Genomic DNA, 56,258 nt, shown 5'->3' with positions numbered 1-56,258 from the left:
ATCCCTTCAACTCCAATCATCTGCTCGGCATTGCCAACGCACAGAATGATTTCACCAACCCTGCATCGAGCAGCAGCTCGTCGCAGGCGGATATCTTCGCCCGCCAGCTCCAGTCCCGGTTGCTCTCTGCGCTTTCCTCGCAGATCGTCACCGCCATCTTTGGTGACAACCCTCAGGAAAGCGGCACCATCAGCTTCGGTGGACAGACGGTCAATTTCATCCGTTCGCTGACCGAGGTTACGATCAACATCATCAATGACGATACCGGCGAAGAAACTGTCATCGTCGTGCCCACTTTCCTGGATGTTGACTGATCATGATGGGGCACAAGAGCACATGTCTGGCGGCACTGGCGATGACCGCCCTGGTTGCGGGATGCACCACGGTGGGTGGCAGTGGCAAGGCCGCCATCCCTGAAACGACCAGCTATGCTTATCTTCCCAACGCCACCCAGACCCAGCAGCTGCTGCGCGGCATTCCCGCGCCTTCGCGCCAGGTTGCCGTGGCGGTCTACAACTTCACCGACCAGACCGGCCAGTTCAAGCCGAGCGCCACCGGACAGACGCTTTCGCGTGCGGTGAGCCAGGGCGGCGCATCGGTGCTGGTCAAGGCGCTGCAGGACGTGGGCGATCGCTCGTGGTTCACCATCGTCGAGCGTGAGAACCTCAAGAACCTGCTCAACGAACGGCAGATCATCCGCGAAATGCGTGAGCGCTATCTTGGCGAGCGCGCGGTCAACCCCGATGCCCTGCCCGCGCTGCTGTTTGCAGGCGTGCTGCTCGAAGGCGGGGTGATCGGCTACGACACCAACACGCTGACCGGCGGCGCAGGCGCGGCGTTCCTGGGGATCGGCGCGCGCACCGAATATCGGCAGGACACCGTAACGGTTTATCTGCGTGCTGTGTCCGTGCGCACAGGCGAGGTCCTGACGACGGTTACTGCTTCGAAAACCATCGCCTCGCAATCGATGGGTGCAAGTGCCTTCAAATTTGTCGCGTTCCGCGAGTTGCTGGAAGCCGAAGCCGGTTTCACCACTAACGAGCCAGATCAGCTTGCGTTGCAGCAGGCCATCGAAAAGGCGGTCTATGCGCTGGTGATGGAAGGCGTCGAGCTGAGGCTGTGGGACTTTGCTGACCGCAATGCGGGCATGGCCAAGCTGCTGCAATATCAGCAGGAGCGCGACGGAAAGTTTACGCCGGGTCAGGTTCAGCGTGCCGAAGAGAAGGCGCGCAAGCTGACCCCCATGAAGGTAAAGGAAACCAGGAAAAACGGGGAAACGAACAAGGGGAATTCGGAGACGAATTAACGGTTTTTTCCTGATCGGACGGGCCAAAGGGACCGACGGTCGAAATTGCAAGGGTGCAAGGCCGATCTGATCGTTCAGACCGGTTCAAAACCCGAGGATCGCGGAAGAGAGCCGAAGCCGGTCAGGCGGTATTCGGCGATGCAACAAAAGCCTGACAAAACTCACGCACCGGAGGTGCAACTCCGGTGCGTGAGCGTGACAACAATGAGTGCGTGTGAAACAATCATGCTGACCCTGGAAGCAGTCTGCTTCCGGAGCAGCATGGTTATGACCCTTCGAAAGAGGATTATCAACCATGAAGACCTCCATTTACACCTCGGTCTCGGCGCTTGCGCTGATGATCGCAGCTCCCGCGGTAGCGCAGGACAACACCTCCACCGTCGACCAGCTCGGCACCGCGGCGAAGGCCACGGTTGTACAGTCGGGTTCGGGCAACAACTCGGATGTGGACCAGAACGGCAATGGCGCAGCGACCTTCGCTTCGGGCCCCAACGCCGGGCGCACGCTCGTCGCTGATGTCGATCAGACCGGCACCAACGGCGTCTCGACCGTCAACCAGCAGGGCAACCGCAGCAGCGCGACGCTCGACCAGGGCGGCAATGGCATGCGCTCGTCGATCATCCAGGGCAACTCCGCGACCGACAAGGGCAACACCGCCACTGTCATCCAGAACGGCACGGGCGGCGGCGTTGGCACCGGATCGTTCGTCACGCAGACCGGCAACGACGGCCAGGCCTATGTGAACCAGGGCGCAGCCACAAATGGCGCAGTGAGCACTGTCACCCAGATGGGCACCAACCAGCGTGCAAGCGTGTTCCAGCTCAGCGGCGCTGCGGACTCCAATGTCAGCCAGGCTGGCGGCGCAGCCAATGTGTTTGTATCGCAGGACGGCAGCAGCGAATCCGACATCATCCAGTCGGGCGGCAACAGCGAAGCGTCGGTCCGCCAGATTGGCGACGGCAACTCCTCGCTCGTCACGCAGACCGGCAACAATGCCGATGCTGGCGATCCGGACAACAACCTCACCAACTTCGACACCAATATCGGTGTGTCGCAGACCGGTGACGACAACACCTCGACCGTAACCCAGACCGGAAACGATCAGGTTGCTGACGTGATCCAGACCGGCAATCTCAACACCGCGTCGATCACCCAGGACGGCAATTTTGCCGACGCCAGCGTCACGCAGACCGGCAACAACAACATCGGCACTGTTATCCGTCAGGACGGCGATGGAACCGGCGACAACAATCCGCTGACCTCGCCTGTTACCCCGGCGGACAACGCCACGGCCGACATCACCCAGACCGGTGATTTCAACGATGCCTCGATCAGCCAGGCTGCCGTGCCTGTGGATGCGACGATCGTCCAGACCGGCGATGACAACGTGTCAACGATCACCCAGACTTCGACGTCGGCTGGCGCTCTTGCCACGAGCACTCAGACCAGCGACGACAACCTGTCGACGATCGTCCAGGCTTCGGATGCAACTGCTCTGGTTAGCCAGGGCGGCAACCAGTCGAACCCGGGACCGTTTGCCGGCCGTGCCAACAACGTGTCGGACGTGCAGCAGCAGGCCCTTGCCGGCGGTTCGTCGGCAACAGTTGACCAGGATGGCGTTCTGAACAAGTCCACGGTTACGCAGAACGCTGTGGACAGCACTGCGATCGTCGAACAGGACAACATCTTCAACACCTCGACGATCACCCAGACGGGTACCGGCGGCGCAGTTGCAGATGTCAGCCAGGGCGGCGGCTACGGGGACAACGTGTCCACCGTGACGCAGACCGTGGGTGCAACGGCAACCGTGATCCAGACCGGCCAGCCTTCGGTTGGCCCGGCATTCACCAACGTTTCCGACATCACGCAGTCGGGCGAAGGCGGTGAGGCTTCGGTCACGCAGAACGGTTCGAACAACGAATCCACCGTCGATCAGGCCGCTATCGATGGCCAGGCGACCGTCAATCAGGACGGCACGTTCCTGACGTCCTCGATCACGCAGGGAACGCCTGCAGCTGACGCCCGCGCCAACGTGACGCAGACCGGAACCGACAACGACTCGATCGTTTCGCAGCTGGCAGGTGCTTCGGGCGCCGAAGCTGACGTCACTCAGGGCGGTTCGGGCAACGACTCGACTGTCACCCAGTCGGCATCGACCAGCGCGTTCGTCGAGCAGATCGGCGATGGCAATGACTCGACTGTCACGCAGACGGGTGCATCGGCAGCAGGCCTTCGGGCGGCTGCGGATGTCCAGCAGCTGGGCGATCTTGGCATCTCGGTGGTCAACCAGGGTGGAGCAGGAAATGCCGCCACTCTGATCCAGACGGCTGCATCGTCCGGCGAAGAGTCGCAGATCCTGCAGAGCGGCGATGCCAACACGGCGCTCGTCACCCAGGCAGGCACCGGCAACTTCTCGCTGGTCGACCAGACCGGCGACAACAACGCCGCAACCGTCAGCCAGTCGTCGAGCGACAACATCTCTAACGTCTTCCAGTCGGGCAACAACAACTCTGCGGTCGTCACGCAGAGCGGTGGCGTGAACTGATCGTCTGACACGACCGGCGCTCCCATAGGTGGGGGCGCCGGCTCTTTCCAAAAAAGGAATTCATGATGAAGAAGCTTCTTATGATCGGCGTTTCGTCGATCGCACTCTTCGCCGCACCGGCGATCGCGCAGAACAACCTTTCGAACGTCGACCAGGTCGGCGCCTTCTCGAAGGCGACCGTGACCCAGAACGGCAGCAATGCCGAATCTGATGTTGACCAGAACGGCAACGGCACCGATGCAACTCGTCAAATCGAAGTTGCAGTTACCCAGTCGGGTGACGGAGCCTATTCGAAGATCAACCAGAGCGGAAATCGCCAGCAGGCCGAAGTCATTCAGAACGGCGACAGCAGCTCCACGATCAATCAGGCCGGCAACTCGAGCGAAGCCGAAGTTCGGCAGACCGGCGATGGCAACACCTCGCAGATCGACCAGAACGGCAACAGCAACGGCGTCGGCAATGCGCTGAATTCGTCGGCTGCTGGTGTCATCCAGACCGGTGACGACAACAGCTCCACGGTCGATCAGGATCCCTCGTCGTTCTCGCAGGCAAATGTTGATCAGCTTGGCGACGGCAACTCGTCGTTCGTGCAGCAGCAGCAGAACAGCGGAGGTGGCGGCAACGAAACCAAGGCCGACGTGAACCAGAACGGGACTGGCAACATCGCCAATGTGCTGCAGAACACCGCAGTGCAGAATGGCAAGCAGGATGCGACCGTCAATCAGACCGGTATCGCCAACAGCTCCAACATCACCCAGTCGGGTGCGCTGAACGACGCCACCACAACCCAGAACGGCAACGACAACGTTTCTGTCGTCAATCAGTCGGCGATTGCGCCGGGGGCCACTGCAACCGTCTTGCAGACCGGAGACGAAAACCGTTCGAACATCCAGCAGTCGGGCGCAGCAACCGCCACGGTTACCCAGTCGGGCAGCGACTCCTATGGTATCGCTCCGCCGAACAATGACTCGTTCGTCACCCAGACCGCCGATGGTGCCGAGGCAACCGTGACCCAGACCGGTGAACTGAACCTGTCGAACGTCACGCAGAACTCAGATGCCACCGCTACCGTCGGGCAGACCGGCGTCTACAACCGTTCGACGGTGAACCAGACGGCTACTGCCGCAGGTGCATTGGCAACCGTCAGCCAGACCGGCAGCCCCTCGTCGGGCGGACCTGGCGTAGGTCAGGGCGACAACCTGTCGACCGTGACCCAGTCGGGTGCTTCCACCGCTTCGGTAACCCAGCTGGCCAACGTCCCGACCAACGGCTTCCCGTCGAATGACTCGGACGTCAACCAGAGCGGCACGGGTTCGTTTGCTACGGTCAGCCAGACCGGCGACGGCAACGTCTCCGATGTGGAGCAGTCGGCCAACGATGCCTCTGTGAACGTCACTCAGAACGGACTGGGCAACACTTCGGACGTGACGCAGACCGGTTTCGGCGGCGGTTCTGTAGGCACGTTCGTGAATGTGACGCAGACCGGAACGGGCAACAATGCTCTGGTGGAGCAGGACAGCTCTGACCCGAGCCCGATTGCCAACACCGGCCAGCGCACCACGATCGTGCAGAATGGTACCGGCAACGACTCTGACGTTTTCCAGACTGGTGCAAACAGCATCGCTGTGAACAACCAGACTGGAACCGGCAACAACTCGGTGATCGACCAGAATGCCCGTACCAACCGTGCTGAAGTCGACCAGATCGGCAACAGCAATACCTCAAGCATCACGCAGAACGCCTTGGGCAACAACGCATTTGTCGATCAGCTGGGTACCTCCGGGACCTCGACGATCGTGCAGAATGGCACCAGCAACGTTGTGAATGATCAGGCTCAGGCTCCGACCGATCAGGGCGGTGCAGGCGTGCGCCAGCGCGTTGGCAGCCTGCGTGCTGCATCGACGATCACTCAGGACGGTCGCCAGGGCTTTGCCGAGGTGGATCAGGGAGGAACGGATAACACCTCGTTCATCACCCAGGGATCGAGCGGACTGAACGGTCAGTTCTTTGCCAACATTACGCAGATCGGCGACGAGAACACCTCTACGGTCAATCAGGGCATCACCGACGCCGACAATACCAACGACACGCTGACTGCAGTCGTTGACCAGACCGGCGACAACAATGACTCGCTGATCAACCAGTCTGGTGATCTCAACACTGCCAACGTCTTGCAGGCTGGGAACTTCAATGAGTCGACTGTGACCCAGGGTGGTTCCGGCAACACTGCGTCGGTGTTCCAGTACTCCGACTCGAACATCTCGACGGTCACGCAGAGCGGCACCAACAATGCTGCGACCGTGACCCAGGGTTCCGCACTGCCGCTGCCCAACTAAAACAATAGCAAAGACTGGCGTCCACCGCGTGGACGCCAGTCCAGCGATTACTCAATCAAGGATCAAGACCCATGAAAAAGCTTCTTCTCCTCAGCGCATCGTCGCTGGCACTGCTCACCGCGGTTCCCGCGATGGCGCAGAACAACACCTCGACCGTCACCCAGACCGGCCAGGACGGCGGCGCAACCGTCGGCCAGAGCGGCAGCAACGGCAAGTCGACCATCACCCAGGGTGGTGACACCAACAACGCCACGCTGACCCAGTCAGGCGATTTCAATGAATCGGAAATCGTTCAGGACAACGGCACCGGCAGCAGCGATGACAACAACAACGCCGAAGTCACCCAGTCGGGCGTCGACAACTTCTCGCGCGTCGTCCAGACCAACGACTTCTCGACCGCGACCGTTACGCAGTCGACCGGTGGCAACGACTCGCTGGTCACCCAGAGCGGCGATCTCGACGATGCAGATGTGAACCAGAGCGGCCTGGACAATGAGTCCACCGTCACCCAGTCGGGCAACCTGAACACCGCCGATGTCGACCAGAGCGGTGACAACAACGAATCGATCCTGACGCAGAGCAGCGGCCTCAACCAGGCCGTCGTCACGCAGAGCGGCGAATTCAATGACTCGACGCTGGTCCAGACCGGCCTTGGAGCCAACGTCGCCAATGTCCTGCAGGAAGGCGACGACAACGATTCCGACATCATCCAGGGTGGTGCCGGCAACGGCGTGGGCAGCAGCACTGCAGCTGGCGTAGTCCAGCTGAGCACCGGCAACGATGCCACCGTGCGTCAGGCTGGCGGTCTGCATGAAGCGTTCATCGAGCAGAAGGGCGGCAACAACAACATCGCCTCGATCGATCAGGGCGCCAATGCCAGCTCCGACCACACCGCCGATGTTCGTCAGGACGGCTTCCAGAACACCGGAACCATCGTGCAGCGCGGCTTCAACGAAAACGCCGACATCATCCAGACCGGCGACGTGAACACCGCGACCGTCGATCAGGGTGGCGGCGTTGGTCGCAACCACAACGCTCTCGTCACCCAGGCAGGCAGCGACAACTCGGCCGTCATCGCACAGCGCGGTGAAGACCAGACTGCAACGATCACCCAGCCCGGCAGCGGCAACTCCGCCGAAGTCGATCAGGGTCGTGACCGCGGCGGCTTCCTCGGTGGACTGTTCGATACCGGCTTCGGTGAAAACCAGGTGGCAAGCATCACGCAGGGCGGCAACGACAACACCGCTCAGACCCTGCAGCGCGGTGAAAACCAGAGCGCGACGATCTCTCAGGTCGGATCGCTCAACGTTGGTGGCGGCGGCTTCGCGTTCGGCGCCCAGATCATCCAGGGTGGCGACACCGGCAGCGATAACGCCGCGTCGATCACTCAGATCTCCAACGCCAACCGCGCGCTGACCAACCAGCAGGGCACCAGCCTCTCGGCCAATGTCTCGCAGGGCGGCAACGGTTTCAACACCAGCACCGTGACGCAGACCGGCAATGGCGGCGCAGTGCTGCTCAACGCCAACGTTCTCCAGAACGGTTCGGACAACACCTCCAGCATCAACCAGGGTGGCAGCGACCAGACGGCCAACGTGACCCAGCTGGGCGAAGACAACCTGTCGCAGATCATCCAGACCGGATCGGGTCATGCGGCAAGCGTCACGCAGAACTCCAACTCGAACGAATCGTTCATCAACCAGGGCGGTACCAACCACATCGCCGTGGTTACCCAGGGTCTTTAAGACCTGACTAGCGGTCGTGATCCTGCTTCCGGTCTCCCGGGAGCAGGATCGCACCGACACTTTTCAAGGACAGGTTTCATGCGGACATCCATTTCAAAGCTGACACTGACCGCAGTGGCCTTTGTCATGTGCTCGCAAGTCGCATGGGCACAGGATCCCGCCGCCAACCCTTGCGCCGGCATCGTGACCGGCACCTGCAGCGCCAGCGCAGACCTGCAGCCTATCGAAATTGCCCGTCCCAATCCCGTCCGCACCAGCGCGTTCGTCACGCAGGTGGGCGATGAAAACCAGGCCAGCATCAGCCAGAGCTCGAGCAACCAGTTTGCCGATATCGCGCAGGACGGCGAGGCCAACATGGCCCGCGTCAATCAGACCGGCTCTGGCCTTGCCTATCTTGAACTCGACCAGACCGGCCTCCTCAACAGCGCTGTTATCGTGCAGGACGCCGAAGTCGGTGGCAGTAATATTGCGCTGATCGAACAGAACGGCGAAAACAATGCCATCCTTCTCGACCAATCTGCTACTTCAAGTGGCATGAACGGAACAATTCTTGCTCAGCACGGTTCGGGTAACCAGATGCAGCTACAGCAGACAGGGTCTGAAAACCGCGCCGAGTTGATCCAGACGGGTGACAACAACGCCATGACCGCAACCCAGAACGGAGCAGCCAACCAGTTGCGCTGGGTTCAGGACGGCACCGGCCTTTCCGATCTGCAGATCGTGCAGAGTGGCAACCAGGCAATCTCCATCGTGCAATCCAACGGGGGCAGTTGATGGCACAGCAGCTTTCAACCCGGATCGTGGATCGGTATGTTCCGAGCTTGCGGCAGTTGAAGCGCTTTACACTCTTGGTGCTGCTGGTGCTGTTTGCGGTCTGGTCGACCCAGTGGCTGCCTGGTGCTTCGGCGCAGGAGTCCGACGCGCCAGCATCTGCGCCCAAAGAAGACAAGGATCGCCGCATGGCGGTATCCAGTGATCAGGCGATGCCGTCCGATCGATCGCTTCAGGTCCCCGCGATTGGGGGCGTGCGCCCCGACAATGACGGCCAGACCGGAGCCATTCAGGTTCCCAGCCGCTCCACCCGCCCCTCCCCGCCCCCGCAGCTGAGCGCTCCAGGTCAGGATGCCGGCCAGCTTTCGCTGCAGAGGCTCGAGGGATCGGATGCCTGCGACGAAGAGCAGGGTTCCCAGAGCCCCGACATCTGTTCCAAGACACTGGAAAGCCGCGCGGGAGAGTTTCCGGGACGAACCCAGCCGCAGCTCTCCGCCGAACAGCGCCTGCTCGCGCAGCAATACACGGTGCCGACCTCGGTCGATGCCACCGATGGCGCGGCGCGGCGGCTAGCCGCAGGACGCAATGCAGAGCTGACCAATGACGATCTGGCGATCGCGGCGGTGGCGAGCGCGGGGCAAGGCGCAAGCCTGCCGCCGCAGGACGATGCCGAATCCCAGATCCCTGCCGAGGCGACCGACGCCATCGATGCCATCCTTGGAGTGGTCAATGCCCAGCCTCCCCGATAAATGGCCCTGGCTTGCTGCCATGACCGCTGCAGCGATGCACCCCGGCGCTGCCGGGGCCTCCCCCTCGATCGATGAGAGTGCCCCAGCCATGAGCAGCCTGCCGGATCAGCCGATCTCCCTCATCGTGGAAAAGGATGGACCACTGGTCAGTGCCAGGGTGGTTGCTGCCGGGCCATGCGCCTGTTCGGGGCACTTCCGGATCGAATCCGAATCGGGCACATCCAACCGCACCGCAAACACCAGCTCGTTCAGCAGTCTGAGCGATGCCGGCAGGGTGCTCAGCAACATCCGTTTCGGCGGATCGGACGATTGGCGCGTCAAGCTCATCGTCTCGATCGATGGCCGCGACGAATACACAGTGGTTCGCTCCTCGACGGACGGATGACGACGACCCGATGATTGTCATTTCCAACCAGTTCGACAAGCTGGACGAATATATTGCCGAAGCGGCCCTGGGGAATATCAGCTGGTCACAGTCGCTCAAGTCGATGAGCGAGATCGTCGGCGCCGAAGCCATGACCATGGATCTGATCCTGGGGGATGGCCAGTCGGTCACCTCCTTGGGTACCTATGGCTTCGACCAGGCGGTCGTGGATGCCTATGCCGAACACTATGCCCAGGTCGATCCGCGACTGGAATATGTCCAGGCCTATGGCAAGAACGGCGTCATCTTCGACGACGAAATCCAGCAATCGAGCCTGCAGGGTCACAACAGCGAATTCTGGTCGTGGCTGGAAACCGCCAATGCGCCACGCAATGCCGCGGTGCTGGTCCTGCCCTGTGTCGACAATGCCCGGATCGTCATGGCTGTGCACCGTGACAAGTCGAGCAGCAGCCAGAATGGACTGATGGGATTTTTCACGGAATTCTACCACAAGTTCAACATGGTGAACTCCATGCTGCGCATGGACATCCGCAACGGTGGCGCGACCGACCGGCCGTTTACGCCGTTGCGCAACATTGACTCGTTCCAGCTGTGCGTGGACGAAAACCTGATGGTGGTCGATGCCGGTGGCATGACGCGGTACCTGTTGGCGATGACGGGGCTGGCCAGGCTGGGCGACGAGGGCCAGTTGGGCGCACTGCCGGCCGACTTCCAGGCGGCGCTGATAAATGTCCTGCACAACCTGCCGCCGCACGATTCGACGCCCTTGGCACACAAGGGGGATCTGACCGATTCCGTTGTGCACATTTCGGCGGTGGTGGGAGAGGACTCGACCCGCTTGGCGAGCATCACCGTCACCTATGTCCGGCACCCTGCAGAACCCGAAAAGGTGTTCATGGGGGCATTCGGGCTGACCCGGCGCCAGGCCGAACTGCTCAAGTTCCTGCGGCACGTCTATTCGCTCGATGACGCAGCCAACCTGATGTCCATCAGCAAGAACACCGCGCGTGTGTTTCTGGCGCAGATCTTCGACCGAACCAAGATCCGCAACCGGATAGACCTGCTGCGGCTGGCCGACAGGTTCTCCTGACCCCAAGCCCGCAAGCGTGCAACCGCGGGAATGTGGTCGCCCGTCCTCCACGTTCAATGCAAGCCCCCGCGCAGACCCATTGTCCGTCCGCCAATCATATGTCATATGATATGCCATAACTTGGCGCGAATGCGGGAGATGACATGCGCGTTTTGAGAACGCCCGACAGCAGGTTTGCGGGGATCACCGATTTTCCGTTCGCGCCGCATTACGCGGAGATCGCCGACGCCACCGATGGCACGCGCCTGCGAATCCACTATGTCGACGAAGGCCCGCGCGATGCGCCGGTTGTGCTGATGATGCATGGCGAGCCGAGCTGGAGCTATCTCTACCGATTCATGATTGGCCCGGTGGCAGATGCGGGATTGCGCGTAGTTGCACCCGACCTCATCGGTTTTGGCAAATCGGACAAGCCCGCGCTCAAGAGTGACTACAGCTATGCGCGCCATGTCGCCTGGATGCGGCGGTGGATCGAGAAGCTCGATCTCACCAACATCACTCTGGCATGCCAGGACTGGGGATCGCTGATCGGTCTTCGTCTGGTCGCCGAAATGCCCGGACGCTTCAACGGCGTCGTGCTGTCCAATGGCGGGCTGCCCGCAGGCCAGGATGCGCCGCGTGCCTTTGCGATCTGGCGCGCGTTTTCCAAATGGAGCCCGGTGTTTCCGATCGGCAAGATCATCGCCAAGGGCACCGCACGCACGCTGTCAGACGCCGAGATCGCGGCCTACGACGCCCCCTTCCCCGATGGCAGCTTCAAGGCAGGCGCGCGTATCTTCCCCAGCTTCGTGCCGCTGGGCCCCAATGTCGCGGTGCCCGACCAGCTCAAGGCCTGGGAGATTCTCGACCGGTGGGAAAAGCCGTTCCTGTGCTGTTTCAGCGATCGCGATCCCATCACCCGTGGCGGCGACGCGCTGTTCGTCGGGCGCGTGCCGGGGACCGCCGGACAGAAGCATCGCCCGCTGAGCGGCGGTCACTTCATCCAGGAGGATGATCCGCAAGGGTTTGCCGACTGCATTCTCGAGGTCGCGCGCCAGGCCTGACCGGGCGCCGCTTACTCCTCGATCAGGTCGAGATAGGCGACGACGTCGTTATCGGTGGCGATGTACAGGCCTTCCTGAACCTCGGCGCTTTGCTGCGCGGCGATGTGTAGCGCCTCTGCCAGCGGGCCGTAGAACAGGCTGCTGGTTGCCCCGCCCTCGACGTCGCCATCGAGCAGGTACAGCCGCACGCTGACCGAATCGGAGGTCGAGCGCATCAGTCCTTCTCCAGCCGCGCGCCGTCGAGCAGCCGTGCCGCGCGGTCGCTCTCGGCCGCGTTCGTGGTGCGCTCCGCCTTGGTCTGGCCAAACCTCGCGCGGTTTGCTGCGGCGGTGGTTTCGGCCTGCTTGCGCTTGTGCGCCTTGCGCGCCTGGCGCAGGTTGATAATCTCGGCCATGTTCAGGGTGCCTCCCCTGCCCGTTCCGACATTTCGATGAAATCCCGCGCCAGATCGCGCTCCGACCGGTCGGCAAAGGTCGCGTCGATATCCGGGGCTTGGCCGAACATGAACAGCATGCACCAGATGGCGAAGCGCTCGCCCGGAACTGTCGACAGGCCCAGGTCGACCTGCATCCGCTCGATCGCCGCATCCACCGCCTGCGGGGCAATGGCGGCAGGATCGCGCGTCCCGAAATAGCGTTCCAGTTGATCTTCAAAGGTCATGACGCAGATCCTTAGGCCGCATCGGGATCCTTGTGCAACCAGTCGGCATGCCGCGGAGCCTTTTTGGTGCGGCTCCACTCGTCGAGCATCAACGGAGCCACGCGCTTGAGCTCGGCATAATGCTCGGGCTTGCCGATATTGCAGGCGAGCTCGACGCGGTGGCCATTGGGGTCGAAGAAATAGATCGAGCGGAAAATGCCGTGGAAGGTCGGCCCCAGCACATCGATGCCCAGTCCCTCGATATGCGCCTTGGCGGCGTTCAGCGCGGCGAGATCGGCGACCTCGAACGCGATATGCTGTACCCATTCGGGGGTGTTGGCGTCGCGGCCCATTTCGGGCTGCTCGGGCAGTTCGAAGAACGCCAGCACGTTGCCGCCGCCGCAATCGAGGAAGACGTGCATGTACGGATCATAGGCACCGGTGGAGGGCACATGATCTTCCGAGAACGCGCTGGTGTAGGTCATGCCCAGCACCTTCTCGTACCATTCCACCGTCTGCTTGGCGTCCTTGCAGCGATAAGCGACGTGGTGGATGCGCGAGAGTGCGAACGGTGCGGTCATTCCGCTGGCTCCTGAACCTTGAGCACGCCGCGGCGCAGCTGGTCCTCTTCCATCGACTTGAACAGAGCGGTGAAGTTGCCGTTGCCGAAGCCTTCGTCCTTCTTGCGCTGGATGAACTCGAAGAACACCGGGCCGATCACCGGTTGGCCGAAGATCTGCAGCAGCAGCCGCGGATCGTTGTTCTCGGTCGATCCATCAAGCAGGATGCCGCGCATCTGCAGCTCTTCCACAGGCTCGCCATGGCCCGGCAAGCGCTCTTCAAGCGCTTCATAATAGGTGCCCGGCGGCGGCGTCATCAGCGGCGCGCCCATCGCCCTGATGCGGTCGAGGCAGCCGATCAGGTCGTCGCAGATGAAGGCGATGTGCTGGATGCCCTCGCCATTGTAGGCGCGCAGGAACTCGTCGATCTGGCCGCCGCCTTTCGCGCCTTCCTCGTTCAGCGGAATGCGGATCTTGCCATCGGGCGCGGTCATCGCGCGGCTGGTGAGCCCGGTATATTCGCCCTTGATGTCGAAGAAGCGGATTTCACGGAAGTTGAAGACGCGCTCGTAGAATTTCGCCCAATGGTCCATGCGGCCGCCATAGACATTGTGCGTGAGGTGATCGATCATCTTGAAGCCCGCGCCCACCGGATGGCGATCGACGCCGGGCAGATATTCGAAATCGATGTCGTAGATCGATAGCGCTTCGGGGTTTTCGAGGCTGGCATAGCGATCGACCAGATAGATCATCGCGCCACCGATGCCGCGGATCGCGGGCAGCCGCAGTTCCATCGGCCCCGTCCGGGTCTCGACCGGCTCTGCACCGCGATCCAGCGCCTCGCGATAGGCGATGCGCGCGTTCTGTACACGAAAGCCCATGCCGCAGGCCGACGGGCCGTGTTCGGCAGCGAAATACGCAGCCGGGCTTGCCGGCTCATAGTTGGCAATCAGGTTGATATCACCCTGGCGCCACAAATGGACGTCCTTGGAGCGATGCTGGGCGATGCGGGTGAAGCCCATAGCGGTGAACACCGGCTCGAGCAGACCCTTTTCGGGTGCGCAGAATTCGATGAACTCGAACCCGTCCAGGCCCAGGGGGTTTTCGAAAAGGTCGGCCATGAGATCATCCTCCATGCGCGGTTACTGTGCGCACAGGAATACCCTGCAGACAAAATGGTGTCAAATGAAACTATATTGACCCATCAGGGCGACCATGTGCCCAAACAGAAAAAGGCGGGCAAGCTGCCCGCCTTTTCAGTCCACTTTCCCCTTTTGGGGGGAATGGTGCGCCCGGAACGATTCGAACGTCCGACCCTCAGATTCGTAGTCTGATGCTCTATCCAGCTGAGCTACGGGCGCGTTGGAGTTGGCGACATAGTCAGCGGCCTGCGGGATGGCAACACCTTTTTGGGCCGCAGGTCGCTTTATTGCGCGCCACCCCGATGGCGCAGGGATTGTTCGATCGCGCCGAGCAGCGGAAGATCGGCCGGCGGCATATCCAGCGCCCGCAAATCGTCGACGGTGACCCAGCAAATCGTGCTGGCGTGCAGCGGCTCCGGCTCGCCTATCCAGCTATCGCAACGGTACAGCAGCAGGATAAGATGGCGCGTGCCCAGCGCATCGCTCGCAAAGGTCAGCGGTGTCAGGTCGGCTACTGCTACCTGGATGCCCAGCTCTTCGCCCAGTTCGCGCGCCAACGCCGCCTCTGGCGTCTCTCCCGGCTCGATCTTGCCACCGGGAAACTCCCACAGCCCTGCCATCATCTTGCCGGGCGGGCGCTGCTGCACCAGCAGCCTGCCAGCTCCATCGACCAGCAGTGCCGCCACCACGGGGAAGAGTGTCGGATTAATTTCCATCTCGCATGCCTGTTTTAACCTTTTGGAAACGGGATTTTGCAAATCTGCGGTTGGGGCAAGCGGGTCCCCGGCTAGTTTCGGAACCACCATGCGCCATTTCTTTGCTCAATTGGCCAAATCAAAACGCGGTGCAACCGCCATTGAATACGGCTTGATCGTGGCTCTGGTGGCTATCGCCTGCATGACCGCCATCAACTCCGTAGCCGGCAACACCATCAGCATGTGGGGCTACGTCAAAACCAATATCGTCCCCAAGGAAGAGTAAGGTGTCGGAATTTCAGACACCCCGATCAATCTTAGGAATATCGTAAGCATTTAGTTTTACTCCCGGTCTTGTCCAATCGGCATGCGTGAAGATGGGACGGGGAAGTGAAGACCTCGAACAGGAGACCTGACATGAAGACCATTCGCAACATTCTCGGCAACAAGAAGGGCGCCACCGCCATCGAATACGGCCTGATCGCCGCCCTGATCGCCGTTGCAGCCATCACCGCGATGAGCTCGCTGGGCACCAACCTCTCCAGCACCTTCAACACCGTCAGCACCAAGCTGACCACCGGCTAAGCCTTACGGCCACAGCCAAACGGAAAAGGGCGGCAGTGATGCCGCCCTTTTTTGTATGTTCGCCGCGATCAATAGCTGACGATCTTGACCTTCTGCCCGGGGGTAAGGGTGGCGCCGGATGCCAGCCCGTTGAGCGCGATGAAGCGCTCGGCCCGCAGATCGTCATAGGCCATGCGCGCAGCCATGGACTGCACGGTGTCGCCACGCTGGACGGTCACCACCCGCAGCCGCCGCGGCCTGATGGCCGAGGCTTCGGCGCCGGAAAGCCGCTTCACCGACTGATACATCGGCGTGAACAGGTTGCTCTGCCCGGCAGGCGTGATCGCAACGAAATGATAGGCCCGGTTGTTGCCGAAGCTGTACGCGAAGATGGTCACATCTAGCGTCTGGCGATTGGCGGCGACGCGCGCGGTGGCATAGGCCGCAGGCAGGCCGTTGACCGTGGTCCGCTGGATCTGCCCGTAATTCAGCTGCTGTTCGCCACCCACCGCACGGAATGCCTGATCGACATAGCGCGTGAGGTCGCCCGAGAACTGGCCCATGGTGAACTGCGCCTGCGCCGACTGGCCGCTGATCGACACAGCACTGGTGCCATTCTGCATGGCGTATCCTTGCGGGACAGAGAATTTCAGCCCTAGCTCAGGATGCAGGAACTCCCTGCCCTGCACCATGCCCTGCTTGGGATCATCACCATAGAGCAGCCCATCGAGCCGCGAGAGGAACACGTCGCGGTTGCGCTGGGTTCCGCTGAACCGGCTGGCGACAGTCGCTGCGCGCGTCACGCGGCGGGCGGGATCGGGGTGGGTGCTCGCCCATTCGGGCACAGAGCGGGCGTTGCCGCCCTGTGCGCGGGCATCGATCGCCTGCTGCGCCGCAAGCGACCCCAGCATCGAGGAGAGCGCCCTGGGGTCATAGCCTGCGCTGCTGAGATAGCGCACGCCCAGATCGTCGGCCTCCTCTTCCTGCTTGCGCGAGTATTTCAGCGTCAGCAGCTGTGTCCCGGTGCCGAACACCTGCTGGCCAAGCTGGCCTGCCGCGCCATCGCCCAGCAGCACGGCCGCGCCGATCTGGCCGAGCAGGCCGATGATGCTGTTGCGCTGCGCCGCCTTTTGCCGCTTTTCGGAATGACGTGCGGCGACATGGCCGACTTCATGCCCCAGAACGCCGGCCAGCTCGGCCTCGTCGTTCATCAGCGCCAGCAGCTGCCGGGTGACATAGACATAGCCGCCGGGGATCGCGAAAGCGTTGTTGACCGGCGAGTTGAGCAGCGTGACGGTAAAATCGTCGCGCGCGTTGCCAAGGCCAGATTGCACCGCAATGCCCTTGCCGACCTGAACGACATAGGAGGTCTGCGCCACCTGGTACGCACCGCCGAATTCCTCGAGCAGCTTGGGATGCACCTCTGCGCCCTGACGCTTTTCCGAAGCGGTGATCGACTGGGCCTGCGCAACCAGCGCCTCTGCCTTGGGCGCCAGTACGCCCGGTAGCAGCGCGGTCGTCCCCAAAGCCACTGCAACCGTGAACGCAAAAACCTTCATCCGCCGTGCCATCGCACCCTCCTTGTCGGTCGTTTGTCTGTGCCGATCGATCGCATGATGCCCTGTGCGGGCACCATGATCAAACGGGCTTGTCGCCACAACGACGCAGACCGCGTGCGGTTGCGCGAATTTACATCGAGATCAAAGTGCGCCGATTGCCAGGAAGCGGGCTTCGCGCGCCGCGCGCAGCTCGAGCGGGCTCAGCTTCTTGAGCGTTTCCAGTTCCTCGCGGACCGCCTTGGCCAGTTCCTGGATCGCCTGCACCGAATCACGATGCGCGCCACCCACGGGTTCCTTGACGATCCGGTCGATAACGTTGAGCCGCTTGAGATCGGCTGCGGTCACCTGCATCGCTTCGGCAGCATCTGCCGCACGGTCTGCGGTCCGCCACAGGATAGAGGCGCAGCCTTCGGGCGAGATCACCGAATAGACCGCATGTTCGAACATCAGCACGCGCTCGGCCGAAGCAAGCGCCACCGCGCCGCCCGATCCGCCCTCGCCGACGATCGCTGAGACCATCGGCACGCCCAGCGAAAGGCAGCGCTCGGTCGAGCGGGCAATCGCCTCGGCCTGACCGCGCTCCTCGGCCTGCACGCCGGGAAACGCGCCCGAGGTGTCGACCAATGTAACCACGGGAAGCCCGAACCGGTCTGCCAGGTCCATCAGGCGGATCGCCTTGCGATAGCCTTCGGGTTTGCCCATGCCGAAATTGTGGCGGATGCGGCTTTCGGTGGTGTCGCCCTTTTCGTGCCCGATGACCACCAGACGCTGTTCGCCCATGCGCGCAAAGCCGCCCATGATCGCCTTGTCGTCGCCAAAGGCACGGTCGCCTGCCAGCGGCAGAAACTCGTCGAACATCCCTGCGACATAATGCTTGAAATGCGGGCGCGCGGGATGCCGGGCAACGAGCGTCTTCTGCCAGGGGGTCAGCCCGGCATAAGTCGAGGCCAGCAGCTTGCGTGACTTGGCCGCGAGCCGCTCGATCTCGCTGTCGATATCGATCTCGCCGGTGTCGGCGGTTTCGCGCAATTCGGCGATGCGCGCATCAAGCGCGGCGATCGGCTTTTCGAATTCCAGATAGCTTGTCATGGTCATAGTCTTGCCCTGCTAGCCACGCCGCTGCCTGTCGGCAAGGTTCATCTGCGCAAGCGGGTGGCGACGATTGACCAGCTCGACCAGCCTTTTGCTGTCGACATGGGTGTAAATCTGAGTGGTCGCGATATCGGCATGGCCCAGAAAGGTCTGCAACGTGCGCAGATCCGCGCCGCCTTCGAGCAGATGCGTAGCAAAGGCGTGGCGCAGCACATGCGGGCTCACCCGTGCCGGATCGATCCCCGCGCTGGCGGCGAAGTCCTTGATCAGCTGGAACAAGCGGATGCGGCTGATATGCCCGGTGCGCGAGGGGAACAGCCAGCGCGTCTCGACCGTGCTCACTGCCAGCCAGCGCGCAAGCGCATCGCGCGCGCGGCCCGAGATCGGCACCAGCCGCTGCTTGTCGCCCTTGCCGGTGATTGCCAGCAACGGTCGCCCGATGCTGGCCGCCGCACGCGGCAGGCTGACCAACTCGCTGGCGCGCAAACCCGATCCATAGAGCAGCTCGATCAGCGCGAGCAGCCGCAGGTCCGATGGCCTTGCCTCTGGCGCCGCCGCGCGCTCTTCTGCCAGCGTGAACAGCCGGGCAATATCGTCTTGACTCAGGATCTTGGGCAGCGGTCTTTGCACTTTCGGGCGAGCAATCGCCGTGGATGCGTTGCCCGCACTGGCCTCCGCCAGCCCCTCATCCTGCAGAAAGGCGAAAAAGCCACGCAGCGCAGAGGATTTGCGCGCGACGGTGCTCGAGGCAAGATCGCGCCAGTGATGGTCCAGACGGGCCAACCCCGCCTCCCCCGCCTGCACCAGCGCACCTGCCAGCACATCGGACGCCTGTTCGAGGTCGCGGCGATACGCGGCGAGCGTGTTCGCGGCCGCGCCGCGCTCTGCGGCCATCATTTCCAGAAAGCGGTCGATCAGACGGGCGTCGTCGCCTGCCATCGGTCAGGCGCGGCTGACAGCTTCTGCAGCGATCATCCGGGCCTCTGCCTGACGCCCGGCGATGCGGAGCGCCGAAACGACGTGGAACAGCTGGCGCGGGGTCATCGCCGACCAGTCGTCGCCCTGCATGCCCATCGCGACCAGCAGCGTCACCAGCCCATCATTGCCTTGCGATGCGGCGGCGCGGATCGCCCGGGTCCAGCGGGTTTCGCCGCCCAGCCGGATGCCCAGGTCCTCGGCCAGCGAATCGCGATCGGCGGTGCTGATCCGGTTGAGCCCAGCCAGGCCCGCAACCAGAAAGGCGCTCTTGCGCGCGTTCGCGCTCTCGTCATTGTCGAAGAAGCTGCTGACTTCCGATGATCCCAGCGGCGAGCGCCCCGGCGAGGCGAGCGCGAGCACGGCCCAGCCCAGACTGCCTTCGGACACGATACCGGTCCAGCGCGCCGCACTGGTATCGAAGCCCGCCGACACCATCGAGACGATAAGGTCATCGGCAGCATCACCGACGTCTTCCGACGGAGCGACGCGCGCTGCCGCGTGGGCGGTCAGGACATGCGCAGAATAGCGTACGAACGCGTTTTCGGACCGGTTCCACAGCGCGTGCATCGCGCGCACCCGGTCATCGGGATCGGCAGCGACATAGGCGGTGCGCAGCAGCGCCATGCGATCGCGCAGCGCATCATCGGTGCCCGGATCGTCAAATGTCGCGCCGTACAGATCGATCATGTCGCGGCTGGAAAGCACGCCCATCGCAGCGGCCATGTCTGCCGCCTGCACGCGCGAGGCCAGCGGCGCCATCGGCGCGCGCGCGCGCCACGCCTGATAGTTGCGGTCGGCACTGGCATACAGCGCCTCGGGAGGCTCGATCCCGGCGGTCAGCGCCAGCCCGAAACGCCAGCGGGTGAGCTGGTTCACGTCATCCCATTGCACCGTCACTGCGCGCCTGCCGTTGAGGCTTGCTCCGACGATCTTTTCTGCCAGCACCACATCGATCCGGTCCATGCCGCTCTGGCGGCGGGCGCGATCGATCTGTTCGCGCGCCGAGCTGCCCTCTCCGGAGAAGCCCGAGCAGATCGCGCGGATCAGCTGCCATTCCTTGCCCTTTGCGGTGTCACGGGCGAAGGGCAGCAGCGGGCACATGCCCAGCGGATCGGCGGCGGAAACATAGCTGGTCAGCGCCACATCGAGCAGGCGCGGGGTCGCGGCGGGCGGATCGATCGCCTGCACCATTCGCACCGCGCCATCGGCCGATCCGATGCGCAGCAGCAATGCCGCCCGTTCAGCAGCCCAGTTTGCGCCGTTGATCCCCTGCGGAGTGTTGAGTTCGCTCAGCAGCAGCTTCTGCAGGCCCAGCGAGGCCCAGCGCGACACGATACGCCCACCGGTGCGGCGCACCAGCGTCTGGGCATAGCGTCCGCCGATATTGCCGAGCGAGGACGCGGCAAAACCGCCATTGGCCTGGCTCAAGGGGCCGATGAGGTCCAGCGAACGGCGCGCGCTGGGTGGCAGCGCCTGGGTGAGCGCGAGCTGTTCTGCAAGCTGCTCCTGCAACGCAGCGAGTTCCTCGCTCAGCGCCTCGTCGCTTTCTTCCTGACCTGCCAGCGAAGGCAGGGGGACCAGCGGGGGCGGCGTACCGGGGACGACGGGAGCCTGGGGTCCGGTGCGGCCGGGCTCGGGCAAGGGCGGCGGTTCGGACTGCGACGGCGCAGGCGCGGGATCGTTGAACCCGGGGGGCAGCAGCGACTCCGGTGCTTCGTTCTGTCCGATCACGGGAGCAGATACAAACGCCACCGCCATCAGGCTGGCACAGGCCAGCAGCATTCCCCGGCGCATCGCGATCAGCCCTCGGGCTGCGCCGTGGCGGCGTTGGACGCCGCTGCCGTTGGCAAGGCGATCTGCTTTTCGACGCGTGCGGTGGGAACCTCGCCACCGCGCGAATAGGCGAACGCCAGGAACGCGACAACCAGAACAGCCAGTGCAACCAGGATGAGCGGTCCCTTGGGCCGCCTGCGCTGCCGGTAATTCTGTCCCAAAATGGCCATGGCCGACATATGCTCCGTGAAGTGTCTAGAAAACTTGCGCCACCGCCTAGCCTATTTATAGGCTGCGCGGCAATGCTGCAGAACCGAAAATCAGACCCCGCGAAGCTTGCAGGCGCCATCATGCAATGGCTGGACCGGCCGTTGGTGCTGGTCGGGCTGATGGGTGTCGGCAAGTCCACCGTCGGCAAGAGGCTGGCCACCGATCTGGGTATCGACTTCGTCGATGCCGATGAGGAGATCGAAACCGCGGCGCAGATGACGATATCGGAAATCTTCGAGCGTTTCGGTGAGCCCTATTTCCGTGACGGCGAGCGCCGGGTGATCTCGCGGCTGATCGATGGCGTGCCGCGCGTTATCGCCACCGGGGGCGGCGCGTTCATGAACGACCAGACCCGCGCGCTGATCCTGCAGGGCGCGATCGCGATCTGGCTGGATGCCGACCTTGCTACGCTGGTCGAGCGCGTCAGCCGCCGCAACACCCGTCCGCTGCTCAAGAACGGCAATCCGGGCGAAGTCCTGGCCAAGCTCGCCGAGGTCCGCAACCCGGTCTATGCGCAGGCGCAGATCCATGTGCGGAGCAAGGATGGCCCGCACCACCGCACCGTTCTCACTATTCTGGAGGCACTTGCCCGATGGCACGGCTGAATATCGCGCTGGGCCAGCGCAGCTACGATATTGACGTTGAGGCAGGGGCGCTGGACGACGTGGCAACGCATATCGCTCCCTGGGCAAAGCGCGGCCGCAGCCTGTGGGTCACCGACAGCACAGTGGCCCGGCACCACTGGCCCCGCATCGCCGCCCAGCTCGAGGCCGCAGGCATCGGAGCGGAGCTGTATGTCGTACCCGCTGGCGAGGCAAGCAAGAGCTGGGCCGAGCTGGCGCGGCTGACCGACTGGCTGCTCGGCGCAGGGATCGAGCGAAGCGATACCATCTTCGCGCTGGGCGGCGGGATGATCGGCGATCTCACCGGCTTTGCCGCATCGATCGCCAAGCGCGGCTGCGACTTCGTGCAGGTGCCGACCACCCTGCTGGCACAGGTCGACAGCTCGGTCGGCGGCAAGACCGCGATCAACACCGCAGCGGGCAAGAACCTCGTCGGCGCGTTCCACCAGCCGCGATTCGTGCTGATCGATCCGCAGGTGCTCGCCACGCTGCCCCCGCGCGAAATGCGCGCAGGCTATGCCGAAGTGGTCAAATACGGCCTGATCGACGATGCGCCCTTCTTCGACTGGTGCGAGGCGCACGGCGCCGATGTGCTGGCAGGTGAACCGCAGGTGCTTGATCACGCCATCGTCACCAGCGTCGCCGCCAAGGCGCGGATCGTGGGCGAGGACGAGCGCGAGACGAAGGACCGCCGCGCGCTGCTCAACCTCGGCCATACCTTTGGCCACGCGCTGGAAGCCGACACCGGCTTTGGCGAGAGGCTGTTGCACGGCGAGGCGGTGGGTGTCGGAATGGTGCTGGCGCTGCGCTATTCGGCACGGCGCGGGCTGTGCGACCTTGCGGACGCAGAACGCGTCGCCGCGCATTTCGGCGCCTGCGCGATGCCCGTCACGCTGCACGATGCCGGCGTCACCGCCGATGGCGCGGCGCTGGTCGATCATATGCGGCATGACAAGAAGATGGCGGGCGGCACCCTGCCCTTCCTGCTCGCGCGCGGGATCGGGCAGACGTTCGTGTGCCATGATGTCGATCTGGCCGATGTCGCGCAGTTTCTCGACGAACAACATCGCCAGGCGCGATAAACCTGCGCCTGCGTAAACTTTCTCTTTAGGACGACACGCTAGGGTGCCGGTGTGGAGGCAGGTGCGACCCGCTTGCCTGCCACACCAATTGTGTCGCCGGACCTTCGGGCGAAGCAGATTGGGCCAAGCACTTTAGGGAAACCGCCACGTGTCGTTTGTTCAGCCCGGAGCCTTTGACCGCGCCCAGCCGGATGCAGCGCCACCGCGCTCGCTGGATGCTGCGCTGGCGCAGGGCACCAGCGCTGCGCACGGCTTTGTCGGTGTCCTGCTCGACAAGGCCAGCCCGGTGCGCGCAATCGACCTTGCCGATGCCGCGCATTATCTGTGCCTGCTGCATGGCCGCTATCCCGGTCTGATCGACTATGCCGCGACCCGCACCGCAGACCCGCATATCGGCAAATGGCTGGCCCATGCATGCGAGGCATTCGTCGGCGAGCGCGCGCTGCTCACCCGGCTGACTGTTGCCGCAGGGCCGATCACAAGCACTCCCGGCCAGGACCGGTGCACCCCAGCGATCATCAACCTGCGCGGGGCGCTCAACGCGCTGTCGCAGTCCGACCGCCAGGGCTGTGCGATCGGCGCCGCCTTTGCGCTGGTGCTGGACTGGATCACGGTGCGCGAGGTGCTCGATCTCATCGGCGCGCGCACCGGGCTCGATGTCCGCCCCCCCTCGCTCCCTTCATCGGCCGACACACGCCAGCTCGCGGCCGAACTGAGCACCGACAGAATGATCGGACGCGCGATCGGCTTCGGCGCATCGCAGATGCTCCAGCAGCATCGCCAGTTCTGGGATATGCTGGGCGAACGCGCCGAGCTTCGCCGCGCGCAGGACGGCATCTAGGCTTCCAAAACGCATGGCTTTACGGAAACGTAAAGCAGAAGCGCTCTGACCGCTTGCCAAGCTGGCTTCAGCCCCCTATCGCTTAACCAACCAGTTAACAGCGGCAGGAAGGCCATCCCATGCGCTTTGAAGGCACCAGCGAATATGTTGCAACCGACGATTTGAAGGTGGCGGTCAATGCCGCCGTCGCACTGCGTCGGCCCCTGCTGGTGAAGGGCGAGCCGGGCACCGGCAAGACCGTGCTGGCGCACCAGATCGCGCAGGCCGCCAAGGCGCCGCTGATCGAATGGAACATCAAGTCGACCACGAAGGCGCAGCAGGGCCTGTACGAATATGACGCCGTGGCGCGTCTGCGCGACGGCCAGCTCGGCGACGAGCGCGTCCACGACATCGGCAACTACATCAAGAAGGGCAAATTGTGGGAAGCGTTCACCGCACCCGAACTGCCCGTGCTGCTGATCGACGAGATCGACAAGGCCGATATCGAATTCCCCAACGATCTGTTGCAGGAACTCGATCGCATGGAATTCTACGTCTACGAGACCAAGGAGCTGGTGAAGGCCAAGGATCGCCCGATCGTGGTCATCACCTCCAACAACGAGAAGGAACTGCCCGACGCTTTCCTGCGCCGCTGCTTCTTCCACTATATCAAGTTCCCCGATCGCGAGACGATGCAGGCGATCATCGACGTGCACTTCCCCGGCATTCAGAAGATCCTGGTGCAGAAGGCGCTCGAGATCTTCTACGACGTGCGCGAAGTGCCCGGCCTCAAGAAGAAGCCCTCGACCAGCGAACTGCTCGACTGGCTGAAGCTGTTGCTGCACGAGGACATGCCGCTCGAAGTGCTTCAGTCGCGCGACCCCAGCAAGGCAATCCCGCCGCTGCACGGTGCGCTGCTCAAGAACGAGCAGGACGTGATGCTGTTCGAACGCCTCGCCTTCATGTCGCGCCGCAACAGCTGAGGGGGTGCGCCAGGCGGGTGATCCCGGCCTGGCCAGCAACGTACGCGTCAGGATCAGAGGCAGGCGGGCCCGCCCGCCAATAGGCTATTTCTTCAGTTGCATGCGGCAGCTGTCCTGCTGGTCCTCGCACTGCTGCGCAAAGCCCGCCAGCACCGCGCCGGGTACCCGCGATCGCAGGGCCCCGGCTTCCAGCGTGTATATGCCCTTAAGATACGCCTTGTCGAACTGGGTGAGTTCTGCAGGGGCGGCCTCGGGCCCCTGCGTGAACAGGCTGAGCACCGATGGAACTGCGACGCTGGCGAAGTCGATGTGCCGCCTGGGCGAGCCGAGCAGATGAACCGCTGCATAATCGGCCAACTGGCCGAGCGTCGCGTTCTTGATCTGGGTGGAGTCATACAGCACGATCGACAAAGATTTGGGCCGGTAGAAATTCGAAACAATGCGGCTGGCAGAGATCGATGTCGCGATCACATAGCCTTCGCCGTCGAGCGTGGCGCCATTGCTGTTGGACAGGGTGGACAGGTTCCAGGCCACCGCAGGCTTGCGGGCACGCAACTCGTCGCGCAGGTTCCGGGTCTGCACATCGCGCATTTCAGCTATTCCGACGATACCGCGCCTGCGCGTCAGCATCTTTTCGAACAGGCCGCGAGGATCGTCGACCACCACGACCAGCGCGTTGGCCCTGCAGTTCGGCTTGGCCGGGTCGAGCCCGACATCCAGAGCGGTTCGATTGATGCGGTCCGTTATGGTCACGCTGGCATCCGGAGCCATTCCGACCACCTTGACGCACAGCGGCTCGAAGAAGCGCGGGATCACATCGAACATCGGAATGGGCGCTATCAACTCGCGCAGATTTTCCTTGAGGACTTTCTTCGCGACCTCGCGCTGGCCGATCACCTCGATGCCGTCCCGGAAGAGATCGGGCGTCTCTTCCCCAGTCTGCTGCGCTGCGCCTGCTGCAGGCAAGCTTAAAAGACTAAAAGCTGCAATAGCAGACCGGAATGTTCGACCACGCATGACTGTCTCTCGCCATCTTCGCCGTGTTGCTGAAGTATAGTGGCTCAAGAGGCAGGCATCACGCAAGTTGAATCGAGTGTGGCTGCTGTCGCCCTGACTGCTGGCAGCGCCCTGCTGCAGCTCCCGCTTTTGCGCCCCCCCCGGGCAGCTACCCAGCAACGTCAGCGAATATAGGCGAGCTCGAAATTGCCCCAGTAGCGGCCCCGGATCCACAACGGCACGAAGATGTTGCGCAGGATCCTGACCTCGCCCGGATGCGGCTCGAAGCGATAGACGGCGGCATAATAGGCATCGTTCTTGTGCTCGATCGCCTCGCTCGTGGTGCGGTCGAGCACGATCATCCGGTTGCGGCAGTGCGCGGCATCGTGCGTCCTGTCGCCGGTGGGCGCGTGCGAGCGCTCAGAAATGTGCGTCGGCAGATAGCCGTCCACATTTGACGTCACCGCCCCGAAGGTGGTCTTGCCCGCGCCCCAGAAGCGATCGAGGATCGGGCGGATGTGCCTGTCGGCGAAGTCGTTGAAGTCGTTGTCATAGCGCACCAGCCCCGGCTCGCCGCGTGGTCGGTAGGTCCGGTCGAACAGCTGGGCTTCGGTCAACGTTCCGCTCACAAGCGCGGATTCGATGATGCTGCATATCTCGATTCCGGTGTCGGTTGCGGTCTCGACATAAGGATTGTCGCGATGCGACAGCCCGGTGTGGACGAGCTGGTTGAACATGACGTTGGAAATCGTCTCGAGCTCGGTGGTCTGGTGCAGCGCGTCTTCCAGCTGGTCGCCGCAGCCGGCAACATCGCCCATGAACACGAACAGGTTGTCGCAAAGCTCGCCGGTGTCCGAGCGGACGCCATTGCTCGATTCGGCGATGGCATCGGCCTTGCTCGCGACATCACGCACCATCTCGCCCGCCTGCTGGATGGCGGCATCGATCGTTTCGAAATGGCGTTGCGCGCTGCGGCTCTGCGCGACCCCGCGCTCGACCTGCGCCATGAAATGTCCCGCCTCGATGCCCAGGGAATGCATGGTGCCGGAAATCTTGTCGGTGGCCTGGCGCGTATCCTGTGCCAGCTTCTTCACCTCGGCAGCCACTACCGCAAAGGTCGCCCCGGCAGCGCCGGCGCGCTCGGCCTCGATCGCGGCATTGAGCGCGAGCATGTTGGTGGACCGGGCAATGGAATCGATGGTCTGGCTGGCGGTCACGACATCCGCCATCGCATTGGCGAAGCGCTTGACGTCCTCGCCCAGTCCCTGGATCAGCGCGATCAGATCGTGCAACTCCATCGCAGAGACTTGCATGGTCTGAGAGCTTTCCGCCAGGTTGCTGTAGGCGGCCTGGCTCGTCCGGCGCGCGCTGGCTGTGGCGAGCACCACCTGCTCCTGCTCCTGCGCAAGGTTGCGCGCGATCTGCTCGAGATACGACCGCTTCTCGCCCAGCAGCGCCATGCGCTGGCGCACGGTTTCGACAATTCCGCCGACCTGGCTCGAGCAGATCACGGAATCGCCGCAGCTTTCGGCCATCTGCTGAATGGCATCGCTTTCAGGCTTGATGATGCGATGCTCCTGCATGACTGCCCCTTTGTCACGACAATCCGCAGACCCTAGCTGGCCGTGGTTAACGCCGGGTAAATCGCACGGCCCTGCCCTGTTGCCACTTGCCAGATTAAGCGGGTGTCGCCATCGTGAAGGGTGACGCAAACGGAAAGCGCCGGATAAGGGTTGAGGATCGATGTTCTTCTCGTTCATGGATGAATTGCGCAGCGCCGGGATATCGGTGTCGCTGAAGGAACATCTGGTCCTGCTCGAGGCGCTGCACAGCGAGGTGATAGGTCGCACCCCCGAGGAGTTCTATTACCTCTCGCGCGCCACGCTGGTGAAGGACGAAGGGCTGCTCGACCGGTTCGATCAGGTGTTCGCCAAGGTGTTCAAGGGCCTGGAAATGACCTTCCAGGGTAACGACACCGCCGAGATTCCCGAAGACTGGCTGAAGGCGGTCGCCGAGAAGTTCCTCTCCGAAGAGGAGATGGAGAAGATCAAGGCGCTGGGGTCGTGGGAAGAGATTATGGAGACGCTCAAGAAGCGGCTCGAGGAACAGGAAAAGCGCCACCAGGGCGGCAACAAGTGGATCGGCACTGGCGGCACCAGCCCGTTCGGCAACTCCGGCTTCAACCCTGAAGGCGTGCGCATCGGCGGCGAGAGCAAGCACAAGCGCGCGATCAAGGTGTGGGAAAAGCGCGAGTTCCAGAATCTCGACGACACCCGGCAGCTGGGCACGCGCAACATCAAGGTCGCGCTGCGCCGCCTGCGCCGGTTTGCGCGCGAGGGCAACGCCGATGAGCTCGACATCGACGGCACCATCGATGGCACCGCGCGGCAGGGCTGGCTCGATATCCGCATGCGGCCCGAGCGGCACAATGCGGTCAAGCTGCTGCTGTTCCTCGATGTCGGCGGATCGATGGACCCGTTCATCAAGCTGTGCGAGGAACTGTTCTCGGCGGCCAAGACCGAATTCAAGAACCTCGAATTCTTCTATTTCCACAACTGCCTGTACGAAGGCGTGTGGAAGGACAACCGCCGTCGCTTCACCGAGCGCACCAACACCTGGGACATCCTGCACAAGTTTGGGCACGACTATAAGGTGATCTTCGTCGGCGATGCCTCGATGAGCCCTTACGAGATCAGCCATCCCGGCGGCTCAGTCGAGCACTTCAACGACGAGGCTGGCGCGGTGTGGATGAACCGTGTGGTCAACACCTATCCTGCTGCGGCCTGGCTCAATCCGGTGCCTGAGAACCAGTGGGGCTATTCGCAGTCGGTGCGGATGATCAAGGATTTGATGAAGGATCGGATGTATTCGCTGACGCTCGAGGGTCTGGACGATGCGATGCGCGAACTGGTGCGCAAGCACGGGAACTGATCGGCGGCGCGATCGGCCTCAGGCCTTGCCCGCGTAACGATCGGTCGCCTCGACCAGCCGGCGCAGTATGCCGGGCTCCGAATAGGCATGCCCTGCCCCTTCCACCAGATGGAAGTCCATGTGCGGCAGCTTTTTGTGCAGCGCCCACGCATAATGCGCGGGGCACGGCATGTCGTACCGGCCATGCACGATGGTGCCGGGAACGCCGGCCAGCCTGGACGCGTTGCGCAGCAATTGCTCGGGCTCCAGCCAGCAGGCGTTGACGAAATAGTGCGTCTCGATCCGCGCGAAAGCGAGCGCGTAATGACCGTCGTCGTGCTGCTCTGTCAGCCTGGGGTCGGGCAGCAACGTAACCGTCTCGCCCTCGTACAGGCTCCAGGCACGCGCCGCGGCAACCTGCAGTTCCGGATCATCCCCGGTCAGCCGACGATGATAAGCGCCCAGCATGTCGCCGCGCTCGTCCTCGGGGATCAGCGCGACGAACCGCTCCCATTTGTCTGGAAACATCTGCGAGACGCCGAACTGGTAGAACCAGTCGAGTTCGGGCTTGGTGCACGTGTAGATGCCGCGCAGCACCAGCTCGGAGACACGCGCAGGGTGCGTCTGCGCATAGGCCAGCGCCAGCGTCGATCCCCAGGAACCGCCGAACACCAGCCATTGATCGACACCCGCAATCGCCCGCAGCCGCTCGATATCGGCGACCAGATGCCAGGTGGTGTTGGCGTTCAACGCCGCATGCGGAGCAGAGCGCCCGCAGCCGCGCTGATCGAACAGCATTACGTCATAGAGCGCAGGATCGAACAGCCGCCGATGATCGGGCGAGCAGCCGCCACCGGGACCGCCGTGCAGGAAAACCGCGGGCTTGGCCCCCGGTGTCCCCACGCGTTCGTAATAGACCTGATGCCCGTCGCCGGTATCCAGCGTGCCCGTGGCATAAGGCTCTATCGGCGGATACAGCCCGCGCACAGCCCCGCCCCGCGGCTCAGTTGCCGTGGCGGATGTTGCTCGACAGATAGTCGCCATAGCTGCCGACATAGCTGTCGATGATCATCTGGGTTTCCTCGGTCGCATAGCTTTCCGCGTCCGCCTTCTTGCCGCCATACTGCATTTCGGACTTGATCATCGCGTCCATCAGCGTGGTCTTTTCGGCCGCGCAGGCGCTGCTCGCCTCCTTGGTGAAATCGGCCGGCGTCTTCTTGGCCTCGAGCGCCGCGTTGGTGAACGTGGTCAGGCAGGCGTTGAAGCTTTTGCGCGCAGAATCAACAGGATCGCCCTGCGCCATGGACATGGCAAGCGCCACCATCAAAGTGAGACTCATCTTACTCTCCCCAAAGTAGATCGGATGCGCCGATTAGCACAATCTGCCGCGCCACGGGAAGCGGATTCCCGCCGATGTTGCGGCAGTTTACCGCGCAGCATTTCAGCGGACGCGCACACCCCCCTGCACCACCGCATCCACGCTCTCCAGCTCGCGCACATCGGCCAGCGGATCGCCGTCGACCGCGATGATGTCGGCATAGCGTCCGACCGCGATGGCGCCTACATCCTGCGTCTTGCCCAGCGCCTCGGCGGCGTTCATCGTCGCCGCGCGGATCGCCTCGATCGGGGTCATGCCGTATTCGACCATCACCTTGAACTGTCCGCCGGCAGTGGCATGCGGCATCACGCCAGCATCGCTGCCGAACACCATCCGCACCCCTGCCTTGTGCGCCTTGCGGAAGTTGTCGCGCTGGATCTGCGCGACTTCGCGGTCCTTGCGCAGATTGTCCTCCATCACGCCGTTCTTGGCGCCTTCGGCCTGGGTGTAATCGGTGTTGAAGATGTCCATCGAGAACCACACCGGCTGCTTGCGCTCGGCCGCGAGGCGGATCCCTTCGTCATCGACCAGGCTGGCATGCTCGATGGTGTCGATCCCGGCGCGGATCGCGGCCTTGATGCCAGCGCCGCCATGCGCGTGTGCCGCGACCTTGAGGCCCCATTGATGCGCCTCATCGGCAATCGCGCGCAGCTCCTCTTCGGAGAGCTGCTGCTGACCCGGCTCGGTGTTGCGCGAGAAAACCCCGCCGGTGGCGCAGACCTTGATCACCTCCGCACCGTACTTACGCTGCTCGCGCACCTTCTGGCGCAGCTCGGTGGGGCCATCGCCGACCGCAGGAGACTTCGCGCCAAACGAGGGCGGAAGATAGGTCTGGTCGCAATGCCCGCCGGTCGCGCCGATCGAGTGCGCGGCAGGCACGATGCGCGGGCCGGTCGCCCAGCCCTCGGCAATCGCCTGCTTCAATGCCACGTCGTTATAGCCTTCGGAACCGACGTTGCGCACCGTGGTGAACCCGGCATCGAGCATCGCGCGCGCGTTCGAGGCGGCAACGAAGCTCCAGAAGCGGTCGGTGAACTGCAGGCTGTTGTAGCCGCCATAAGTGGGCGAGCTGTCGAGATGGACGTGCATGTCGATCAGCCCGGGGAGCAATGTCTTGCCCGACAGGTCGATATGCGTGACGTCCGAGCCCCAGCGCACCGTGCGCGCATCGGCAATTGAGGTGATGCGGCCGTTCTTGGTGAAGATCGCGGGAAACTCGGTCGTCCTGCCGGTGGCCACGTCGATCATCCTTGCAGCGGTGATCACCGTGCGGTTGGGTGCCTCCTGCGCCGAGGCGGTCACCGTGAGCGCGGACGCGGCGAGCGCCGCCGAGATCAAACGTGCAAGACTTTTCATGATGTTCCCCTGACCGGCCACCCCGGATGATTGTCGCCCAACGATTACAGCGACTTGGGGTTCAGGCAAGCAAAACCGCCAGCCAGCCCGAGCGTCTGCGCACAGATACAAATAATTGGGGGTGGCTGCCGCGCCGGGGGCGGCCTAGCATCGGCGCATCATGGCAACGCAGATCACCGACAACCCCTGGTCGCTGACCGAGAAGGAAAAGCAGACGCTGCGGCTGATCGTGTGCGGGCACGACGCCAAGTCGATCGCGCGCACGCTCGATCTATCGGTGCACACGATCAACGAGCGGCTGCGCGATGCGCGGCGCAAGATGGCGGTCTCGAGCAGCCGCGAGGCGGCGCGGATGCTGCTCGAGGCCGAGGGCAGTGCTGTTACCCCCCAATCTCTGGGGGACAGCCCAATCGGGGGTGATGTTCGCGCGCCAACCGCCGATCAGGTGGGGGCGCCGACCCCCGGCGCGGAGCGAAACCGCTCCCTGATCCTGACAGGAGTTCTTATGACCCTCGCCCTCGCCCTCGGCCTGCTGGCCCTGACCACCCTGCAGTTCACCACCACCGCCCCCACGACCGGCACCCCTGCTCAGACCCAGATCGCGATGCAGGAAGACGCGACCGACCCGGCGAACGCCGAAGTGGTCAACGCCGCCCTCGCTTTCCTGTCGCTGATCGAACAGAAACGCTGGGAAGACAGCTACGCCGCCACCGGCACCGCCTTCCGCAAGCTCAACACGCTCGCGGTGTGGACCCAGGTGTCCGAAGACGTCCACGCCCGCTACGGCGCGACGGTATCGCGCACCCTGCTCAGCCAGCAAAACCTCCCCGCCCCGCCCGCAGGCTATGAAGTCGTCAAGTTCCGCACGGTCTATGCGAACAAGGCGCAAGCGGTGGAAACGGTGACGCTGGACCGCGAGGGTGGCAAGTGGGTCGTGGTGGGGGTTACGGTGGGGTGAGAAGCATAGCAGATGCGCCCAGAGAAACTTTGCGTGTCAAATTAAACCTTACATCCAATTTTCTACTAATAGTTAGCCAGAGAATAGTATCTTGGGGGCTCAATACCTGACAGTCCATAACGCTTGTAATACTTTCGAGCTACACGCCAAGCTCGAACAAAACTAGGTAAGGAGGCATCATTGGTTATAAGTGGATAGTCGTACCACCCGCCAGTAATTAAATCATCACCCGTTAGCCTCGCTGTAACGGTGCCGAAACGATTATGTAGTACCCTGACGCGCTCGCGCTGCGCGCGACGCATGACATTTAGAAGCCAACCGTCCAGCGCAATGAGTTGCTCTGGGTCCGTTATCAAAGGCAAAAATCCCATAAGACCGCGCATGAAGGGAGGTTTCGCATCGTCCGCAAGAAAATTTGCCACATGCGACTCTCTCAATCCCCCATAGATGTATTTCCGAATTTCGTTGATGCAGGTCACAAGATCCCAGTCGCCAAAGCCCGCTCCGACGCGATCCGGATTAAATGCCCCACCTGCGCACCGACGGTGCAAAAAGAGATGCTTATAAATCAGAGTAGAGATTCGCGCCTTGATCTTTTTCACGGACTTCTGCGGAATAGTAACACCGACAGTAGTAATACTATGGCCCAGATAATCTATGTTCGATATAGTCTCAAGCTTGTCCCCGTCGTCGATGTCTACAACAAAGGTGCGCTTCTCACGCTCAGGCGTTCCTCCAAAGAGCAGTATCCCCGGCGATTTATTGAAATTTATCTTCAGCCCAGCAGATTTACAGTGCGCACGAAAAGCTGCCGAAATGGCAAGCGAGTCAGAATATGAATGCGCTACCGCAACCACATCATCTGCAAAACGCACAAACGTACCACTGAGCTTCTCAAGTGCTATATCCAGTTCGTGAGCGGCGGCATTCGACAAAAATAACGAGAGCGAGCTGCCTTGTGGGACACCTTGTTCACGTACATCAAAAATGCCATTTTTATAGCCAGTTACATGACAATATTCGTGATTAAGAAACGCGTCGATTGTATGTCTTTCAGCAGACGGAAGTAAAAATGTCTGCCTTCCAAAGAGCACGCTTCTCAAATAAGAGTGGTCGATGGTATCAAAATATTTAGAGAAGTCGTACTGAACAATATACGATTTAGGCCCTACTAACGATCGGTCTAGGTTTAAAATAGCATCAAAAATATTCTGATCAGGTCGATATGCGTAGCTAAAGCGCGAAAACAGGCTCAAATTACGTTTTGTGGCCTGCCGATGAACGACGTTCGCGAGCGCCGAATCTGGTATCGTAAAAGCCATTATTTTGCGAGATGAGCCATCTGGCTTTGGTATATCGAACTGAATAGCTGGCACAGGACGATACATGCTCGATTGTACCTTGCGCCAGATTACTTTACTCAGAAACCGTGCATGACGTATGCAGTACACGGGATCAAAATGGGGGTGAAAACTCCACCAATCGGGGTTATTTGCTGATGGAGGCCCGGGCACCAAACCAGTGCGCTTTCTATACCTCTCAGAATTTTTTATTGCGCTCGCAAACTCAAGCCGACGGCTTCTTAAAACCGCCCGTGCCTTCCGGACAATAGCATCTTCGATAATTGTTTCCAACACACCCTCTCTTTCGGAACGCGCCCCTGTGCAAAGCACAGGGGCGGCCACCACAATTGAGGAGTCAGGGTTTCGTTTGCGATTGGCGAACGAGCCTTGCAAGGCTCGACTTCAAAGTAAGCGTCCCAACGTGGCTAGTGCATCCCGCACATGTCGATACTTTGGCAATGGTTCGATTAATGTGTCAAGTGAATTGACAAAAGAACAACCTCCAAATTGAGGCCAACTAAAACCTGAAAAAAATCGGACATCATTTAAATCGTACGCATTTTGGCCCCAAAATGGCTGCTCAATCGGTCCTTTACACCCTCAAAAATGCACCGCCCGCCCATAAGCTGACAACACACCCTCGTGCATCATCTCGCTCAACGTCGGATGCGCGAAGACCGTGTGCATCAGCTCTTCCTCGGTGGTCTCGAGCTGGCGGGCGATGACATAGCCCTGGATGAGCTCGGTCACTTCCGCGCCGATCATGTGCGCGCCCAGCAGTTCGCCGGTTTTGGCGTCGAACACGGTCTTGATGAAGCCTTCGGCCTCGCCCAGCGCGATCGCCTTGCCGTTGCCGATGAAGGGGAAGTTGCCGACCTTGACCTCGTGTCCGGCCTCTTTCGCCTTGGCCTCGGTGAGCCCGACGCTGGCGACCTGGGGGCGCGAATAGGTGCAGCCGGGGATGTTCCAGGTTTCGAACGGGTGCGGGTTTTTCCCTGCGATATGTTCGACCGCGATGATGCCCTCGTGGCTCGCCTTGTGCGCCAGCCAGGGCGGGCCGGTGACATCGCCGATCGCGCGGATGCCCGGCACGTTGGTCTGGCCGAAGCCATCGACCACGATATGGCCGCGCTCGGTCTTCACGCCCAGCGCCTCGAGCCCGATATCCTCGGTGTTGGGCACGATGCCGATCGCGACGATGGCGTGGCTGAACTGGTGCTCCTCGCTCTTGCCGTCCCTGGTCTTGATCTTGGCGGTCACACCCTTGCCGGTGTCGGTGAGCGCCTCGACGCCCGCGCCGGTGAGGATCGTCATCTTCTGCTTCTTGAGCGCCTTTTCCATGAATGCGCTGACATCGGCGTCTTCCACCGGCAGCACGCGGTCGAGCATCTCGACGATGGTCACGTCCGCGCCCATGTCGGAGTAGAAGCTGGCGAACTCGACACCGATCGCGCCCGATCCGATGACCAGCAATTTGCTGGGCATGACGGTTGGGGTCATCGCGTGGCGATAGGTCCAGATGTGCTTGCCATCGGCCTTGGCGAACGGCAGGTCGCGCGCGCGCGCTCCGGTGGCGACGATGATCTCCTTGGCCTCGAGCTCGCGCGTCTGGTCGCCCTGGGTGACGACAAGCTTGCCCTTGCCGGTCAGCTTTCCGGTGCCTTCGACGACGGTGATCTTGTTCTTCTTCATCAGCCCCTTGACGCCGGCGTTGAGCTGGCCCGAGACCTGACGGCTGCGCGCGACGATCTTGTCGAGTTCGTAGCCCACCTTGTCGGCGGTGAGGCCGTAATTGCCCGCATGGGTCATGTAATGGAAGATTTCCGAGGTGCGCAGCAGCGCCTTGGTGGGGATGCAGCCCCAGTTGAGGCAGATGCCGCCCAGCTTTTCCCGCTCGACGATCGCGACCTTGAGGCCCAACTGCGCGGCCCGGATCGCCGAGACATAGCCGCCGGGGCCGGAACCCAGCACGATCAGGTCAAATGTTTCAGCCATGGTTCTCAGCCCTTCTTAGCGCGTTTCATCAGATCAAGATTGCAGAGCATCCACACGATGCAGCATGCCACCGCAGGGGCATAGACAAGCTCTGCATAAGCGACAACTTCGGTCAGATACAGCACCAGCGCAAACCCGCTGCCCGCCGCCGTTGCGAGCAGGAGCGGCACGCGCAGCAGCGGATGCAGGTTCAGCCGTGCCAGCACAAGCGCGACCAGCGCGGTCGCGAGCAGGATCACGAACACCATCACCACGGTGTAGAACGCGTCGGCGGTATCGACGAACGTCTCGGAAATGTTGAGCGCCCCGGTCTGCGCGAGGTTGAACGCGAAACGCCCGACGAGCGTCGCGATCGCGGTGGGGAGCAAAAGGCGGCGGAGGATGAAGAGGAGGATGGTCATGGATGCATGCCCTCTCCCAAAGCCCCCTCTCCCCCTGAGGGAGAGGGAGGGGCCCGCCGCGCAGCGGTGGGAGGGTGAGGGCTTGATACGGCCCGCAAAATCTCTTCTCCCACAGCCTCTATGCTGCCCAATACGTCGTGGTTCCAGAACCGCATCACTCGATATCCCTTAGCGCGCAGAAACGCGTCACGCTTCACGTCGCTTTCACTTTCGCAATGCTGCGATCCATCCGCCTCCACGATCAGGCGGTGCTGCTGGCAAACGAAATCAACAATGAACGGTCCAATTGGCTGTTGACGTCGAAACTTGGCGCCGCCCAACTGTCCAGAGCGCAGGATCGACCACAGTTTGATCTCCGCGTCTGTCATGTCGCGGCGAAGGCTTTGGGCGCGGGTCAGGGTCTTGTAGCTGTATTTCGGCTTCATGCCCTCACCCTCCCATCGCTTGCGCGATGGGCCCCTCCCTCTCCCTCAAGGGGAGAGGGGCCAGACCCCGTGCCGCCGCAGCGAGCACCCTTGCCTCAGGCCAGCATGCCTAGCGGGTTTTCGCACAGTTCCTTGAACGCCTGCATCAGCTCGGCGCCATCGGCGCCGTCGATGGCGCGGTGGTCGAAGCTGCCGGTGGCGCTCATCACCGTCGCGATGCCGAGCGCATCATCGACGATGTACGGGCGCTTCTCGCCTGCGCCGATCGCCATGATCATTGCCTGGGGCGGGTTGATCACCGCTTCGAAGTGCTTGATGCCGAACATGCCCATGTTGGAAAGGCTCGCGGTGCCGCCCTGATATTCGTGCGGCTGCAGCTTGCCTTCCTTGGCGCGTCCGGCGAGCTCCTTCATCTCGGTCGAGATCGCGCCGACGGCCTTGGTTTCGGCGCCAACGATGATCGGGGTGATCAGGCCCGCAGGCGTGCTCACCGCGACCGAAATATCCGCGCGGCTGTAGCTGATCAGCGTGTTGCCGGCGAAGCTGACGTTGCACTTGGGCACCTGGATCAGCGCCTTGGCGAGCGCCTTGATCAGCAGATCGTTGACCGAGAGCTTGACGCCCTGCGCCTCGAGCGCCTTGTTGAGCTCGCCGCGCAGCTTGAGCAACTTGTCGAGCTGGACATCGAGCGTGAGATAAATGTGCGGGATCGTCTGCTTGGCCTCGGTCAGGCGGCGCGCGATCGTCTTGCGCATGTTGGAGAGTTTGGCCTCTTCGTGCGGGATATCGGTGGTGAACGGTGCAGGCGCGGCGGCGGCAGGCGCGGCGGCGGCAGGCGCTGCGGCTGCTTGCGGCGCGGCTGCGGGCGCAGGTGCAGGTGCAGGTGCTGCAGCTTTGGCCTCGCCGGGCTGCGCATCCTCGACATCGGCCTTGACGATACGGCCGCCGGGGCCGGTACCCTTGATCGTCGCCAGATCGATGCCCTTGGCGGCGGCAATGCGCTTGGCGAGCGGGCTCGCCTTGATCCTGTCGTCGTCGGACGAGGCTGTGGGCGCCGGTGCAGGAGCGGATGCAGGCGTAGGTTCCGGAGCAGCCTTGGCCTCTTCCTTCGGAGCAGGCGCAGGCGCAGGCGCCGGTGCGGGCGCTGCAGCGGCGGGCGCGTCGCTCGCATCCTCGCCCTCTGCGGTGATGATCGCGATGATCTCACCCACCTTCACATTGTCGGTCCCTGCCGGAATGACGATCTTTGCGATCACGCCCTCGTCGACCGCCTCGAATTCCATCGTCGCCTTGTCGGTTTCGATCTCGGCGAGCAGGTCCCCGGAGGCGACGGTGTCGCCTTCCTTGACCAGCCATTTGGCGAGCGTGCCCTCCTCCATAGTGGGCGAGAGGGCCGGCATTTTCAGATTGATAGGCATTGGGTGTTTTCCCCCGATTCAGGTGCGCCAATTCGATAACGGGGGCCGTTCTCGACGCTTAGGTCCGTAGGGTCAAGGGGGCATACCCTTGCCACACCTATCATTTTGGCGCAGTCTTAAGGCCAGCAAACGGGGCAGCGATTTTATGCGGGTATATCTGGTCATCATGGATGAAACCAGCGAGGCGCTGACCGCGCTGCGCTTCGCCTCGCGGAGGGCGCAGCACACCGGTGGTCAGGTACATATCCTGGCGCTGGTGCCCAAGCAGGACTTCGTTGCCTGGGGTGGGGTGCAGGCGACGATCGAGGACGAGGCGCGGAGCCGGGCCGAGGCGCTGGTTGCCAATGCCGCAGGGACCCTGTTCGATGAAATGGGCCAGCGCCCGGTGATCACCGTGCGGATGGGCGATGCGACGAAGGAAATCCGCCGCTACATGCTCGAATGTCCCGATCTTGCCATGCTGGTGCTGGGCGCGGCGGCAAGCGGAGCGCCCGGGCCGCTGATCACGCATTTTGCCGGCCCCGATGCAGGCGCATTGCCCTGCCCGCTCACCATCGTGCCGGGCGGGCTGACCGATGCCGACATCGACCGAATGTCCTGACCGCCGCTAGCGGTCAGCGGCTCTGGTGGCGGATGTTGCCGGGGCGACCGCGGCGCTTGATCGGCGGACGCTTGGTCTTGCCATCGTTGCGCCCGCGATAAGGCTCGCGCATGAAGTTGCCGCCTTCGGGCAGCTCGAACTTTATCGCCCCGGTGATGGGATCTGCCTCTACCAGCCTGAGCTCTAGCCGCTGGCCCACGGCATATTGCTCGCCGGTGGTCTCGCCGGTCAGCGTCTGCGCCTTTTCGTCGTACCAAAAGCGCTCTGCGCCCAGCGTCGAGACCGGCACCAGACCGTCGCCGCCGAATTCCTCGATCGTCGCGAAAAAGCCGAAATTCTGCACCCCGGTGATCCGCACCTTGTGCACCTCGCCGATGCGGGTGGCGAGGAAGGCTGCGACATAGCGATCGACGGTCTCGCGCTCGGCCTCCATCGCGCGCCGCTCGTAGCTGCTGATCAGCTGGCAGATGCGGTCGAGCGAGGCGGCGTCCTGCTCGCTGAGCCCGGTAGCAGGCGGCAGATCGCTTTTGGGCGCGGGCTGCTCGAGCTTGTAGGCATCGACCAGCGCGCGGTGCAGCAGCAGATCGGCATAGCGGCGGATCGGGCTGGTGAAATGGCCATAGGATCCAAGCGAAAGCCCGAAATGGCCCATGTTGCGCGGGCCATAATAGGCCTGGGTCTGGCTGCGCAGCACCTGCTCCATCACCATCGGCTTGACCGTGTCGTCGGTCACCCGCGCAAGGATGGAATTGAAGGTGCTGGGCCGCACCACCTGCCCCAGGGCGAACGAGATCTCGAAGGTTTCGAGATAGTCTTTGAGCGCGACCAATTTCTCGCGCGAGGGCGGCTCGTGGACGCGATAGACCACGGGCGCCTTCTTGCCCTCGAGCGCCTTGGCGGCAGCGACATTGGCGGCGATCATGAAATCCTCGACCAGTCGGTGCGCATCGAGCCGCTCGCGGGTCGCGACGTTGACGATGCGGCCCGCCTCGTCGAGAACGATCCGCCGCTCTGGCAGATCGAGGTCGAGCGGCTCACGGGCACCGCGCGCCTTGTAGAGTAGCTTCCAGCACGCCCAGAGCGGGCGAAGCGCGGTTTCGGTCAGCTCGTGCGGCTTGGTGCCGTCGATCGCCGCCTGTGCATCCTCATAGGCGATGTTCGCCGCCAACCGCACAAGCGCGCGGGTGAAGCGCCAGTCCTTGAGCTTGCCGTTCGCATCGATCACCAGATGGCAGACCATCGCCGCGCGGTCTTGGTCCGCCTTCAGCGAACACATGTCCGCAGACAGCACCTCGGGGAGCATCGGCACGACGCGGTCGGGGAAATACACGCTGTTGCCGCGCTTGCGCGCCGACCGGTCGATCGCGCCGCCTGGGCGGACATAATAGGAGACATCGGCAATCGCGACGATCGCCTTGAACCCGCCGGGATTGGTGGGATTGTCATCAGGTGCCGCCCAGATCGCGTCATCATGATCGCGCGCATCGACTGGATCGATCGCGACGATCGGCAGGTGGCGCAGGTCCTCGCGTGCCTCGGTGGTCAGCGGCAGCTTGGATGCGAGCTCAGCTTCGGTGATCGCCTCGGCAGCGAATTCCATCGGGATGCCGAATTTATGGATCGCGATCATGCTGAACGAGCGCGGCGCAAAGGGTTCGCCCAGCACTTCGGTGACCTTGGCAGACACGCGGTCGCGCAATCCGCTCTGTTCGGCCATCACCAACTGGCCGACCTCGGCCTTGCCGGGATCGGAGATCGGGACCAGACGCCGGATGCGCTTGTCGACCGGCTTGAGCCAGAGTTTGCCGCCGCCTTCGTCACGCTGCACTACGCCGAGCAATTGCTCGCCCGCGCGCTGCAGCTTCTTCATCACGAACGCGCGATGACCGCCACCCGCCTCTTCGGTGCGCGCGAGCACGCGGTCGCCCACCGCCAGCGCGCCCGAGCGACCGCGTTCGGAAATCCGCACCTTGGGCGCCGGAACGCCTTCGGCCTGCCAGTTGTCGGGAACCCCGATCAGCTCGCGGCCATCGACCTCGATGATCTTGAGTACGGTGACCTTGGGCAACCCTCCCATCTTGTGGAACGCGCGGCCCGGGGCACTGTCGATCAGGCCTTCATCGGCCATGTCCTTGAGGAGCGCCTTGAGCGCGATCTTCTCTGCGCCGCGCAGCTTGAAGTGCTTGGCGATCTCGCGCTTGCCCGCAGGCTCGTAGGATTCGGTGATGAACTTCAGGATCGCCGCACGATTGGGCATCCCGCCATCGTATGAGCGAGGTGCCTTGGCCTTGCCGGGACGATCCTGCGCCACCTTCTGTTCAATAAGCCCGGGCGAGCAGCACGCGCTCGACCGCGGGCTCGCCGGTGAAGAAGCAGCTTGCACCTGCAGGCGCCGAATTTTCCGGCGTGTTGCGGATGGTGAGCTTGAGCGCCTTCAGTTGCTCGACGACCTTGTCCAGCGCCTCGCCGGTCGGGCGGCACCAGTCCACCGCGACCCAGCCTGGATATTTGCTGCCATCGAAATGCGCCTTCAGGCCAGCCATGTCGGTGACATCGGTGCGCACCTGTCCATCGAGCCGTGCCTTGGCCGAGCAAAACATCAGCGTCTGGATCTGGTCGAGCAGCGCAGGCGCCTGGCCGACGAACGATTCCCAGTGCATCGCCTGATTGTCGAGCTTGCCATCCTCGGCATAGAGCGCGTCGCGGCGCAGCATCGTCACCTGTTCTCCAGCGGCATCGCGCCCGCCGATTTCCAGGATAATCGGCGCACCCTTCTTGACCCAGCCCCAGCGCTTGGGACCGGGCTTGCCCGCCTTCTTGTCGATCAGCACGCGCAGCGGTTCACCGAACGCGCTGGAATCGATCAGGGCGGTGCGGATCTTTGCGCAATAAGCGAGCAGCGCTTCGTCCTCGGGGGTTTCGCGCAGCATCGGCACGATGACGATCTGGTGCGGCGCGATCTGCGGCGGCACCTTGAGGCCATCGTCGTCGCCATGGGTCATGATGACGCCGCCGACCAGACGCGTCGAAACACCCCAGCTGGTGGTGTGCGCGAACTGGAACTGGCCTTCGCGGTCCTGGAAGCGGATGTTCTGCGCGTGCGCGAAATTCTGCCCCAGATAATGCGAGGTCCCGGCCTGCAACGCCTTGCCGTCCTGCATCATCGCTTCGATCGAATAGGTCGCGACCGCGCCCGGGAAGCGCTCGTTCTCGGGCTTTTCACCCGCAATCACCGGCATGGCGAGCGGGCCCTGCGCGAAGTCGCGATACATCGCCAGGATGGTCAGCGTCTCGGTCATCGCATCGGCTTCGTTCTCGTGCGCGGTATGACCTTCCTGCCAGAGGAATTCGGAAGTGCGCAGGAACATGCGGGTGCGCATTTCCCAGCGTACGACGTTGGCCCATTGGTTGACCATGATCGGCAGGTCACGCCAGCTCTGCAGCCAGCGCGAGAACGCGGTGCCGATCACCGTTTCGGATGTCGGACGGACAACCAGAGGCTCTTCAAGCTTGGCTTCGGGATCGACGACCAACTGGCCGTCCTCCATCTTCAGCCGGTGATGCGTGACCACAGCCATTTCCTTGGCGAAGCCCTCGACGTGCTCGGCTTCCTTCGCGAAATAGCTCAGGGGAATGAACAGCGGGAAATAGCAGTTCTCGTGCCCGGTTTCCTTGATCTGCCGGTCGAGCAGCATCTGGATGCGCTCCCAGATGCCATAGCCCCAGGGGCGCATGATCATGCAGCCGCGCACGCCCGATTCCTCGGCAAGGTCCGCTTCCTGGATGACCGCCTGGTACCATGCGGCAAAATCTTCCTGCCGTGTGACGGGCAGCGCGTTCTTCTTGGTCACTGTAAGCTCGATCCTGATGCACTCAAACAAGGCCCGCGTGCCTAGGCGAGCGCGCACGTTCGCGCAATCACCCGTTTGGCACCGGCGCTGTCGTGCCTATTTCTTGTCGACCAGATCGTCGATCTTGCGCTGCATGGCCGAAAGCTGGGCCTTGAGCGCGGCGATTTCATCGTCCGAGGACGAGGATGGCGCAGGCGCCGTTTGCGGCACGCCGGGAGCGCCGGCCTTGTCCTTGCGCGGGTTGAAAGCGCTCGATGCCGCTTCGAACATCGCCAGGTTCTGGCGTGCCAGTTGCGCAAAGGGGCTGTTCTTGATGCTGCCTTCCATCGCGCTCTGGAATTTTTCCTGGTTCTTGCGGAAGGCATCCATCGAGGCTTCGAGATATTGCGGTATCATCGATTGCATCGAATTGCCGTACATCGAGATTAGCTCGCGCAGGAAACCGACGGGCAGCATCTGCTGGCCGCTCGATTCCTCTTCCATGATGATCTGGGTCAGGATGTTGTGGGTGATATCATCGCCGGTCTTGGCATCGACAACCTGGAAATCCTTGCCTTCGCGCGTCAGCTTGGCCAAGAAGTCGAGCGTGATATAGCTCGACGACCGGGTGTTATACAGACGGCGGTTGGCGTATTTTTTGATGATGATGACATCATCCGAATCCGAGGTGCCAGTCTTGGCCATGCGCGCATCTCCCGATAAAAGCTGCGACACTGTAGCACCGCATCATAGTGCACTGCAACATGCGCCCCGCCCCTTGCCGCTTTTCCTTGCGCTTGCCCGCCAGCAGCTTGCGGACAACCCGGCCCGTCTGCTCCAGCTTTTGCAGGCGCTTGACCGTTATGCACGCGCCGATCGCGGCTTCATGCGACCACCCGGGCAGGTTTTGCTGCAGCACGGAAAGACGATGCTGCGCAGCGCCGCAGGATCTCCAACGGCCGCGTCCGCCTCGGATGAGCATCCGCGAATCATCTTCGTCCCTTCGCCGATCAACGCGCCGCATGTGCTCGACATGGACGCCGAATGTTCGCTGATGGGCTGGCTGGGGGATCAGGGGTTGAGCTCAGCTTTGGTCGATTGGGGGGTGACCACGCCATGCGATCGGGGCGACACGCTCGATACCCTAGCCATGGATCGGTTGCTGCCGCTGCTGTCCCAACTGCCTGGCCCTGTTCATCTTGTGGGCTATTGCCTTGGCGGGCTGATCGCGCTGGCGTCGGCATGCCATGCCGAAGTCCGCAGCCTGACGCTGATCGCCACGCCCTGGCACTTCAGCGGCTATGATCCGCAGCGCCGCACCGAGCTTGGCCGGATGTGGGCGCATCACCGGCCCGCCTGCGAGGCTATGGGCCTGGTGCCGATGGAGGTGATGCAGCATGGCTTCTGGACGCTTTCGCCCGACAAGCTGATCGAGAAATACATGAACTTCGGCGCGATGGAGCCCGACAGCGGGCCGGCCCGGCGTTTCGTGGCGGTGGAGGACTGGGCCAATGGCGGCGAGCCCCTGCCCTTCGCGCTGGGCGAGCAGCTGTTCGAGCAGCTTTATGGGGCCGACATCACGGGGCAAGGCGCATGGACGGTGAGCGGCGTGCCCATCAATGCGGCGAACGTGCGTGGTCCGGTACTCGAACTGGCCTCGGCCAGCGATGCCATCGTCCCGCTTGCCTGTTCGCCCGATCTTCCCGGGCGGCAGGTGCTGGCCTCTGGGCATGTCGGCATGGTGGTGGGCAGCAGCGCGCCGCACAGGCTGTGGCCGATGCTGAAAGATTGGATTCTGTCACACGAAGCGCCTAACTAGGGGGCAAGTCCTTCCTCCCCAAACAATCCCGCCAGATGGAGACCATCACCATGTCCAGCATCGTCATCACCGCCGCCAAGCGGACCCCCGTGGGCAGCTTTCTGGGCGCCTATGCCGCAACCCCCGCGCACGAGCTCGGCCGCATCGCGATCGAGGCAGCGCTTGCGCAGTCGGGAATCACCGGCGAGGACGTATCAGAGGTGATCCTCGGCCAGGTGCTCACCGCAGGCCAGGGCCAGAACCCGGCCCGCCAGGCTTCGATCAACGCTGGCATACCCAAGGAGGTGCCCGCCTATGGCGTCAACCAGGTCTGCGGATCGGGTCTGCGCGCGGTCGCGCTGGGCTTCCAGTCGATCGCCAATGGCGATGCCGATATCATCGTCGCGGGTGGCCAGGAAAACATGTCGATGTCGCCGCACGCCCAGATGCTGCGCGCCGGACAGAAGATGGGCGACCTCAAGCTCGTCGACACGATGGTGTATGATGGCCTGACCGATGTGTTCAACCAGTATCACATGGGCATCACCGCCGAGAACCTGGCCGAGAAGTACCAGATTACCCGCGAGGCGCAGGACCGTTTTGCCGTGCGCTCGCAGAACCTTGCCGAAAAGGCGCGCGCCGATGGCCGCTTCATGGATGAGATCGCACCCGTTACGATCAAGGGCCGCAAGGGTGATGTCACGGTCACCGACGACGAGTATATCCGCGCCGGCGCGACCTATGAAAGCGTCGCAGGCCTCAGGCCCGCGTTCAAGAAGGACGGCACCGTCACCGCCGCCAATGCCAGCGGCCTCAACGATGGCGCGGCCGCCCTGGTGCTGATGCGCGAGGAAGACGCCGCCAAGCGCGGACTTGCCCCACTGGGCCGCATCGCCAGCTGGGCCTCGATGGGCGTCGATCCTTCGATCATGGGGATCGGCCCGGTATCGGCCAGCCGTCGCGCACTCGCCAAGGCGGGCTGGAGCGTCGAGGATCTCGACCTGATCGAATCGAACGAGGCGTTCGCCGCGCAGGCGCTGTCGGTGACGCAGGAAATGGGCTGGGACCCCGAGAAGGTGAACGTCAACGGCGGCGCGATCGCCATCGGCCATCCGATCGGCGCCAGCGGTGCGCGGGTGCTCACCACCCTGCTCTACGAAATGGCGCGCCGCGACGCGAAAAAGGGCCTGGCGACTTTGTGCATCGGCGGCGGCATGGGCATCGCGGTCTGCATCGAGCGCTGAACAACCACCTCGCCCGATAGTCCTCGTCATTCCCGCGAAGGCGGGAATGACGCTACCTTCGCTGACCGCAGCACTGAAGCGTCACCCCCGCTTTCGCGGGGGTGAGGGTCAAGGTCGGGATTGGGTTCGAATTCAGTCCACCCACACCCGGTCAAACCGCCGTCCGATCTGGGTCAGCCATTCATACTGGCTGATCCCGGTCGCGGCTTCGGCCTGAGGCAACACCAGATCGGCGGCGATCCAGTCGCCTTCGCCCAGATCGGGCGCGGCGCTGATATCGATGCAGGTGAGATCCATCGACACGCGCCCAAGCAAGGGCAGCCGGATACCGTCTTTGACAAAGCCGCCAAGCGATGAGAGCCCGCGCTTGAAGCCGTCGGCATAGCCCAGGGACAGCGTGGCAGTCCGCATGTCGTCCGACGCGGTGAAGGTCGCGCCATAGCCAACGCTGTCGCCCGCCTGCACCTTGCGCACCTGAAGAACCCGGGTCTCGATCCGCATCACCGGCTGGATCACATCGGCAAGCGCCGCAACCGGCACTCCGCCGTACAGCGCCAGCCCGGGCCGGGTGCAATCGAAGTGATAGCCGTGTCCCAGAGATATCCCGGCGCTGTTGGCAAGGCTGTAGCGGCGGGCGGTCACTCCGGTTCGCACCTGATCGAACCGCAGCCGCTGCGCCTCGTTCTGCGCGCTGTCCTCATCGGCAGAGGCGAGGTGGCTGAGACACAGATCGATATCCAGCCCTGCGCAGTGCCCCGCGACATCGTCGCGCCAATCGAGCCCCAGCCGCGACATTCCGGTGTCGATCATGACGTGGCAGGTGCCGCCGCCCATCGCCCGCCAGCGCGCGATCTGCTGGGCGCTGTTGAGCACCGGGACCGCGCCGGCTGCCAGCGCCACCGCCTCTTCCCCCGGCGCGATGCCATGCAGCACCGCGATGCGCGCCGGGTCGACCAGCCCGGCCAGAGCCTGTGCCTCGGCCCAGTGCGCGACAAAAAAGTCGCGGCAGCCGGCAGACGCCAGCCGCGCAACGACCTCGCGCGCGCCAAGGCCATAGCCATCGGCTTTGACCGCCGCGCCTGCCGCTGCCCGTCCGCTCAGTCCATCGAGCGCGCGCCAGTTGGCCGCCAGCGCGCCGCCATCGAGCACCAGCCGCATGTTCGCACCGATATCTGCGATGTCAGAGATGTTCCGGCTCCACTCCCGGCCTGTGCGTTTCCTGCAGCCAGATCATGCTCACCACGAATGCCATCAGCACCACGCCCCAGGTGTACCACAGCCCCGAATAGGGATTGCCCGTCTTGGCGATGATGAAACTGGCGATGAACGGCAGGAAGCCGCCGAAATAGCCGGTACCGAAATGATAGGGGATCGACATCGAACTGTAGCGGATGCGCGGCGGAAACATTTCGGAAAGCAAAGCCGCCACCGGACCATAAGTTGCAGCCGACAGCGCGCCCAGCCCCGCCAGCGCCATCACGATCACGAGAATGCTGAGCGCAGGCGGCACCCGCGGGGTGAAGTCATAGCCCGCCGCCGCCAGCGCGGCATCGACGCCCGCGCTGCTGGTATCGCTCACCACCGTATCGCCGATCTTGACCGCGACGCGCGGGCCTTCGCTCAGCGTATAGCCGACACCCTTGGCGGTGAACTGCGCGAGCAGCTTGCCGCAACCGGTCTCCTGCTCCTTGGCGAACGGCGAATAGCTGCATTCGGGGCCCGAGATCACCACCGGCGCGCGTTCCATCGCGGCGTTGAGCGCAGGGTTGGCGACGCTGCCGATCAGCCAGAACAGCGGAAAGACCAGCACCAGGGTCAACGCATAGCCCCAGACGATCGGCTTCTTGCGCCCGAGCTTGTCCGAGAGCGACCCGAAATAGATGTAGAACAGCATCGAGATGCAGGCCGCGCCGCCGACGATGATCTCGGCCGCGGTGTCATCGACCCGCATCGGACCCTTGAGAAACGACAAAGCGGAGAACATCGCGGTATACCAGATCACGGTGAGACCCGCGGCGATGCCGAACAGCGCGACGAACAGCCGCTTCTTGTTGCCGGGATAGGTAAAGCTTTCAACGAACGGATTGCCGGCAAGCTCGCCGCCCGCCTTCATCGCCTTGAATACCGGGCTTTCCGACAGCTTGAGCCGCATCCAGAGCGATACCGCGAGCAGCAACAGCGACAGCAGGAACGGCACGCGCCAGCCCCAGTCGTTCCACAGTTCCTCGCTCATGATCGCCTTGCAGCCCAGCACCACGATGAGGCTCAGCACGAAGCCGCCGACAACGCTCGCCTGGATGAAGCTGGTGTAGAACCCGCGCTTTTCAGGTGGGGCATGTTCGGAGACATAGATAGCCGCGCCACCATATTCGCCGCCCAGCGCCAGCCCCTGCAGAATGCGCAGCAGAATGATGATGATCGGCGCGGCAATGCCGATGGTATCGGCCGACGGGATCAGGCCGACGCCTGCGGTGGCGATCCCCATCAGCGTCACCGTCACCAGAAAGGTGTATTTGCGCCCCAGCCGGTCGCCCAGGAAGCCGAACAGGATCGCGCCCAGTGGACGGAATCCGAAGCCCACGGCAAAGCCCGCCCAGACCAGCAATGTCTCCAGCGTCACGTTTCCGCTGGGGAAGAACGTGCGCCCGATGATCGCGGCCAGCGTGCCGTAGATGAAAAAGTCATACCACTCGAAAATGGTGCCCAGCGATGATGCGCCGATCACCAGCCGGATCTCCGACTTGCTCGGCGTCATGATGTCCCCGTCCGCTGCGACCGTTGCGGTCATCCAGCATCTCCCCAAATGCGTCCCTTATTCGAGTTCGAGTATCACCGCATCGACGGCAAGGCTATCCCCTTCGGCAGCGCTGATCGTCTTGACCGTGGCCGCCTTTTCGGCGCGCAGGATGTTCTCCATCTTCATCGCCTCGACAATCGCCAGCGGCTGGCCCGGCTGCACCTTGTCGCCTTCGGCGACGTGCAGCTTCACCAGCAGGCCGGGCATCGGGCACAGCAGGAAGCGCGACAGATCGGGCGGGACCTTCTCGATCATGTGGCGGGCATGCTGCGCAACATGCGCTGGCAGAACCTCGAAACGATGCTGTGCGCCGCGCGCGGTCAGCGCAAAGCCGGTGCGGGTGCGCAGCACCTTGACCGCGAGCTCGTCAGACACATCCTCGTCACCGAAATCGGCAATCGCCATCCGGTCACCGGGGGTATAGCCCATCGCCATGTCGACGACCTCGCCATCGACCACGATCGCATCCTCGCTGACCGAAACCTCCATCGCGACATCGCCCTGGCGCACGCGCCATTCGGACGGCGGGGTCAGCCGGTTGCCCAGCTGGCCGCTGACCCGCAGCGCGCGATCGGCTTCGGCGGTGGCGATGAATGCGGCGATCGCCGCCAACCGCTGCAGCAGCTCCGGCGACGCAGGCGCACCCATGAAGCCATCAGGATATTCCTCGGCGATGAAGCCGGTGGTGATGTTGCCCGAGCGGAAGCGCGGATGCTGCATCAGCGCCGAGACGAAATCGAGATTGTGCCCGGGGCCTTCGAGCTCGAAGCGGTCGATCGCCTTGATCTGACGGTCGATCGCCTCGATGCGCGTATCGCCATAAGTGATCAGCTTGGCGATCATCGGATCGTAGTGGATCGAGACCTCCCCGCCCTCCTCCACGCCGTCATCGACGCGCACGCCCTTCTTCTGCTTGGGCGGATTGTAGCGCACCAGACGCCCGATCGAAGGCAGGAAGCCGCGATAGGGGTCCTCGGCATACACCCGGTTTTCGACCGCCCAGCCGGTCAGCGTCACCTCTTCCTGCGTGAAAGCCAGCGGCTCGCCATTGGCGACGCGGATCATCTGCTCGACCAGATCGAGCCCGGTGACCAGTTCGGTCACGGGATGCTCGACCTGAAGCCGGGTGTTCATTTCGAGGAAGTAGAAACCGTCGCCGGTGGTGTCCGCGCCCGATACGATCAGCTCGACCGTGCCGGCGCTGTAATAACCCACCGCGCGTGCCAGCGCGACCGCCTGCTCGCCCATCTTCTTGCGCATTTCCGGCGTGACGAAGGGCGATGGTGCTTCTTCGACCACCTTCTGGTGGCGGCGCTGGATCGAGCATTCGCGTTCGCCCAGATAGACGATGTTGCCATGCTGGTCGCCCAGCACCTGAATCTCGATATGCCGCGGCTGGAGGATGAACTTCTCGATGAACACTCGGTCGTCGCCGAAGCTGGCAAGGCCCTCGCGCTTCGTCGCCTCGAAGCCCTCGCGCACGTCCTGCTCGTTATAGGCGAGCCGCATGCCCTTGCCGCCGCCGCCTGCCGAGGCCTTCATCATCACCGGATAGCCGATCTCGCCTGCGATCCGCACCGCATGCTCGGTATCGTCGATCTCGCCGACAAAGCCGGGCACGACGTTGACGCCCGCCTGCAATGCCAACTTCTTCGATTCGATTTTGTCCCCCATTGCGGCAATCGCACCCGGAGGGGGGCCGATAAAAGTGATGCCCGCTGCCTTCAGCGCTTCGGCAAAGCTGGTGCGCTCGGAGAGGAAACCATAGCCCGGATGCACCGCATCGGCGCCGGTCTGCTTGCACACCTCGATGATCTTGTCCGCGAGCAGGTAGGACTGCGCGGCAGGCGAAGGGCCGATGTGCACGGCTTCATCCGCCATCTCGACATGCGGCGAGCGCGCATCGGCATCCGAATAGACGGCTACCGTCTTGATGCCCATCTTCTTGGCGGTGCGGATAACCCGGCAGGCGATCTCGCCGCGGTTGGCAATCAGGATTTTGGTGATTGGCATGATAGATCGAATCCACTTTTTGGGTCTTGCTCGACCGCGGTTGGGAAGAGGTATTGAAGCGCCTCAGGCGAGACGGTGTGGTAAATGGTGGCGTGGGTCAGATCGGGACGCGGCGCATAGCACCAGCTCTGGCCGCTGCGGCTGCTGGCACCCAGCGCCGCGGTGAGCCGGTCGACCCCCGTCTGCATCTCGCGGCCTTCGTCGGCGATCGTCAGATACAGCCGGTGCGGCTTCGCGGTGGGCTTGGCCAACAGCGCGGCCGAAGCCTTGGCGAGCCGCTCGTCATCCCACCACAGGCTGGGGCTGATCGCGGCGTAATGATCGAACAAGTCGGGTTCGTTGAGATAGGTTTCGACGATGAACAGCCCGGCGAGCGATTCCCCGATGACGCCGGTTTCGCCCGATGTGCGATAGCTTTTGGCCACCATCGGCATGACCTCGTCGCGGATGAATGCGCGGAACGCCGCCGAGCCACCAGCGGTCGGAAACTCCTTGATCAGCGCAGCATCCTGCGTCGGCCCGGTCAGCTCGCGCCTGCGGTCCATGGTGGCGATGCCGACCACGATCACATCCTGCGACCGTGCCCAGAGTGCACCCAGCGCGCTGGTTCCGGCGATATGCAGGAAGTCCTGATCCAGCCCGCCGTCGATCAGATACAGCACTGCGTAGGTCTTGGCCGATGTTGCGTATTCGGCGGGCAGATAGACGTTGACCACCCGCGCCTGCGCCAGCGGCTTCGACGCGAGCGTGTGCGTCTCGCCAACGGTGATCGGCACCGGCTGCGCGGCGGCGGATGCAGCGCAGGTGAGTGCCATCAGAAGCAGGCATAGCAGGCGAGAAATCACTCCGCCGCCTCCAGGTGCCCATGCGGCTGCGCGGCCATCGCCTTCATGCCCAGCTTGGAGAGCAGCGCCCCGTCCTTGTCGTCGCCGGCATTGGGCGCGGTGAGCAATTTGTCTCCGGTGAAGATGCTGTTCGCGCCGGCCATGAAGCACAAGGCCTGGCAGCTTTCGGACATGCTCTCACGGCCCGCGCTGAGGCGCACCATCGAGCGCGGCATGGTGATGCGCGCAACCGCGACGGTGCGGACGAACTCGATCTCGTCAATCTTCGCGAGCGGCGTATCGGCGAGCATGTCGCCCAGCACCGTGCCCTTTACGGGCACGAGCGCGTTGATCGGAACGCTTTCGGGGTGCGGCATGGTGGCGAGCGCGTGGATGAACCCGATGCGATCCGAGCGCGTCTCACCCATGCCGACAATGCCGCCGCAGCAGACGTTGATGCCTGCGGAGCGCACATTGTCCAGCGTCTCCATCCGATCCTCGAAGGTGCGGGTGGTGATGACGTTGGCGTAGTTTTCCGGCGCGGTGTCGATGTTGTGGTTGTAGTAATCGAGACCCGCATCGGCGAGCTGTTTGGCCTGCGACGCGGTGAGCATCCCCAGCGTCATGCAGGTTTCCATCCCCATCTCGCGCACGCCCTTGACCATCGCGGCAAGCTTGGGGATGTCCTTGTCCTTGGGGTTGCGCCAGGCCGCCCCCATGCAGAACCGGCCTGAGCCATGGTCCTTGGCTTGAGCAGCAGCCTGAAGCACCGCCTGCACGTCCATCAGCTTGGTCGCCTTGACGCCGCTGTCGGCATCCTTGGACTGGCTGCAATAGCCGCAATCCTCGGGGCAGCCGCCGGTCTTGATCGACAGCAGGGTCGAGAGCTGCACCTCGTTGCGCGGGAAGCCCGCACGGTGAACGGTCTGCGCCTCGAACATCAGGTCGTTGAACGGCAGGTCGAACAGCGCGGTGATCTCTTCGCGGGTCCAGTTACACCGGCTCTGGCCGGTGTACCCCTGCGCAGGCAGGGGCCCATCTCCAGAGCGTCCGGCAAGCGCTGCACTAAGGGGTGAGTTCAGGTGATGGGCCCCTGCCTTCGCAGGGGACCGGGTTGTAAGATCATTCATTCTGCTGCTTCCTGAAGGGGTGGCATGTTATGCCCCAGCAGACGCAACACGTCCGCCGCGCATTCGACGACGTTTGATCCGGGGCCGTAGATGCCCTGCACCCCGGCATCGCGGAGGAAATCATAATCCTGCGGCGGGATAACGCCGCCTGCGATCACCTTGATGTCATTGCGGCCCGCCTCCTTGAGACCTGCGATCAGCGAGGGGATCAAGGTCTTGTGTCCGGCGGCAAGCGAGGAAGCTCCGACGACATCGACATTGCTTTCAAGCGCGAGCACCACAGTCTCTTCGGGTGTCTGGAACAGCGGGCCCGAGACAATCTCGAAGCCCAAGTCGCCGAACGCCGAGGCGATCACGTTCGCGCCGCGATCATGCCCATCCTGCCCCATCTTGGCGACGAGCAGCTTGGGCTTGCGGCCCAGACGGCGTTCGACCGCTTTCACCCCCTCGACCACCTGCGCCCAGCGGCCGTCATCGACATAAGGCGCGCTGTAGACGCCCTTTACCGGGGTCGGCACGGTGGCATAGCGGCCGAACACGTCCTCCATCGCCTGGCTGATCTCGCCCAAAGTCGCGCGCGCACGCGCCGCATCCACCGCAAGCGCCAGCAGGTTGCCATCGCCCTTGGCGCCTTCGCGCAGGGCATCGAGCGCCGCCTGGCACGCGGCCTGATCGCGCGATGCCTTAACCGACGCAATCCGAGCAACCTGCCCTTCGCGGACCTTGGCGTTGTCGACGTCGAGCGTATCTAGCTGGTCCTCGCTCGGCAGCCGGTACTTGTTCACGCCGACCACAACATCCTCGGCGCGATCGACGCGTGCCTGGCGTCCAGCGGCGGCTTCCTCGATCATCGCCTTGGGCCAGCCCGCGGCCACGGCCTTGGCCATGCCGCCTTCGCTCTCGACGCGCTCGATAATCTCCCACGCCTTGTCGACCAGTTCCTGCGTCAGGCTTTCGATATAATAGCTACCGCCCAGCGGATCGACGACCTTGGTCATCCCGGTTTCTTCCTGGATGACGATCTGCGTGTTGCGGGCGATGCGCGCGGAGAAATCGGTGGGCAACGCGATCGCTTCGTCGAGCGCATTGGTGTGCAGCGACTGCGTGCCGCCCAGCATCGCGGCCATCGCCTCGATCGTGGTGCGGATGACGTTGTTGTACGGGTCCTGCTCGGTCAGCGACACGCCCGATGTCTGGCAGTGGGTGCGCAGCATCTTGGAGCGTTCGTCATGAGCACCCAGCCTGGTCATCACCCGGTGCCAGAGCACGCGTGCGGCGCGCAATTTGGCGACTTCCATGAAGAAGTTCATGCCGATGGCGAAGAAGAAGCTCAGCCGTCCGGCGAACTTGTCAATGTCGAGGCCGGAAGCCACGCCGTATTTCACATATTCCATGCCATCGGCGATGGTGAAAGCGAGCTCCTGCACCTGCGTCGCGCCGGCTTCCTGCATGTGATAGCCCGAGATCGAGATGCTGTTGAACTTGGGCATCTCGCGGCTGGTATAGCCGAAAATGTCAGAGATGATCCGCATCGAAGGCTCGGGCGGGTAGATATACGTGTTGCGGACCATGAACTCCTTGAGGATGTCGTTCTGGATGGTCCCATCGAGCAGCTTGCGGTCGACGCCCTGCTCCTCGCCCGCAACGATGAAGAACGCGAGGATCGGGATAACCGCGCCGTTCATCGTCATCGAGACCGACATCTTGTCGAGCGGGATGCCGTCGAACAGGATCTTCATGTCCTCGACGCTGTCGATCGCGACGCCTGCCTTGCCGACATCGCCAGTGACGCGCGGATGGTCGCTGTCATAGCCGCGATGCGTCGCGAGATCGAACGCGACCGACAGCCCCTTCTGCCCGGCAGCGAGGTTGCGCCGATAGAAAGCGTTCGATTCCTCGGCGGTGGAAAAGCCGGCGTACTGGCGGATCGTCCAGGGGCGGCCTGCATACATGCTCGCGCGCACCCCGCGGGTGAACGGCGCAAAGCCCGGAAGGCCGGGATCGACCGACACATCGTCCGCGGTGTACAGCGGCTTGACCGCGATCCCCTCGGGCGTTTGCCAGGTGAGATCGCGTCCCTTGACCTCCTTTTCGGCCAGAGCCTGCCAGTCGGCGATTTTGGGTGTGTCGGTCATTCTATCGGTCCCGTGTGTCTGATCAGCTGCCGGTGAAATTGGGCTTGCGCTTCTGCAGGAAGGATATCGCGCCTTCGCGTGCATCGTTGGTGTCGCCTGCGATCTTCTGTCCTTCGGCCTCGCGGGTCAGCGCGGTGGCGAAGTCGCATTCGAGCGCCTCGACAAGGTTCTTGCGCATGATGCCGAGCGCGACGGTCGGCATCGACGCCAGACGTTTGGCCAGCGCCATCGCCTCGTCCATCAGGCTGTCATGCTCGACCACCTTGTAGACCATGCCCCAGTCGTGCGCCTTGGCGGCGGGGATCTTCTCGCCCAGCATCATCATCTCGGTGGCGCGCGCCTTGCCGATCAGCCGGGTAAGCATCCAGCTCGCGCCGCCATCGGGCACCAAGCCGATATTGACAAACGCCTGCAGGAAATACGCCTTTTCGCTCGCCACGACAAAATCGGGCGCGAGGCCGATCGAGCAGCCGACGCCTGCGGCAGGTCCGTTGACCGCGCTGATCGTCGGGATGTGCAGACGGTGCAGCTTGAGCAGCATCGGATTGTAATGCTGGGTCAGCGCCTTGTAGCTGCCTTGCCCGCCCGAGATCGAGCTGTCACGCCCGCCGGTCAGATCCGCCCCCGAACAGAAACCCTTGCCCGCGCCGGTGATCACCAGCGCGCGCGCATCACCGAGGTGATCGAGCGCATCGTTGATCTCGCCCGCCATCGGCAGCGAGCAGGCATTGAGCCGCTCGGGCACGTTGAGCGTGATGGTGGCGATCTGGTCGGCAATGTCGAGCTTTATGGTTTCGTAGGTCATCATTCTCTCCCTTATCCTTACCCCTCTCCCTTGATGGGAGAGGCCGCCCTTCCCTCTCCCTTGATGGGAGAGGGTTGCGCAGACTTGGCGCTGAAAGTGCCTAGTCGAAGCTGGGTGAGGGTGAAAATGCGCAAGGCCTGCTCTGCCTCACCCTCATCCAACTGCGCCTAGCCGGCTGCGCCGACAAGGCTCCGTATCCTTCTCCCATCAAGGGAGAAGGTTTAATGCCCCTCGCCCTTCGGCGTCTCCATAATCTCGGTCAACACGCCGCCCATGTCCTTGGGGTGCACGAAGAAGATCAAAGTGCCATGCGCGCCGATGCGCGGCTCGCCCAGCACCCGCTTGCCCAGCGCCTGGAAGTCCGCTTTCGCAGCGCGAATATCGGGCACCTCATAGCAGACGTGATGCTGTCCGCCGTTCGGGTTCTTCTCCAGAAACGCCGCGATCGAAGCATTGCCCGGCAGCGGCTCGATCAGCTCGATCTGCGTGCCATTGAGCGCACCATCCGCGCCCGGCGTATCGACAAAGCACACCTTCACCCCCTGTTCGGGCAGGTCGAAGGGATCGTGAATCTTGGTTGCGCCCATGACATCCCGGTAGAAGACGATGCTGTCCGCGATCGAGGGCGTGGCGACGCCGATATGGTTGACACGGCCTAGTTTCATACACTTGCTCCACTTCCGTCATGCTGAACTTGTTTCAGCACCCATTTCTCGTCGCGCGCTTGGCTTCATCCGGAGAAATGGACCCTGAAACGAGTTCAGGGTGACGGGAAAATACGCAATCAAAAGCAATCAAAGCGGAATATTGTCATGCTTCTTCCACGGGTTCTCGAGGCTCTTGTTCCGCAGCTTCCGCAGCCCCAGCGCAATTCTCCGCCGGGTCGAATGCGGCATGATCACTTCATCGATAAAGCCCTTGCTCGCCGCCACGAACGGGTTGGCGAACCTTGCTTCATATTCCTTGGTGCGCTCGGCGATCTCTTCCGGCGTCTTGCCGCGGAAGATGATCTCGACCGCGCCTTTTGCCCCCATCACCGCGATTTCGGCGGTGGGCCAGGCGTAGTTCAAGTCGCCGCGCAGGTGCTTTGAGGCCATCACGTCATACGCGCCGCCATAGGCCTTGCGGGTGATGACGGTGATCTTCGGCAC

General features: G+C 63.0%; 54 protein-coding genes and 1 tRNA gene (2 of these 55 only partly in view). 21 read left to right on the top strand and 34 right to left on the bottom strand.

Annotated features, from left to right (window positions below):
* The 10 genes from BSY18_RS06160 to BSY18_RS06115 form a co-directional block, all read left to right on the top strand.
* On the top strand, positions 1 to 314 hold the 3' portion of the coding sequence (locus BSY18_RS06160) for a curli assembly protein CsgF (RefSeq protein WP_069050007.1). The gene continues 64 nt to the left of window position 1, outside the view; only the last 314 of its 378 coding nucleotides appear in the window; its start codon lies beyond the left edge, outside the window; it ends in the stop codon at positions 312 to 314.
* A gap of 41 nt (positions 315 to 355) precedes the next feature.
* Entirely contained in the window at positions 356 to 1,306 is a 951-nt protein-coding gene (locus tag BSY18_RS06155) for a CsgG/HfaB family protein (RefSeq protein WP_054134997.1), read from the top strand.
* A 295-nt stretch (positions 1,307 to 1,601) separates the two neighbouring features.
* Complete coding sequence (locus tag BSY18_RS06150) at positions 1,602 to 3,851, top strand: beta strand repeat-containing protein (protein WP_069050006.1); 2,250 nt, start codon at positions 1,602 to 1,604, stop codon at positions 3,849 to 3,851.
* Between the two features lie 62 nt (positions 3,852 to 3,913).
* Entirely contained in the window at positions 3,914 to 6,187 is a 2,274-nt protein-coding gene (locus tag BSY18_RS06145; RefSeq protein ID WP_083231336.1) for a beta strand repeat-containing protein, read from the top strand.
* 71 nt (positions 6,188 to 6,258) lie between these two features.
* On the top strand, positions 6,259 to 7,932 hold the full coding sequence (locus tag BSY18_RS06140) for a beta strand repeat-containing protein (protein WP_069050004.1): 1,674 nt from the start codon (positions 6,259 to 6,261) through the stop codon (positions 7,930 to 7,932).
* Between the two features lie 78 nt (positions 7,933 to 8,010).
* The gene (locus BSY18_RS06135; protein ID WP_083231335.1) at positions 8,011 to 8,706 is read left to right on the top strand and encodes a hypothetical protein; all 696 of its coding nucleotides are present in this window, start codon (positions 8,011 to 8,013) and stop codon (positions 8,704 to 8,706) included.
* Entirely contained in the window at positions 8,706 to 9,452 is a 747-nt protein-coding gene (locus BSY18_RS06130; protein WP_069050002.1) for a hypothetical protein, read from the top strand. Before BSY18_RS06135 ends, BSY18_RS06130 begins: the two co-directional genes overlap by 1 nt.
* An 88-nt stretch (positions 9,453 to 9,540) precedes the next feature.
* Positions 9,541 to 9,837: a hypothetical protein gene (locus tag BSY18_RS06125; protein WP_150126220.1), complete on the top strand. Its 297-nt coding sequence runs from the start codon at positions 9,541 to 9,543 to the stop codon at positions 9,835 to 9,837.
* 10 nt (positions 9,838 to 9,847) lie between these two features.
* Positions 9,848 to 10,927 carry a helix-turn-helix transcriptional regulator gene (locus BSY18_RS06120; protein WP_069050000.1) on the top strand — a complete coding sequence of 360 codons (1,080 nt, stop codon included), beginning with the start codon at positions 9,848 to 9,850 and terminating at the stop codon, positions 10,925 to 10,927.
* A 143-nt stretch (positions 10,928 to 11,070) separates the two neighbouring features.
* Entirely contained in the window at positions 11,071 to 11,970 is a 900-nt protein-coding gene (locus tag BSY18_RS06115) for a haloalkane dehalogenase (protein ID WP_069049999.1), read from the top strand.
* 11 nt (positions 11,971 to 11,981) lie between these two features.
* Here BSY18_RS06115 and BSY18_RS06110 read toward each other — a convergent pair whose 3' ends face one another.
* From BSY18_RS06110 to BSY18_RS06080, 7 genes are all read right to left on the bottom strand, one after another.
* Entirely contained in the window at positions 11,982 to 12,185 is a 204-nt protein-coding gene (locus tag BSY18_RS06110) for a hypothetical protein (RefSeq protein WP_054134942.1), read from the bottom strand.
* Entirely contained in the window at positions 12,185 to 12,364 is a 180-nt protein-coding gene (locus BSY18_RS06105) for a DUF4169 family protein (protein ID WP_054134943.1), read from the bottom strand. Before BSY18_RS06105 ends, BSY18_RS06110 begins: the two co-directional genes overlap by 1 nt.
* A 2-nt stretch (positions 12,365 to 12,366) precedes the next feature.
* Positions 12,367 to 12,630 (bottom strand): hypothetical protein, encoded by a 264-nt coding sequence (locus BSY18_RS06100; protein WP_069049998.1) that lies wholly within the window; start codon positions 12,628 to 12,630, stop codon positions 12,367 to 12,369.
* Positions 12,631 to 12,641: 11 nt separating this feature from the next.
* Entirely contained in the window at positions 12,642 to 13,190 is a 549-nt protein-coding gene (locus tag BSY18_RS06095; RefSeq protein WP_069049997.1) for a VOC family protein, read from the bottom strand.
* Positions 13,187 to 14,290: a 4-hydroxyphenylpyruvate dioxygenase gene (gene hppD, locus BSY18_RS06090; RefSeq protein WP_069051742.1), complete on the bottom strand. Its 1,104-nt coding sequence runs from the start codon at positions 14,288 to 14,290 to the stop codon at positions 13,187 to 13,189. Before hppD ends, BSY18_RS06095 begins: the two co-directional genes overlap by 4 nt.
* 163 nt (positions 14,291 to 14,453) lie before the next feature.
* Positions 14,454 to 14,530, bottom strand: a tRNA-Arg gene (locus BSY18_RS06085).
* Positions 14,531 to 14,595: 65 nt separating this feature from the next.
* A complete protein-coding gene (locus BSY18_RS06080) occupies positions 14,596 to 15,027 on the bottom strand; it encodes a (deoxy)nucleoside triphosphate pyrophosphohydrolase (RefSeq protein WP_069049996.1) in 432 nt (143 codons plus the stop codon).
* An 88-nt stretch (positions 15,028 to 15,115) separates the two neighbouring features.
* Between BSY18_RS06080 and BSY18_RS20610 the strand changes: the two genes are divergently transcribed.
* Both BSY18_RS20610 and BSY18_RS06075 read left to right on the top strand, forming a co-directional pair.
* Entirely contained in the window at positions 15,116 to 15,292 is a 177-nt protein-coding gene (locus BSY18_RS20610) for a Flp family type IVb pilin (protein WP_082382286.1), read from the top strand.
* Positions 15,293 to 15,423: 131 nt separating this feature from the next.
* Complete coding sequence (locus BSY18_RS06075) at positions 15,424 to 15,591, top strand: Flp family type IVb pilin (RefSeq protein ID WP_054134947.1); 168 nt, start codon at positions 15,424 to 15,426, stop codon at positions 15,589 to 15,591.
* A gap of 68 nt (positions 15,592 to 15,659) precedes the next feature.
* Here BSY18_RS06075 and BSY18_RS06070 read toward each other — a convergent pair whose 3' ends face one another.
* From BSY18_RS06070 to BSY18_RS06050, 5 genes are all read right to left on the bottom strand, one after another.
* Positions 15,660 to 17,141: a M48 family metalloprotease gene (locus BSY18_RS06070; protein ID WP_236823461.1), complete on the bottom strand. Its 1,482-nt coding sequence runs from the start codon at positions 17,139 to 17,141 to the stop codon at positions 15,660 to 15,662.
* Between the two features lie 129 nt (positions 17,142 to 17,270).
* On the bottom strand, positions 17,271 to 18,218 hold the full coding sequence (locus BSY18_RS06065; protein ID WP_069051740.1) for an acetyl-CoA carboxylase carboxyltransferase subunit alpha: 948 nt from the start codon (positions 18,216 to 18,218) through the stop codon (positions 17,271 to 17,273).
* A gap of 18 nt (positions 18,219 to 18,236) precedes the next feature.
* Positions 18,237 to 19,160, bottom strand: coding sequence for a tyrosine recombinase (locus tag BSY18_RS06060; protein ID WP_069049995.1), 924 nt, complete (start codon positions 19,158 to 19,160; stop codon positions 18,237 to 18,239).
* A gap of 3 nt (positions 19,161 to 19,163) precedes the next feature.
* On the bottom strand, positions 19,164 to 20,993 hold the full coding sequence (locus tag BSY18_RS06055; protein ID WP_069049994.1) for a hypothetical protein: 1,830 nt from the start codon (positions 20,991 to 20,993) through the stop codon (positions 19,164 to 19,166).
* 5 nt (positions 20,994 to 20,998) lie between these two features.
* On the bottom strand, positions 20,999 to 21,202 hold the full coding sequence (locus BSY18_RS06050; protein WP_231683908.1) for a hypothetical protein: 204 nt from the start codon (positions 21,200 to 21,202) through the stop codon (positions 20,999 to 21,001).
* Positions 21,203 to 21,322: 120 nt separating this feature from the next.
* On the opposite strand from BSY18_RS06050, the gene BSY18_RS06045 reads away from it, so the two are divergent.
* The 4 genes from BSY18_RS06045 (at position 21,323) to BSY18_RS06030 (ending at position 24,750) form a co-directional block, all read left to right on the top strand.
* Complete coding sequence (locus BSY18_RS06045) at positions 21,323 to 21,847, top strand: shikimate kinase (RefSeq protein ID WP_054135001.1); 525 nt, start codon at positions 21,323 to 21,325, stop codon at positions 21,845 to 21,847.
* A complete protein-coding gene (gene aroB / locus BSY18_RS06040; protein ID WP_069049993.1) occupies positions 21,835 to 22,947 on the top strand; it encodes a 3-dehydroquinate synthase in 1,113 nt (370 codons plus the stop codon). The genes BSY18_RS06045 and aroB overlap by 13 nt, the downstream gene beginning before the upstream one ends.
* A gap of 148 nt (positions 22,948 to 23,095) precedes the next feature.
* Entirely contained in the window at positions 23,096 to 23,788 is a 693-nt protein-coding gene (locus BSY18_RS06035) for a DUF6975 family protein (RefSeq protein WP_069049992.1), read from the top strand.
* 119 nt (positions 23,789 to 23,907) lie between these two features.
* Positions 23,908 to 24,750 carry an AAA family ATPase gene (locus tag BSY18_RS06030; protein WP_054134953.1) on the top strand — a complete coding sequence of 281 codons (843 nt, stop codon included), beginning with the start codon at positions 23,908 to 23,910 and terminating at the stop codon, positions 24,748 to 24,750.
* An 84-nt stretch (positions 24,751 to 24,834) separates the two neighbouring features.
* Here BSY18_RS06030 and BSY18_RS06025 read toward each other — a convergent pair whose 3' ends face one another.
* Both BSY18_RS06025 and BSY18_RS06020 read right to left on the bottom strand, forming a co-directional pair.
* The gene (locus tag BSY18_RS06025) at positions 24,835 to 25,716 is read right to left on the bottom strand and encodes a hypothetical protein (RefSeq protein WP_069049991.1); all 882 of its coding nucleotides are present in this window, start codon (positions 25,714 to 25,716) and stop codon (positions 24,835 to 24,837) included.
* Between the two features lie 212 nt (positions 25,717 to 25,928).
* Complete coding sequence (locus BSY18_RS06020; RefSeq protein ID WP_069049990.1) at positions 25,929 to 27,329, bottom strand: methyl-accepting chemotaxis protein; 1,401 nt, start codon at positions 27,327 to 27,329, stop codon at positions 25,929 to 25,931.
* A gap of 160 nt (positions 27,330 to 27,489) precedes the next feature.
* On the opposite strand from BSY18_RS06020, the gene BSY18_RS06015 reads away from it, so the two are divergent.
* Positions 27,490 to 28,677, top strand: a complete 1,188-nt coding sequence (locus BSY18_RS06015; RefSeq protein WP_069049989.1) for a vWA domain-containing protein — start codon at positions 27,490 to 27,492, stop codon at positions 28,675 to 28,677.
* An 18-nt stretch (positions 28,678 to 28,695) separates the two neighbouring features.
* On the opposite strand, the gene pip is transcribed toward BSY18_RS06015, so the two are convergent.
* The 3 genes from pip to BSY18_RS06000 all read right to left on the bottom strand — a co-directional run bounded on the left by pip (position 28,696) and on the right by BSY18_RS06000 (position 31,390).
* Positions 28,696 to 29,643 (bottom strand): prolyl aminopeptidase, encoded by a 948-nt coding sequence (pip, locus tag BSY18_RS06010; RefSeq protein WP_069049988.1) that lies wholly within the window; start codon positions 29,641 to 29,643, stop codon positions 28,696 to 28,698.
* 16 nt (positions 29,644 to 29,659) lie between these two features.
* The gene (locus tag BSY18_RS06005) at positions 29,660 to 29,995 is read right to left on the bottom strand and encodes a hypothetical protein (protein WP_150126218.1); all 336 of its coding nucleotides are present in this window, start codon (positions 29,993 to 29,995) and stop codon (positions 29,660 to 29,662) included.
* 102 nt (positions 29,996 to 30,097) lie between these two features.
* A complete protein-coding gene (locus BSY18_RS06000; RefSeq protein ID WP_069049987.1) occupies positions 30,098 to 31,390 on the bottom strand; it encodes a Xaa-Pro dipeptidase in 1,293 nt (430 codons plus the stop codon).
* 160 nt (positions 31,391 to 31,550) lie between these two features.
* Between BSY18_RS06000 and BSY18_RS05995 the strand changes: the two genes are divergently transcribed.
* Positions 31,551 to 32,348 carry a helix-turn-helix domain-containing protein gene (locus BSY18_RS05995; protein WP_069049986.1) on the top strand — a complete coding sequence of 266 codons (798 nt, stop codon included), beginning with the start codon at positions 31,551 to 31,553 and terminating at the stop codon, positions 32,346 to 32,348.
* A 65-nt stretch (positions 32,349 to 32,413) separates the two neighbouring features.
* Here BSY18_RS05995 and BSY18_RS20605 read toward each other — a convergent pair whose 3' ends face one another.
* From BSY18_RS20605 to BSY18_RS05975, 5 genes are all read right to left on the bottom strand, one after another.
* Complete coding sequence (locus tag BSY18_RS20605) at positions 32,414 to 33,982, bottom strand: reverse transcriptase domain-containing protein (protein WP_150126217.1); 1,569 nt, start codon at positions 33,980 to 33,982, stop codon at positions 32,414 to 32,416.
* A gap of 309 nt (positions 33,983 to 34,291) precedes the next feature.
* Positions 34,292 to 35,686 (bottom strand): dihydrolipoyl dehydrogenase, encoded by a 1,395-nt coding sequence (lpdA, locus tag BSY18_RS05990; RefSeq protein ID WP_069049985.1) that lies wholly within the window; start codon positions 35,684 to 35,686, stop codon positions 34,292 to 34,294.
* Positions 35,687 to 35,691: 5 nt separating this feature from the next.
* A complete protein-coding gene (locus BSY18_RS05985) occupies positions 35,692 to 36,087 on the bottom strand; it encodes a hypothetical protein (RefSeq protein WP_069049984.1) in 396 nt (131 codons plus the stop codon).
* Positions 36,084 to 36,512, bottom strand: a complete 429-nt coding sequence (locus BSY18_RS05980; protein ID WP_069049983.1) for an endonuclease domain-containing protein — start codon at positions 36,510 to 36,512, stop codon at positions 36,084 to 36,086. Before BSY18_RS05980 ends, BSY18_RS05985 begins: the two co-directional genes overlap by 4 nt.
* A 95-nt stretch (positions 36,513 to 36,607) precedes the next feature.
* Positions 36,608 to 37,930, bottom strand: coding sequence for a pyruvate dehydrogenase complex dihydrolipoamide acetyltransferase (locus BSY18_RS05975; protein WP_069049982.1), 1,323 nt, complete (start codon positions 37,928 to 37,930; stop codon positions 36,608 to 36,610).
* A gap of 145 nt (positions 37,931 to 38,075) precedes the next feature.
* Between BSY18_RS05975 and BSY18_RS05970 the strand changes: the two genes are divergently transcribed.
* Positions 38,076 to 38,531 carry a universal stress protein gene (locus tag BSY18_RS05970; protein ID WP_054134965.1) on the top strand — a complete coding sequence of 152 codons (456 nt, stop codon included), beginning with the start codon at positions 38,076 to 38,078 and terminating at the stop codon, positions 38,529 to 38,531.
* 13 nt (positions 38,532 to 38,544) lie between these two features.
* Here BSY18_RS05970 and rnr read toward each other — a convergent pair whose 3' ends face one another.
* The 3 genes from rnr to phaR all read right to left on the bottom strand — a co-directional run bounded on the left by rnr (position 38,545) and on the right by phaR (position 43,066).
* Complete coding sequence (rnr, locus tag BSY18_RS05965) at positions 38,545 to 40,788, bottom strand: ribonuclease R (RefSeq protein WP_236823508.1); 2,244 nt, start codon at positions 40,786 to 40,788, stop codon at positions 38,545 to 38,547.
* 61 nt (positions 40,789 to 40,849) lie between these two features.
* Complete coding sequence (gene proS, locus BSY18_RS05960) at positions 40,850 to 42,382, bottom strand: proline--tRNA ligase (protein ID WP_083231618.1); 1,533 nt, start codon at positions 42,380 to 42,382, stop codon at positions 40,850 to 40,852.
* Positions 42,383 to 42,478: 96 nt separating this feature from the next.
* The gene (gene phaR / locus BSY18_RS05955; protein WP_054134966.1) at positions 42,479 to 43,066 is read right to left on the bottom strand and encodes a polyhydroxyalkanoate synthesis repressor PhaR; all 588 of its coding nucleotides are present in this window, start codon (positions 43,064 to 43,066) and stop codon (positions 42,479 to 42,481) included.
* A gap of 73 nt (positions 43,067 to 43,139) precedes the next feature.
* On the opposite strand from phaR, the gene BSY18_RS05950 reads away from it, so the two are divergent.
* Entirely contained in the window at positions 43,140 to 44,180 is a 1,041-nt protein-coding gene (locus BSY18_RS05950; protein ID WP_083231329.1) for an alpha/beta hydrolase, read from the top strand.
* Positions 44,181 to 44,230: 50 nt separating this feature from the next.
* On the top strand, positions 44,231 to 45,403 hold the full coding sequence (locus tag BSY18_RS05945; RefSeq protein ID WP_069051737.1) for an acetyl-CoA C-acetyltransferase: 1,173 nt from the start codon (positions 44,231 to 44,233) through the stop codon (positions 45,401 to 45,403).
* 132 nt (positions 45,404 to 45,535) lie between these two features.
* Here BSY18_RS05945 and alr read toward each other — a convergent pair whose 3' ends face one another.
* The 9 genes from alr to BSY18_RS05900 form a co-directional block, all read right to left on the bottom strand.
* Positions 45,536 to 46,561, bottom strand: a complete 1,026-nt coding sequence (alr, locus tag BSY18_RS05940) for an alanine racemase (RefSeq protein WP_069049980.1) — start codon at positions 46,559 to 46,561, stop codon at positions 45,536 to 45,538.
* 22 nt (positions 46,562 to 46,583) lie between these two features.
* A complete protein-coding gene (locus BSY18_RS05935; RefSeq protein ID WP_069049979.1) occupies positions 46,584 to 48,191 on the bottom strand; it encodes an MFS transporter in 1,608 nt (535 codons plus the stop codon).
* Positions 48,192 to 48,215: 24 nt separating this feature from the next.
* Positions 48,216 to 50,213 carry an acetyl-CoA carboxylase biotin carboxylase subunit gene (locus tag BSY18_RS05930; protein ID WP_069049978.1) on the bottom strand — a complete coding sequence of 666 codons (1,998 nt, stop codon included), beginning with the start codon at positions 50,211 to 50,213 and terminating at the stop codon, positions 48,216 to 48,218.
* Positions 50,192 to 51,028, bottom strand: coding sequence for an alpha/beta hydrolase (locus BSY18_RS05925; protein ID WP_069049977.1), 837 nt, complete (start codon positions 51,026 to 51,028; stop codon positions 50,192 to 50,194). The genes BSY18_RS05930 and BSY18_RS05925 overlap by 22 nt, the downstream gene beginning before the upstream one ends.
* A 26-nt stretch (positions 51,029 to 51,054) precedes the next feature.
* Positions 51,055 to 52,167: a biotin synthase BioB gene (gene bioB, locus BSY18_RS05920; protein WP_236823460.1), complete on the bottom strand. Its 1,113-nt coding sequence runs from the start codon at positions 52,165 to 52,167 to the stop codon at positions 51,055 to 51,057.
* On the bottom strand, positions 52,164 to 54,302 hold the full coding sequence (scpA, locus tag BSY18_RS05915; protein WP_069049976.1) for a methylmalonyl-CoA mutase: 2,139 nt from the start codon (positions 54,300 to 54,302) through the stop codon (positions 52,164 to 52,166). The genes bioB and scpA overlap by 4 nt, the downstream gene beginning before the upstream one ends.
* A gap of 22 nt (positions 54,303 to 54,324) precedes the next feature.
* Positions 54,325 to 55,107 (bottom strand): enoyl-CoA hydratase-related protein, encoded by a 783-nt coding sequence (locus tag BSY18_RS05910; RefSeq protein ID WP_069051735.1) that lies wholly within the window; start codon positions 55,105 to 55,107, stop codon positions 54,325 to 54,327.
* Positions 55,108 to 55,328: 221 nt separating this feature from the next.
* Positions 55,329 to 55,772 carry a methylmalonyl-CoA epimerase gene (mce, locus tag BSY18_RS05905; protein ID WP_069049975.1) on the bottom strand — a complete coding sequence of 148 codons (444 nt, stop codon included), beginning with the start codon at positions 55,770 to 55,772 and terminating at the stop codon, positions 55,329 to 55,331.
* Positions 55,773 to 55,901: 129 nt separating this feature from the next.
* Positions 55,902 to 56,258, bottom strand: the end of a protein-coding gene (locus tag BSY18_RS05900) for an acyl-CoA carboxylase subunit beta (protein WP_069049974.1). The gene runs 1,170 nt beyond the window's last position; 357 of the gene's 1,527 nt are visible here — the last part of the coding sequence; its start codon lies beyond the right edge, outside the window; the stop codon is at positions 55,902 to 55,904.

Source organism: Blastomonas sp. RAC04, from assembly GCF_001713435.1.
Taxonomy (GTDB): domain Bacteria; phylum Pseudomonadota; class Alphaproteobacteria; order Sphingomonadales; family Sphingomonadaceae; genus Blastomonas; species Blastomonas fulva.
This window is presented reverse-complemented; position numbering and strand designations above follow the sequence as displayed.

What these genes read in the sequence shown, in the direction of transcription:
- BSY18_RS06065 (WP_069051740.1), bottom strand. Translation starts at nt 18,218, where the DNA reads ATGACAAGCTATCTGGAATTCGAAAAGCCGATCGCCGCGCTTGATGCG.
- BSY18_RS06015 (WP_069049989.1), top strand. Translation starts at nt 27,490, where the DNA reads ATGTTCTTCTCGTTCATGGATGAATTGCGCAGCGCCGGGATATCGGTG.
- BSY18_RS06000 (WP_069049987.1), bottom strand. Translation starts at nt 31,390, where the DNA reads ATGAAAAGTCTTGCACGTTTGATCTCGGCGGCGCTCGCCGCGTCCGCG.
- scpA (WP_069049976.1), bottom strand. Translation starts at nt 54,302, where the DNA reads ATGACCGACACACCCAAAATCGCCGACTGGCAGGCTCTGGCCGAAAAG.
- BSY18_RS06130 (WP_069050002.1), top strand. Translation starts at nt 8,706, where the DNA reads ATGGCACAGCAGCTTTCAACCCGGATCGTGGATCGGTATGTTCCGAGC.
- BSY18_RS05930 (WP_069049978.1), bottom strand. Translation starts at nt 50,213, where the DNA reads ATGCCAATCACCAAAATCCTGATTGCCAACCGCGGCGAGATCGCCTGC.
- BSY18_RS05925 (WP_069049977.1), bottom strand. Translation starts at nt 51,028, where the DNA reads ATGGCACTCACCTGCGCTGCATCCGCCGCCGCGCAGCCGGTGCCGATC.
- BSY18_RS06145 (WP_083231336.1), top strand. Translation starts at nt 3,914, where the DNA reads ATGATGAAGAAGCTTCTTATGATCGGCGTTTCGTCGATCGCACTCTTC.
- BSY18_RS05910 (WP_069051735.1), bottom strand. Translation starts at nt 55,107, where the DNA reads ATGACCTACGAAACCATAAAGCTCGACATTGCCGACCAGATCGCCACC.
- BSY18_RS06060 (WP_069049995.1), bottom strand. Translation starts at nt 19,160, where the DNA reads ATGGCAGGCGACGACGCCCGTCTGATCGACCGCTTTCTGGAAATGATG.
- BSY18_RS06150 (WP_069050006.1), top strand. Translation starts at nt 1,602, where the DNA reads ATGAAGACCTCCATTTACACCTCGGTCTCGGCGCTTGCGCTGATGATC.
- BSY18_RS05970 (WP_054134965.1), top strand. Translation starts at nt 38,076, where the DNA reads ATGCGGGTATATCTGGTCATCATGGATGAAACCAGCGAGGCGCTGACC.
- mce (WP_069049975.1), bottom strand. Translation starts at nt 55,772, where the DNA reads ATGAAACTAGGCCGTGTCAACCATATCGGCGTCGCCACGCCCTCGATC.
- BSY18_RS06050 (WP_231683908.1), bottom strand. Translation starts at nt 21,202, where the DNA reads ATGGCCATTTTGGGACAGAATTACCGGCAGCGCAGGCGGCCCAAGGGA.
- BSY18_RS06105 (WP_054134943.1), bottom strand. Translation starts at nt 12,364, where the DNA reads ATGGCCGAGATTATCAACCTGCGCCAGGCGCGCAAGGCGCACAAGCGC.
- rnr (WP_236823508.1), bottom strand. Translation starts at nt 40,788, where the DNA reads ATGCCCAATCGTGCGGCGATCCTGAAGTTCATCACCGAATCCTACGAG.
- aroB (WP_069049993.1), top strand. Translation starts at nt 21,835, where the DNA reads ATGGCACGGCTGAATATCGCGCTGGGCCAGCGCAGCTACGATATTGAC.
- BSY18_RS06110 (WP_054134942.1), bottom strand. Translation starts at nt 12,185, where the DNA reads ATGCGCTCGACCTCCGATTCGGTCAGCGTGCGGCTGTACCTGCTCGAT.
- BSY18_RS05935 (WP_069049979.1), bottom strand. Translation starts at nt 48,191, where the DNA reads ATGACCGCAACGGTCGCAGCGGACGGGGACATCATGACGCCGAGCAAG.
- hppD (WP_069051742.1), bottom strand. Translation starts at nt 14,290, where the DNA reads ATGGCCGACCTTTTCGAAAACCCCCTGGGCCTGGACGGGTTCGAGTTC.
- alr (WP_069049980.1), bottom strand. Translation starts at nt 46,561, where the DNA reads ATGCGGCTGGTGCTCGATGGCGGCGCGCTGGCGGCCAACTGGCGCGCG.
- BSY18_RS05945 (WP_069051737.1), top strand. Translation starts at nt 44,231, where the DNA reads ATGTCCAGCATCGTCATCACCGCCGCCAAGCGGACCCCCGTGGGCAGC.
- BSY18_RS05975 (WP_069049982.1), bottom strand. Translation starts at nt 37,930, where the DNA reads ATGCCTATCAATCTGAAAATGCCGGCCCTCTCGCCCACTATGGAGGAG.
- BSY18_RS06125 (WP_150126220.1), top strand. Translation starts at nt 9,541, where the DNA reads ATGAGCAGCCTGCCGGATCAGCCGATCTCCCTCATCGTGGAAAAGGAT.
- bioB (WP_236823460.1), bottom strand. Translation starts at nt 52,167, where the DNA reads ATGAATGATCTTACAACCCGGTCCCCTGCGAAGGCAGGGGCCCATCAC.
- BSY18_RS06080 (WP_069049996.1), bottom strand. Translation starts at nt 15,027, where the DNA reads ATGGAAATTAATCCGACACTCTTCCCCGTGGTGGCGGCACTGCTGGTC.
- lpdA (WP_069049985.1), bottom strand. Translation starts at nt 35,686, where the DNA reads ATGGCTGAAACATTTGACCTGATCGTGCTGGGTTCCGGCCCCGGCGGC.
- BSY18_RS06045 (WP_054135001.1), top strand. Translation starts at nt 21,323, where the DNA reads ATGCAATGGCTGGACCGGCCGTTGGTGCTGGTCGGGCTGATGGGTGTC.
- BSY18_RS06095 (WP_069049997.1), bottom strand. Translation starts at nt 13,190, where the DNA reads ATGACCGCACCGTTCGCACTCTCGCGCATCCACCACGTCGCTTATCGC.
- BSY18_RS06155 (WP_054134997.1), top strand. Translation starts at nt 356, where the DNA reads ATGACCGCCCTGGTTGCGGGATGCACCACGGTGGGTGGCAGTGGCAAG.
- phaR (WP_054134966.1), bottom strand. Translation starts at nt 43,066, where the DNA reads ATGGCCAAGACTGGCACCTCGGATTCGGATGATGTCATCATCATCAAA.
- BSY18_RS06055 (WP_069049994.1), bottom strand. Translation starts at nt 20,993, where the DNA reads ATGCGCCGGGGAATGCTGCTGGCCTGTGCCAGCCTGATGGCGGTGGCG.
- BSY18_RS06070 (WP_236823461.1), bottom strand. Translation starts at nt 17,141, where the DNA reads ATGGCACGGCGGATGAAGGTTTTTGCGTTCACGGTTGCAGTGGCTTTG.
- BSY18_RS20610 (WP_082382286.1), top strand. Translation starts at nt 15,116, where the DNA reads ATGCGCCATTTCTTTGCTCAATTGGCCAAATCAAAACGCGGTGCAACC.
- BSY18_RS06075 (WP_054134947.1), top strand. Translation starts at nt 15,424, where the DNA reads ATGAAGACCATTCGCAACATTCTCGGCAACAAGAAGGGCGCCACCGCC.
- BSY18_RS05985 (WP_069049984.1), bottom strand. Translation starts at nt 36,087, where the DNA reads ATGACCATCCTCCTCTTCATCCTCCGCCGCCTTTTGCTCCCCACCGCG.
- BSY18_RS06030 (WP_054134953.1), top strand. Translation starts at nt 23,908, where the DNA reads ATGCGCTTTGAAGGCACCAGCGAATATGTTGCAACCGACGATTTGAAG.
- BSY18_RS06005 (WP_150126218.1), bottom strand. Translation starts at nt 29,995, where the DNA reads ATGAGTCTCACTTTGATGGTGGCGCTTGCCATGTCCATGGCGCAGGGC.
- BSY18_RS05980 (WP_069049983.1), bottom strand. Translation starts at nt 36,512, where the DNA reads ATGAAGCCGAAATACAGCTACAAGACCCTGACCCGCGCCCAAAGCCTT.
- BSY18_RS06140 (WP_069050004.1), top strand. Translation starts at nt 6,259, where the DNA reads ATGAAAAAGCTTCTTCTCCTCAGCGCATCGTCGCTGGCACTGCTCACC.
- BSY18_RS06100 (WP_069049998.1), bottom strand. Translation starts at nt 12,630, where the DNA reads ATGACCTTTGAAGATCAACTGGAACGCTATTTCGGGACGCGCGATCCT.
- BSY18_RS06120 (WP_069050000.1), top strand. Translation starts at nt 9,848, where the DNA reads ATGATTGTCATTTCCAACCAGTTCGACAAGCTGGACGAATATATTGCC.
- BSY18_RS06135 (WP_083231335.1), top strand. Translation starts at nt 8,011, where the DNA reads ATGCGGACATCCATTTCAAAGCTGACACTGACCGCAGTGGCCTTTGTC.
- BSY18_RS05995 (WP_069049986.1), top strand. Translation starts at nt 31,551, where the DNA reads ATGGCAACGCAGATCACCGACAACCCCTGGTCGCTGACCGAGAAGGAA.
- BSY18_RS06020 (WP_069049990.1), bottom strand. Translation starts at nt 27,329, where the DNA reads ATGCAGGAGCATCGCATCATCAAGCCTGAAAGCGATGCCATTCAGCAG.
- BSY18_RS06115 (WP_069049999.1), top strand. Translation starts at nt 11,071, where the DNA reads ATGCGCGTTTTGAGAACGCCCGACAGCAGGTTTGCGGGGATCACCGAT.